The sequence below is a fragment of the Enorma phocaeensis genome (assembly GCF_900186505.1).
Classification (GTDB): Bacteria; Actinomycetota; Coriobacteriia; order Coriobacteriales; family Coriobacteriaceae; genus Enorma; species Enorma phocaeensis.
Map to the genome: position 1 here is coordinate 459,758 of NZ_LT891969.1, position 57,531 is coordinate 517,288.

Annotated in this window: 55 protein-coding genes and 4 tRNA genes (2 of these 59 only partly in view); 42 read left to right on the plus strand and 17 right to left on the minus strand. The window is 58.3% G+C overall.

Annotated features, from left to right (window positions below; genetic code table 11):
* The 6 genes from C1717_RS04975 to C1717_RS05000 form a co-directional block, all read left to right on the plus strand.
* On the plus strand, positions 1-388 hold the final stretch of the coding sequence (locus C1717_RS04975; protein WP_102372106.1) for an undecaprenyl pyrophosphate synthase. Its footprint begins 419 nt before the window's first position; only the last 388 of its 807 coding nucleotides appear in the window; its start codon lies beyond the left edge, outside the window; it ends in the stop codon at positions 386-388.
* A complete protein-coding gene (locus C1717_RS04980) occupies positions 389-1,294 on the plus strand; it encodes a phosphatidate cytidylyltransferase (RefSeq protein WP_102372107.1) in 906 nt (301 codons plus the stop codon).
* Entirely contained in the window at positions 1,291-2,448 is a 1,158-nt protein-coding gene (dxr, locus tag C1717_RS04985; RefSeq protein WP_102372108.1) for a 1-deoxy-D-xylulose-5-phosphate reductoisomerase, read from the plus strand. The genes C1717_RS04980 and dxr overlap by 4 nt, the downstream gene beginning before the upstream one ends.
* Before the next feature lie 82 nt (positions 2,449-2,530).
* Entirely contained in the window at positions 2,531-3,880 is a 1,350-nt protein-coding gene (locus C1717_RS04990) for a M50 family metallopeptidase (protein WP_342745801.1), read from the plus strand.
* A 13-nt stretch (positions 3,881-3,893) separates the two neighbouring features.
* A complete protein-coding gene (ispG, locus tag C1717_RS04995) occupies positions 3,894-4,976 on the plus strand; it encodes a flavodoxin-dependent (E)-4-hydroxy-3-methylbut-2-enyl-diphosphate synthase (RefSeq protein WP_102372110.1) in 1,083 nt (360 codons plus the stop codon).
* Between the two features lie 86 nt (positions 4,977-5,062).
* Positions 5,063-6,784, plus strand: a complete 1,722-nt coding sequence (locus tag C1717_RS05000; protein WP_102372111.1) for a proline--tRNA ligase — start codon at positions 5,063-5,065, stop codon at positions 6,782-6,784.
* A 123-nt stretch (positions 6,785-6,907) separates the two neighbouring features.
* Here the strand turns inward: C1717_RS05000 and C1717_RS05005 are convergent, their stop codons facing one another.
* Positions 6,908-8,362, minus strand: a complete 1,455-nt coding sequence (locus C1717_RS05005; RefSeq protein ID WP_102372112.1) for a M20/M25/M40 family metallo-hydrolase — start codon at positions 8,360-8,362, stop codon at positions 6,908-6,910.
* A 315-nt stretch (positions 8,363-8,677) separates the two neighbouring features.
* Here C1717_RS05005 and C1717_RS05010 point away from each other — a divergent pair.
* From C1717_RS05010 to C1717_RS10575, 3 genes are all read left to right on the plus strand, one after another.
* Positions 8,678-8,750, plus strand: a tRNA-Ala gene (locus tag C1717_RS05010).
* 49 nt (positions 8,751-8,799) lie between these two features.
* Positions 8,800-8,872, plus strand: a tRNA-Ile gene (locus C1717_RS05015).
* Positions 8,873-9,028: 156 nt separating this feature from the next.
* A complete protein-coding gene (locus C1717_RS10575; protein WP_180965843.1) occupies positions 9,029-9,598 on the plus strand; it encodes a helix-turn-helix domain-containing protein in 570 nt (189 codons plus the stop codon).
* Between the two features lie 44 nt (positions 9,599-9,642).
* On the opposite strand, the gene C1717_RS05025 is transcribed toward C1717_RS10575, so the two are convergent.
* The gene (locus tag C1717_RS05025) at positions 9,643-10,863 is read right to left on the minus strand and encodes an IS110 family RNA-guided transposase (protein WP_245859336.1); all 1,221 of its coding nucleotides are present in this window, start codon (positions 10,861-10,863) and stop codon (positions 9,643-9,645) included.
* 647 nt (positions 10,864-11,510) lie between these two features.
* On the opposite strand from C1717_RS05025, the gene C1717_RS05035 reads away from it, so the two are divergent.
* The 29 genes from C1717_RS05035 (at position 11,511) to C1717_RS05185 (ending at position 38,483) form a co-directional block, all read left to right on the plus strand.
* Positions 11,511-12,185, plus strand: a complete 675-nt coding sequence (locus tag C1717_RS05035) for a helix-turn-helix transcriptional regulator (RefSeq protein ID WP_102372114.1) — start codon at positions 11,511-11,513, stop codon at positions 12,183-12,185.
* Positions 12,186-12,348: 163 nt separating this feature from the next.
* On the plus strand, positions 12,349-13,899 hold the full coding sequence (locus C1717_RS05040) for an immunoglobulin domain-containing protein (protein ID WP_146003660.1): 1,551 nt from the start codon (positions 12,349-12,351) through the stop codon (positions 13,897-13,899).
* Between the two features lie 167 nt (positions 13,900-14,066).
* Positions 14,067-14,141, plus strand: a tRNA-Val gene (locus C1717_RS05045).
* A 95-nt stretch (positions 14,142-14,236) separates the two neighbouring features.
* The gene (locus tag C1717_RS05050; protein WP_102372116.1) at positions 14,237-16,255 is read left to right on the plus strand and encodes an ABC-F family ATP-binding cassette domain-containing protein; all 2,019 of its coding nucleotides are present in this window, start codon (positions 14,237-14,239) and stop codon (positions 16,253-16,255) included.
* The gene (locus C1717_RS05055; protein ID WP_102372117.1) at positions 16,248-16,544 is read left to right on the plus strand and encodes a hypothetical protein; all 297 of its coding nucleotides are present in this window, start codon (positions 16,248-16,250) and stop codon (positions 16,542-16,544) included. The genes C1717_RS05050 and C1717_RS05055 overlap by 8 nt, the downstream gene beginning before the upstream one ends.
* An 8-nt stretch (positions 16,545-16,552) precedes the next feature.
* Positions 16,553-17,227, plus strand: a complete 675-nt coding sequence (locus C1717_RS05060) for a site-2 protease family protein (RefSeq protein ID WP_102372118.1) — start codon at positions 16,553-16,555, stop codon at positions 17,225-17,227.
* A 74-nt stretch (positions 17,228-17,301) separates the two neighbouring features.
* Positions 17,302-18,111 carry a segregation and condensation protein A gene (locus tag C1717_RS05065; RefSeq protein WP_102372119.1) on the plus strand — a complete coding sequence of 270 codons (810 nt, stop codon included), beginning with the start codon at positions 17,302-17,304 and terminating at the stop codon, positions 18,109-18,111.
* Positions 18,112-18,157: 46 nt separating this feature from the next.
* The gene (gene scpB, locus C1717_RS05070; RefSeq protein ID WP_102372120.1) at positions 18,158-18,868 is read left to right on the plus strand and encodes an SMC-Scp complex subunit ScpB; all 711 of its coding nucleotides are present in this window, start codon (positions 18,158-18,160) and stop codon (positions 18,866-18,868) included.
* Positions 18,861-19,694, plus strand: coding sequence for a pseudouridine synthase (locus tag C1717_RS05075; protein ID WP_245859479.1), 834 nt, complete (start codon positions 18,861-18,863; stop codon positions 19,692-19,694). The genes scpB and C1717_RS05075 overlap by 8 nt, the downstream gene beginning before the upstream one ends.
* A gap of 618 nt (positions 19,695-20,312) precedes the next feature.
* Entirely contained in the window at positions 20,313-22,232 is a 1,920-nt protein-coding gene (gene tet(W), locus C1717_RS05090) for a tetracycline resistance ribosomal protection protein Tet(W) (protein WP_000691721.1), read from the plus strand.
* A 178-nt stretch (positions 22,233-22,410) separates the two neighbouring features.
* A complete protein-coding gene (locus C1717_RS05095) occupies positions 22,411-22,695 on the plus strand; it encodes a DUF4368 domain-containing protein (protein WP_077074060.1) in 285 nt (94 codons plus the stop codon).
* Positions 22,696-22,873: 178 nt separating this feature from the next.
* Positions 22,874-23,554: a (d)CMP kinase gene (gene cmk, locus C1717_RS05100; protein WP_102372121.1), complete on the plus strand. Its 681-nt coding sequence runs from the start codon at positions 22,874-22,876 to the stop codon at positions 23,552-23,554.
* A gap of 1 nt (position 23,555) precedes the next feature.
* Positions 23,556-24,281 carry a lysophospholipid acyltransferase family protein gene (locus C1717_RS05105; RefSeq protein ID WP_102372122.1) on the plus strand — a complete coding sequence of 242 codons (726 nt, stop codon included), beginning with the start codon at positions 23,556-23,558 and terminating at the stop codon, positions 24,279-24,281.
* Positions 24,282-24,286: 5 nt separating this feature from the next.
* Positions 24,287-25,132, plus strand: a complete 846-nt coding sequence (locus tag C1717_RS05110) for a 4-hydroxy-3-methylbut-2-enyl diphosphate reductase (RefSeq protein WP_102372326.1) — start codon at positions 24,287-24,289, stop codon at positions 25,130-25,132.
* Entirely contained in the window at positions 25,129-26,544 is a 1,416-nt protein-coding gene (locus C1717_RS05115) for a DUF512 domain-containing protein (RefSeq protein ID WP_102372123.1), read from the plus strand. The genes C1717_RS05110 and C1717_RS05115 overlap by 4 nt, the downstream gene beginning before the upstream one ends.
* A gap of 23 nt (positions 26,545-26,567) precedes the next feature.
* A complete protein-coding gene (gene der, locus C1717_RS05120) occupies positions 26,568-27,905 on the plus strand; it encodes a ribosome biogenesis GTPase Der (RefSeq protein WP_102372124.1) in 1,338 nt (445 codons plus the stop codon).
* A gap of 1 nt (position 27,906) precedes the next feature.
* Positions 27,907-28,569 (plus strand): glycerol-3-phosphate 1-O-acyltransferase PlsY, encoded by a 663-nt coding sequence (gene plsY, locus C1717_RS05125; RefSeq protein WP_102372125.1) that lies wholly within the window; start codon positions 27,907-27,909, stop codon positions 28,567-28,569.
* Complete coding sequence (locus C1717_RS05130; protein WP_102372126.1) at positions 28,570-29,586, plus strand: NAD(P)H-dependent glycerol-3-phosphate dehydrogenase; 1,017 nt, start codon at positions 28,570-28,572, stop codon at positions 29,584-29,586.
* Between the two features lie 15 nt (positions 29,587-29,601).
* On the plus strand, positions 29,602-30,285 hold the full coding sequence (gene rpe, locus C1717_RS05135; RefSeq protein ID WP_102372127.1) for a ribulose-phosphate 3-epimerase: 684 nt from the start codon (positions 29,602-29,604) through the stop codon (positions 30,283-30,285).
* A complete protein-coding gene (locus C1717_RS05140) occupies positions 30,282-31,460 on the plus strand; it encodes a cysteine desulfurase family protein (protein WP_102372128.1) in 1,179 nt (392 codons plus the stop codon). Before rpe ends, C1717_RS05140 begins: the two co-directional genes overlap by 4 nt.
* A complete protein-coding gene (locus C1717_RS05145) occupies positions 31,457-32,266 on the plus strand; it encodes a Nif3-like dinuclear metal center hexameric protein (RefSeq protein ID WP_245859481.1) in 810 nt (269 codons plus the stop codon). Before C1717_RS05140 ends, C1717_RS05145 begins: the two co-directional genes overlap by 4 nt.
* Positions 32,267-32,977: a zinc ribbon domain-containing protein gene (locus tag C1717_RS05150; RefSeq protein ID WP_102372129.1), complete on the plus strand. Its 711-nt coding sequence runs from the start codon at positions 32,267-32,269 to the stop codon at positions 32,975-32,977.
* A gap of 2 nt (positions 32,978-32,979) precedes the next feature.
* Positions 32,980-34,182, plus strand: a complete 1,203-nt coding sequence (coaBC, locus tag C1717_RS05155) for a bifunctional phosphopantothenoylcysteine decarboxylase/phosphopantothenate--cysteine ligase CoaBC (RefSeq protein ID WP_102372130.1) — start codon at positions 32,980-32,982, stop codon at positions 34,180-34,182.
* 114 nt (positions 34,183-34,296) lie between these two features.
* A tRNA-Pro gene (locus C1717_RS05160) sits at positions 34,297-34,373 on the plus strand.
* Positions 34,374-34,501: 128 nt separating this feature from the next.
* Positions 34,502-35,227 (plus strand): CDP-alcohol phosphatidyltransferase family protein, encoded by a 726-nt coding sequence (locus C1717_RS05165; protein WP_102372131.1) that lies wholly within the window; start codon positions 34,502-34,504, stop codon positions 35,225-35,227.
* An 83-nt stretch (positions 35,228-35,310) separates the two neighbouring features.
* Entirely contained in the window at positions 35,311-35,718 is a 408-nt protein-coding gene (locus C1717_RS05170) for an FHA domain-containing protein (RefSeq protein WP_102372132.1), read from the plus strand.
* A gap of 2 nt (positions 35,719-35,720) precedes the next feature.
* Positions 35,721-36,590 (plus strand): transcriptional regulator FtsR, encoded by an 870-nt coding sequence (ftsR, locus tag C1717_RS05175; RefSeq protein ID WP_102372133.1) that lies wholly within the window; start codon positions 35,721-35,723, stop codon positions 36,588-36,590.
* A gap of 10 nt (positions 36,591-36,600) precedes the next feature.
* A complete protein-coding gene (locus C1717_RS05180) occupies positions 36,601-37,134 on the plus strand; it encodes an adenine phosphoribosyltransferase (protein ID WP_102372134.1) in 534 nt (177 codons plus the stop codon).
* A 146-nt stretch (positions 37,135-37,280) separates the two neighbouring features.
* Complete coding sequence (locus C1717_RS05185) at positions 37,281-38,483, plus strand: C40 family peptidase (protein WP_245859483.1); 1,203 nt, start codon at positions 37,281-37,283, stop codon at positions 38,481-38,483.
* Positions 38,484-38,609: 126 nt separating this feature from the next.
* Here C1717_RS05185 and C1717_RS05190 read toward each other — a convergent pair whose 3' ends face one another.
* Positions 38,610-39,728 (minus strand): IS1249 family transposase, encoded by a 1,119-nt coding sequence (locus tag C1717_RS05190; RefSeq protein ID WP_102371851.1) that lies wholly within the window; start codon positions 39,726-39,728, stop codon positions 38,610-38,612.
* A gap of 348 nt (positions 39,729-40,076) precedes the next feature.
* On the opposite strand from C1717_RS05190, the gene C1717_RS05195 reads away from it, so the two are divergent.
* A complete protein-coding gene (locus C1717_RS05195; protein ID WP_180965844.1) occupies positions 40,077-41,486 on the plus strand; it encodes a Sapep family Mn(2+)-dependent dipeptidase in 1,410 nt (469 codons plus the stop codon).
* A 104-nt stretch (positions 41,487-41,590) separates the two neighbouring features.
* Here C1717_RS05195 and C1717_RS05200 read toward each other — a convergent pair whose 3' ends face one another.
* Positions 41,591-42,229 (minus strand): DUF1836 domain-containing protein, encoded by a 639-nt coding sequence (locus C1717_RS05200; protein WP_245859485.1) that lies wholly within the window; start codon positions 42,227-42,229, stop codon positions 41,591-41,593.
* Positions 42,230-42,392: 163 nt separating this feature from the next.
* Between C1717_RS05200 and C1717_RS05205 the strand changes: the two genes are divergently transcribed.
* Complete coding sequence (locus C1717_RS05205; protein ID WP_102372136.1) at positions 42,393-43,259, plus strand: DegV family protein; 867 nt, start codon at positions 42,393-42,395, stop codon at positions 43,257-43,259.
* A 677-nt stretch (positions 43,260-43,936) separates the two neighbouring features.
* Here C1717_RS05205 and C1717_RS05210 read toward each other — a convergent pair.
* The 4 genes from C1717_RS05210 to C1717_RS05225 all read right to left on the minus strand — a co-directional run bounded on the left by C1717_RS05210 (position 43,937) and on the right by C1717_RS05225 (position 46,799).
* Positions 43,937-45,280, minus strand: a complete 1,344-nt coding sequence (locus C1717_RS05210) for an NCS2 family permease (protein ID WP_102372137.1) — start codon at positions 45,278-45,280, stop codon at positions 43,937-43,939.
* A 51-nt stretch (positions 45,281-45,331) separates the two neighbouring features.
* Positions 45,332-45,781, minus strand: coding sequence for a dUTP diphosphatase (dut, locus tag C1717_RS05215; protein ID WP_425430939.1), 450 nt, complete (start codon positions 45,779-45,781; stop codon positions 45,332-45,334).
* Positions 45,781-46,224, minus strand: a complete 444-nt coding sequence (nrdR, locus tag C1717_RS05220) for a transcriptional regulator NrdR (protein WP_102372138.1) — start codon at positions 46,222-46,224, stop codon at positions 45,781-45,783. The genes dut and nrdR overlap by 1 nt, the downstream gene beginning before the upstream one ends.
* A gap of 119 nt (positions 46,225-46,343) precedes the next feature.
* Positions 46,344-46,799, minus strand: coding sequence for a LysM peptidoglycan-binding domain-containing protein (locus tag C1717_RS05225; protein ID WP_102372139.1), 456 nt, complete (start codon positions 46,797-46,799; stop codon positions 46,344-46,346).
* A gap of 154 nt (positions 46,800-46,953) precedes the next feature.
* Here C1717_RS05225 and lexA point away from each other — a divergent pair, with 154 nt between their 5' ends.
* Together lexA and C1717_RS05235 are read left to right on the plus strand one after the other, a co-directional pair.
* Positions 46,954-47,595, plus strand: coding sequence for a transcriptional repressor LexA (gene lexA, locus C1717_RS05230; RefSeq protein WP_102372140.1), 642 nt, complete (start codon positions 46,954-46,956; stop codon positions 47,593-47,595).
* 13 nt (positions 47,596-47,608) lie between these two features.
* On the plus strand, positions 47,609-48,346 hold the full coding sequence (locus tag C1717_RS05235; RefSeq protein ID WP_102372141.1) for a heparan-alpha-glucosaminide N-acetyltransferase: 738 nt from the start codon (positions 47,609-47,611) through the stop codon (positions 48,344-48,346).
* 5 nt (positions 48,347-48,351) lie between these two features.
* On the opposite strand, the gene hflX is transcribed toward C1717_RS05235, so the two are convergent.
* The 9 genes from hflX to C1717_RS05280 all read right to left on the minus strand — a co-directional run.
* Positions 48,352-49,641 carry a GTPase HflX gene (gene hflX / locus C1717_RS05240; protein WP_102372142.1) on the minus strand — a complete coding sequence of 430 codons (1,290 nt, stop codon included), beginning with the start codon at positions 49,639-49,641 and terminating at the stop codon, positions 48,352-48,354.
* Positions 49,642-50,562: a tRNA (adenosine(37)-N6)-dimethylallyltransferase MiaA gene (gene miaA, locus C1717_RS05245; RefSeq protein ID WP_102372143.1), complete on the minus strand. Its 921-nt coding sequence runs from the start codon at positions 50,560-50,562 to the stop codon at positions 49,642-49,644.
* Positions 50,559-51,929 (minus strand): tRNA (N6-isopentenyl adenosine(37)-C2)-methylthiotransferase MiaB, encoded by a 1,371-nt coding sequence (miaB, locus tag C1717_RS05250; RefSeq protein ID WP_102372144.1) that lies wholly within the window; start codon positions 51,927-51,929, stop codon positions 50,559-50,561. The genes miaA and miaB overlap by 4 nt, the downstream gene beginning before the upstream one ends.
* A gap of 1 nt (position 51,930) precedes the next feature.
* The gene (locus C1717_RS05255) at positions 51,931-52,251 is read right to left on the minus strand and encodes a stage V sporulation protein S (protein WP_102372145.1); all 321 of its coding nucleotides are present in this window, start codon (positions 52,249-52,251) and stop codon (positions 51,931-51,933) included.
* An 84-nt stretch (positions 52,252-52,335) separates the two neighbouring features.
* Positions 52,336-53,418: an ATP-binding protein gene (locus C1717_RS05260; RefSeq protein ID WP_102372146.1), complete on the minus strand. Its 1,083-nt coding sequence runs from the start codon at positions 53,416-53,418 to the stop codon at positions 52,336-52,338.
* 3 nt (positions 53,419-53,421) lie between these two features.
* The gene (rny, locus tag C1717_RS05265; RefSeq protein WP_102372147.1) at positions 53,422-54,975 is read right to left on the minus strand and encodes a ribonuclease Y; all 1,554 of its coding nucleotides are present in this window, start codon (positions 54,973-54,975) and stop codon (positions 53,422-53,424) included.
* A 217-nt stretch (positions 54,976-55,192) separates the two neighbouring features.
* On the minus strand, positions 55,193-55,891 hold the full coding sequence (locus tag C1717_RS05270; RefSeq protein ID WP_245859487.1) for a regulatory protein RecX: 699 nt from the start codon (positions 55,889-55,891) through the stop codon (positions 55,193-55,195).
* 20 nt (positions 55,892-55,911) lie between these two features.
* Positions 55,912-57,009 (minus strand): recombinase RecA, encoded by a 1,098-nt coding sequence (gene recA / locus C1717_RS05275; protein ID WP_102372148.1) that lies wholly within the window; start codon positions 57,007-57,009, stop codon positions 55,912-55,914.
* A gap of 309 nt (positions 57,010-57,318) precedes the next feature.
* Positions 57,319-57,531: the end of a CinA family protein gene (locus tag C1717_RS05280; RefSeq protein WP_102372149.1), read on the minus strand. Its footprint extends 288 nt past the window's final position; only the last 213 of its 501 coding nucleotides appear in the window; the start codon falls outside the window, past its right edge — the gene reads right to left on this strand; it ends in the stop codon at positions 57,319-57,321.

Here is a 57,531-nt window from a genome sequence, read left to right on the forward strand (position 1 = left end):
CGAGTACGGCTTAGCGGAAACCTCCGAGCATACCGGGATGGTGCTTGCCCTTGCGGTCAACTACGGGGCGCGCGCCGAGCTCGCACGGGCTGCGCGCCTGCTTGCGCAAGATGCTCTTGCCGGCAAGATCGATCCGTGCGATATAGACGAGAATGCCGTTGCCTCGCGTCTGTACACCGCGGGCCTGCCCGACCCCGAGCTCATCATCCGCACTTCGGGTGAGCTCAGGCTTTCGAACTACCTGCTCTGGCAGGCTGCTTATTCCGAGTTTTACATTACGAGGACCTATTGGCCGGATTTCAACCGATGGGAGCTCATCGACGCCATCTTGGCGTTCCAGGGCCGCGACCGTCGCTTCGGAGGGGTCCATAATCGCGAGGTGTCGTAGATGGTAGAAGATAAAGAAGACCAGCTTGACGAAGGGGCGAGCATAGAACCCCATATAGAAGAGGGTGCTGCCCAAACCGGCCTGCCCCCCGCTCCTTCCGCTCCGGGAGGATTCTTCACGCGCGTCGCATCCGGTTTGGTCTACGTGCTTGTATTCGTGGGCTGCATCATGCTCGGAACCATTCCTACAGCTCTTCTGGTTTCGGTCATGAGCGGGCTTTGCTGCCATGAGTTCTTCCAGATGACCAAACGAGATGGAAAGGTCGCGAACGACGCGCTGGGGCTGACCGCCGCGGTGCTCTTCCCTTTGGCTGCCCTGGGTGAAGGCGTCGTCTTGTCTGCGTTGCTGTTCATCCTGATACTCTCCGTAGGGCTCTGGTACGTCTACTCGCCGCGTACGCGCATCGCCGATGTCGCCGTCACGCTCATGGGCCCGCTCTATACCGGCTTCATGCTCTCAGCCATCGTGCTTTTGCGCGACGCCATTCCCGGACTTGCCGGAGCTGTGCTCACGGTCGGCGTATGCGCATCGCTATGGGTCTCCGACTCCTTCGCGTATCTTGTGGGACGGGCTATCGGCCGTCACAAGATGGCCCCTCGCATCAGCCCGAAAAAGACCTGGGAGGGGTTTGCCGGCGGTATCGCGGGCTCCGTTATCGTTTGGGTCATCTTGTTCGCTACGGGCATGTTCGCCTTCGATATCGTCTTCGCCGTGTTCTGCGGCATCGTCGTCGCGGTCCTCGGGGTCTTCGGCGACCTTATTGAATCGCGTCTCAAGCGCGGTGTGGGTGTGAAGGATTCCGGGTCGCTCATCCCCGGCCATGGTGGCATGCTCGATCGCTGCGATTCCCTTATCTTCGGCTGCATCACCGCTGAACTGCTCTTGGCCATCGGAGGCATCCTATGACGGAGAACGCAAGGCTTCGCGTCGTTATCCTCGGCTGCACGGGATCTATCGGTCGGCAGGCGCTCGACGTATGCCGTCAACATGCCGATCGTTTGGAGGTTGTTGCGCTTTCCGCCCACACGGGCACCGAAGCCCTCACTGCCGCCGCGCGTGAGTTCGGCGTGCGCGCCGTCGCCGTCACCTCTGAAGAGCACGCACATGACCCGATTCTGGAAGAGCTGCCCCAGGGCTGCTCGCTGCTGTGCGGGCACGAGGGGTTGAGTGAGCTCGCTCGGTTCGATAGTGCCGATTGCATCCTTAACTCGGTTATGGGCGCAGCGGGGCTCGAGGCGAGCTATGCCGCGCTCAAGGCTGGCAAGCGCTTAGCACTCGCTAACAAGGAGTCGCTCGTCGTAGGCGGCGATCTCCTGATGCCGCTCGCATCGCCCGGGCAGATGCTCCCCGTCGACTCCGAGCACAATGCCATCTTCCAATGCCTCGAGGGCGAGCGTGCGGACGAGGTCCACGCCATCTGGCTCACGTGCTCCGGCGGTCCGTTCTTCGGCATGACGGCAGAAGAGCTCTCCCGCGTTACCGTAAAGGACGCTCTCAAGCACCCCAACTGGGCGATGGGCGCCAAGATCACCATCGATTCCGCCACCCTCATGAACAAGGGCCTGGAGCGGCTCGAGGCGATGCACCTCTTTGGATGCGATCTCGACCGCATCATCGTCCTCATCCAGCGCGAATCCAAGATCCATTCGATGGTCGAGTTCGCAGACGGATCAACCATCGCCCATCTTGGTGCGTCCGACATGCGCATTCCCATCCAATACGCGTTCTCCTATCCCGATCGCTGGGAAACGCCTGCGGAGCGCTTGGATTACCGCGCGCTCGGCGGCCTTACCTTCGATGCTCCCGATACCAATACGTTTCGCTGCCTTGCGCTTGCCGAACGCGCCGGCCGCACCGGCGGCACCGCTCCGTGCGTGCTCAACGCGGCGAACGAGGTCGCTGTCGAGGCGTTCCTCGGCCATCGTTGCTCCTTCACGCAGATCGCCGATATCGTCGAGCGCTGCCTCGATCAGCACGATGCCGAGCGCGTAGTCTCGATCGAGCAGCTCATCGAAGTCGACATCCGAACCCGCGCTCTGGCTCGCTCGCTTGTTGCGTGAGAAGCATCTTCGTCTCTCCACGGCTGCGGTATCGATGCATTAGCCTAACCATGATGAGAAAGGCTCTCTTTTGCTCGTATCTGTGCTCTCAACTGCCTTTTGGGGAATCCTGCTGCTATCTTGTCTTGTCTTCCTGCATGAGGGAGGGCATTTCCTAGCGGCTCGCGCCTGCGGGGTCCGCGTGACGGAGTATTTCCTCGGATTGCCCTGCCGCTGGCGGCTCGCATACACCTCGAAGCGCAACGGCACCACCTTTGGCATCACGCCGCTGCTCCTCGGTGGATATGCCATGATCTGCGGTATGGATCCCGGCGAGAGTCCCCATGCTGCGCGCGTCCTAGGCTTCGTCCATCGCAGGGGCACGGCTTCGGTGGAAGATATCTGCTCTGAACTCGCGCTTGCAGAAGACGAGGCATATGAAGCCTGCGCCCAGCTTATGGGCTGGGGCTCTCTAGAGCCCGTGTACGATCCAGAGCGGGGAGAGATCCCCGGAGGGTCGACGTATCCATCTACGTACGCGGCGCCAGCTCGTGACAAGGACGGCAACACGCTTCTCGATGGGCGGGGCTTCGACCGTGCGCAAGCAAGCGTTACGGGTGCTCCCTGGGTGCCTCCGATGGATGATGCTGCATTTTTAGAGCAAGAGAGAAAGCACACCTACCTGGGCATAGGATTCTTCGCGCGCGCGTTCATGCTCGTCGCCGGCATCCTCGTTAACTTGGTTTCCGGGCTTTTGCTGCTCATGAGCATCTACTCGATCGTGGGGATCGAGGTGTCGCTCGACGTGAATTCCATCGGCGCCGTCGAGGCGGGGTCGCAGGCGGATGAGATCGGCTTGAAGGCGGGGGACACCATCGTTTCCGTCGACGGCGTCGCGACGGAAAGCTGGATGGATGTCGTCAATGCCCTCGATACGGCAAGCGACGGGGAGCCGTTCGACATCGTTGTCGAGCGCGATGGGGTGGAGACCTCCGTCACCGCCGCGCTGGACCCTGACGGTTTTCTGGGCATCAGCATCCCTACCCAGGTCGTGAGGCTCGGCCCCATTGAATCCGCCCAGGTCTCATTCGATTACATCGCGCAGACCGCAGCATCGATACTCCAATTGTTCAACCCGGCGCAAACCATGGAGATGCTGGATAGCTCTACGTCCATCGTTGGCATCTCGGTGATGTCTGCCCAGGCGGCGGCTGCAGGCCCAACGACGTTCCTCACGCTCGCGGCCCTCATATCGTTCTCGCTCGGCCTGATGAACTTGCTTCCCATCCCTCCGCTCGATGGCGGAAAGCTGCTGATCGAGATCTTCCAGGCTGTCATCGGTCGCGAGCTGCCGCTCAAGGTGCAGACGGCTTTGTCATATGTCGGAGTCGCCCTCTTCCTCATGCTGTTCGTCTATGTCCTGCGCAACGATGTCATACGCTTCATCCTGTAAGGAGGCTACCTGCATGACAGCCCGTACATCTTATGCAACGGCGCCCGCGCGTTCGCTCACCCGTCCCGTCCATGTCGGGTCGGTCACCATCGGCGGAGGGGCTCCCGTGGTCGTGCAGTCGATGACCTGCACCCCCACGGTAGACGCCGCGGCGACGCTCGCCCAGGTTCGAGCGCTTGCCGATGCTGGCTGCGACATCGTTCGCGTGACCCTTCCCAACCAAGCTGCCGTTGAAGGCTTTCGTGAGGTTTGCGCGTGCTCACCCGTGCCCATCGTGGCGGATATCCATTTCGACCATCGGCTCGCTTTAGCGGCGATCGATGCCGGGGCCGCGAAGCTCCGCATCAATCCCGGCAACATCGGCTCTTGGGAGAAGGTTGACGAGGTCATCGAGGCTGCCGGCTCAGCTGGGACGGCGATTCGCATCGGTGTGAACGCAGGGTCGCTCGAGGAGGACCTCGCGGCGCGTGACGACCTTACGCAGCCCGAAAAGCTCGTCGCTTCCTCGCTCAGGTTCGTGGAGCATTTCGAGGATCGGGGCTTCAAGAACATCGTCCTCTCTGCCAAAGCCCATAGCGTGCCCACCACGATCGAGACCTACCGCGCGCTCTCGCGCGAACTGCCGCATGTTCCGCTCCATCTCGGTGTGACCGAGGCCGGCACCGTGCGGCAGGGAACCATCAAGAGCGCCGTCGGCCTGGGTGCGCTCCTGGCCGACGGCATCGGAGACACCCTGCGCGTGTCGCTCACCGCCGACCCCACCGAGGAACCGCCGGTCGCATGGGGCATCCTTCAATGCCTGGGCATCCGCCGTCGCGGCCCAGAGCTCGTGTCCTGCCCAACCTGCGGTCGCACGCAGGTAGACCTCATACCCATCGCGCAGGAGGTCGAGCGCCGTCTTCGCACCTGCACCAAGCCCGTCTCCGTCGCCGTGATGGGCTGCGTGGTGAACGGCCCCGGCGAAGCCTCCGACGCCGATGTGGGGGTTGCCTGCGGCAAGGGGAGCGCGCTCCTCTTCAAGCACGGCAAGCCGCTGCGCAAGGTCGCCGAAAGCGAGATCGTCGACGCCCTCATGGAGGAGATCGAGAAGCTATAGACGCTATCGCCAAGGGACTCAGGCCACATGCCGCCCTGCGTGGTATCATCGTGCAGCTCACAGTTTTCACAAATAAAGGAGAAGGCATGTCACGTACTCGTGTTGCCCGCATGTCGGCGCTCTATGCGCCCACGCTCAAGGAGGACCCGGCAGAGGCGGAGCTCGCCAGCCATAAGCTCATGCTCCGCGCGGGCATGATTCGCAAGCAGGCCGCCGGCCTCTACAGCTATCTGCCGCTCGCCTGGCGCTCGCTCCGCAAGATCGAGGACATCATCCGCGACGAGATGGATGCCGCCGGTGCGCAGGAGATGCTGCTCCCGATTCTCACCGACGCCGAGCTCTGGCAGAAGAGCGGCCGCTGGAGCGCCTACGGTCCCGAGCTCATGCGCGTGCACGACCGCCACGACCGTGAGTTCGCCCTCGGCCCCACGCACGAGGAGACCATCACCGACCTCATCACTAACGAGCTCAAGAGCTACAAGCAGCTGCCGGTGAACCTCTACCAGATCCAGGACAAGTTCCGTGACGAGATGCGCCCGCGCTTCGGCCTCATGCGCGGCCGCGAGTTCATCATGAAGGACGGCTACTCCTTCAACGCGACGCAGGAGAGCCTGCAGGAGACCTACGACGCCATGAAGGACGCCTACGCGAACATCTGCGAGCGCTGCGGCCTGAAGGCGCTGCCCGTGGTAGCCGATTCCGGCCAGATCGGCGGCGATACGTCCGTCGAGTTCATGGCACTCGCCGAGGCTGGCGAGGCCGCGCTCGTCTACTGCGATGGCTGCGGCTTCGCGGCAGACGAGGAAGCCGCCTCTACCAAGGTCGCCGTCACCGAGGGCCCGGGCGACGGAACCCTCCAAAAGGTCCATACCCCTGGCATGGGCACCATCGAGGCCGTGGCCGAGTTCTTCGGCTTCCCGCAGAACGGCACGCGCAAGTCGCTCGCCCTCATCGCCGAGGATGGCACCCCGGTCGTATGCATCGTCCCCGGTGACCATGAGCTCAACGACTGCAAGGCGGAGAAGCTCTTCGGCTCCTATCACCTCATGACTGAGGAGGAGCTCGTCGAGAACGGCCTCCATAAGGGCTTCATCGGCCCGGTGAACCTGCCTGATGGCATCCGCTTAGTGGTGGATGAGACCCTGCGCGGGTCCAAGCAGTGGGCCTGCGGTGCCAACGAGGTCGACTACCACTTTACCGGTGCCTGCCCTGGCCGCGACTTCGAGGTCGACGAGTGGGCGGACCTCATCACCGTGCAGGCAGGGGACCCGTGCCCGCATTGCGGCAAGCCGCTTTCCGGCGCCCGCGGCATCGAGGTCAGCCAGGTGTTCCAGCTCGGGACCAAGTACTCCGAGTCGATGGGCGCCACCTTCACCGACGAGGACGGCAAGGAGAAGCCTTTCCTCATGGGTTGCTACGGCGTGGGCGTGTCCCGCACCATGGCCGCCGTCATCGAGCAGCATAACGACGAGAATGGCATCATCTGGCCCGTTTCCGTGGCGCCCTACGAGGTCTCGGTTATCACGCTCGATAAGAAGGGCGATGCCTTCGACGAGGCCGGACGCATCGCCGAGGCTCTCGCTGCCGCCGGCATCGACGTGGTCTTCGACGACCGCGCCGAGCGCCCGGGCGTGAAGTTCGCCGACAACGACCTCATGGGCTTCCCGTACCAGGTGATCGTTGGCAAGCGCGGGCTTGCCAACGGGACGGTCGAGGTCAAGGAGCGCGCTACGGGCGAGCGCTGCGATGTGCCCGTGGAAGAGGTCGTTTGTTACCTTGCCGAGCGTATCGAGGCGGCACGCGCATAAGCGGCGCTGACCACCAATCGCGATCAAAAAAGCGGTCCCCATATCCTTGCGTGGGTATGGGGACCGCCCTTCATTTAGGGTGGTGACGCGCGACAAACGGATTCCGACGCGGCATTCAAGAGATTACAGGCAGACGTGCTCGATAAGCGCGATAAGGAACCTGATGCCGTGCAGGTACGAGCGCCTGGTAACGCGCTCGTTGGTTCCGTGCACGCCGCGGGCCTGCTCATCATCGTCGAGCAGGAACGGGCTCATGCGCAGGCAGGTGTCGCATACGGGGTCATAGTATCCGGCATCGGTGCCGCCTACGGTGAACGAGGGGAGGAACAGCACCGGGGCACCGGTCACCGTGTCCTTGAAGAACCTTGAGCCGACCTCGCTCACCGCCTTGAACCCATAGCCATCGCTTACAGCCACGCTCGAGGGGTTGACCGCCAGATGGGCGGACAGCTCGACGGGCAGGTCCTTCACAGCTTCCGCGCAGTGCGCCATGACATCCTCCACGCACGTTCCGGGCATGCTGCGGAAATCGATGATGGCGCTCATGTCCTTGGGCATGACGTTCGGAGCCTGCGAAGAGCCCTCGATCATCGTGGGGGCGCACGTCGTGGTCACGTAAGGGAAAAGCGTCTTCTGGCTTGCGAAGAACCTAGCGAGCTGATCTCGGTTCTCCTCGATTAGCGAGCCGTCTGGGCCCACAAGCTCCTTCCAGGGGCTCTCCGTGATATAGGGAGCGAGCGTCCTCAGGAGCTGCTCGGTAACCGGGCTGAGCTCGATGGGGAAGGGCTGGGCGACGATGGAGGATATCGCCTGCGAAAGGATGCCGAGCGAAGTTCCTCCAAAGGGGTTGGATGCATGGCCGCCTTCGCTACGAACCGTGACCTTGACCGCGGTATCTCCCTTCTCGGCGAGCTCCACCTCGATCCCAAGGGTGCCGGGGGCACCGTAGAGCCCCATGTCGCGTACGACCGTCACGCTCTCATCCAGCAGGAACTCCAAACGCACGCCGCGATCGGCGAGCGTCTTCACGATGGCTTTCGCACCGGTTCCAAAGGTCTCCTCGTCCTCGCCGAACGCAAGGTACAGCGTGCGCTGGAGCTTCTTCCCATGCGCGAGCACGTATTCGGCCGCCTCGAGTTCGCCGATGACCATGAGCTTGATGTCCATGGAGCCGCGGCCCCAGATGAAGGTCCCGTCGAGCGTGGCTTCAAAGGGAGGGTGCTCCCAGGAGTCTTCGGTGCCCGCGACGACCGGAACGACGTCCTGATGAGCCATGAGCAGCAGCGGTTTGAGTGCCGGATCGCTGCCGGGAATCGTTATGAGCACGCTATGCTGAACGATCTCGAACGTGCCGGCTTCCATGACATGCGGATAGCTCGAGCGCATCAATTCATGAAGCTTGTCGAACTGCGAAAAATCGGTCTTTTCGGGATCCGTGTTCACGGTTTCGCACCGGATTGCGGCACGCAGGCGCTCGACAGCCCCGCCTGCGTCAAGATCGGGGTACGCTTCCTCGTTATCAAGGTACCTGAAGCAAGCGCATCCTGGTGCCGTGCTAATCGATCCTTCATTCGCCATGGTTACTCCTCTCCTAGAACCCTTGCGATTTCGAGATCCATTGTCGATCTGAGCGTTCGATCCAAACGGGAAGTGATCCCGTTTGTGTCATAGCTCATCGGGTGGCCGGTAGATTAACATTACTGTTCGTCAAATCAATGACAAATCGATAAACGGTTCCGTTTATGCATGCTCTGAAATAAGTGATTGCCAAACAAGGAATGCATCTGCATATTCCAGAACTCTAGCCAGACAATTCTCAGACTCGATCAAAAAAGTTGGAATAATCGCTTGCAATGCCGCTCCACTTCCCGTATATTATTTCCCGCACCGCTTGGGGGCGTAGCTCAGCTGGGAGAGCGCTTGACTGGCAGTCAAGAGGTCAGGGGTTCGATCCCCCTCGTCTCCACCCAAGTGAACAGCCGCCCTCCGAGAAATCGGAGGGCGTTTTGCTATACGGGCTCATGGCGCAACGGTTAGCGCAGGGGACTCATAATCCCTGGGTTGCAGGTTCGAATCCTGCTGGGCCCACCCTGTAACTCAACCCGGTCGCTGTCTGCGATCGGGTTTTCTTTACTTGCACCTTTACCATAGGTGCTGCGCTTAAAGTGTTCGCGCTTGCGACCCGACTCATCTGATACGCTTCACAGAACGTGAGGGATAAACAGGTCTGAACAGGTGGGAAGCATGGAGTATATCCAGGCAGATGAGGCAGCGTGCCGCTGGGGCGTATCAAAACGGCTCGTGCAGCGCTACTGCAAGCAGGGGCGCATCGCAGGTGCCGAGAAGCTCGGCGGATCGTGGCGCATCCCCGAGGGCACGGTCAAGCCCGACGATCCGCGCAGGGGAGATCGTACTTCCATGCCGCAGGTACCAAGCCGTCGCCCAACATCCTCCTTCCAGCACCTCATGCCGCTTATGAGCACGGCCTATGCTCCGGGAACCGCGAAGGCGTTCGTCGCCTCCCTCGCGAACGGCACGCGCGCGTCCGTCGCGCAGGCCGAGCTCGCCTACTTCACCGGCAACGCGGAGCGTGCACGCGACCTTGCCGCCCCGCTCCTCAGGAGCGACGACGCCGAGGCACGCCTTTCCGCCTGCCTCATCTGCGCGTTCTCGAACTTGAGCCTCGGCCGCATCAACGATGCCCTCTTCGCGCTCGATGGCGCTCTCGGCAGCCTGAATTCCGAAATAGGGGGTGTTCCTATAGTTTTGTCAACTGATTTTGTTGGCAAAGATCACTGCTTTCGAGCATGCTGACGCCAGCCCTTGTCGGGCTGGCGTTTTTCTATGGCTCTGGCTAGCTAGGCCGAGTACGGGACCTTGTCCCTCATGATCGCGTAGATCACCTTCATCCTCTTCCTGGCGACCGCCTTCAATGCCTCTCCGTGGCACATGCCGCGATCCCTGCATTTGCGGTAGTAGTCGCCGAACCGGCCCCTGCTCCTGCTAAGCGAGTTGCAGGAGAAGATGAGCAGGTTTTTCAGCCTCTTGTTTCCCTGGCGCGAGGCGCTCACCGACGATATCGACTTGCCTGACTGGCGGTTCCTGGGAGCGATTCCGCAATACGATGCGAGGTGGTCGTGGTCGGGGAAGTCGTCGATGTCGATGCTTATCACCAGCTCCGATGCGGTCCTTGGGCCGATTCCTGGGATGGTCAGCAGGCATTCGTAAGTGCCGTCCTCGACGAGCAGCGCCGTTATCTCCGTGTCGAGCCTTGCGGCTTCCTCGGCGGACTCCCTGATACGCCTGGCAAGCATCCTGACCTGCGGGTTCTCTGCCATGACCTGGTATTCGGACGGGCGCGTCGACGACGATATCGCCGCCAGCGCGGCGTCGATGCGCGCCCTGTTCGCGCCGCGGGTCACGGCGCCGACGGCAGGCTTGCCGGCATCCAGGATGCCCCAGGGGCCGCCCAGGGACTCCATCATCTTCAGCCAATGGGGATCGGCCAGGTCGGCCAGCGCCTCGAACGCGGGGCAGCTTTCCAGGAGTATGCTCCTGAGCCTGTTCTTGTCACGGGTGGAGCAGGTGACCATGTGGTTCCTCTGCGCCGCCATCGACCTTGCGGCCTCGAGCCTCTCGTCGCGCCTTGGCACGGGCAGCAGCGAATCCGGGATGCCGAGCGCCGTCTTGGCTATGACCGCGGCGTCGCGCTCGTCGGTCTTGGCGTCGCCCGCGAACAGCTTGGCAGCTCCGTGGGCGGCGATTCCCGGCAGGTAGGCGACGGGCAGCCCGGCCAGCCTTGCCCTCGATATCGCCAGCGACCCGATGTTGCGCACTTGGTCGACGACGACCAGCGTCCCTGCATCCACTCGGGCGAACAGGCTGTCCAGGTCATGCTCGGTGTTGGCCACGGGGCCGCTGGCGAGGATCTCGCCCTGCCTGGTCACGTGGCACGCCCAATGGGAGAACTTCCCGACGTCGAGGCCTATTACGGCAGGGCAGGCGGTGGCTTCGGTCAGCATGATGGTATCCTTCCAATCGTCGGTCGATCGGAATGCTGCCTCGCGCGACACCCACATTACCTGGCCGTGGCGCTCTTTGGTCGGAGGAGCCCGGCAGTTTCCTATTAGTCGTCAGAAGCAGCGGCGCCCGCGTCGGCAACACCCCCCGGGCCCTCAAGGGGCAGGGGCATAAGGCCGTCCGCGGGCGCCCGATCGGCAGTCCCTCGGGACATATGTCAATCGTAGTCCGACCGTCTAAGCGGATGGCTTAAGCGATTGGGCTAACTACTTCTCAAACTGTAATGGGGTNCGCTGGCGAGGATCTCGCCCTGCCTGGTCACGTGGCACGCCCAATGGGAGAACTTCCCGACGTCGAGGCCTATTACGGCAGGGCAGGCGGTGGCTTCGGTCAGCATGATGGTATCCTTCCAATCGTCGGTCGATCGGAATGCTGCCTCGCGCGACACCCACATTACCTGGCCGTGGCGCTCTTTGGTCGGAGGAGCCCGGCAGTTTCCTATTAGTCGTCAGAAGCAGCGGCGCCCGCGTCGGCAACACCCCCCGGGCCCTCAAGGGGCAGGGGCATAAGGCCGTCCGCGGGCGCCCGATCGGCAGTCCCTCGGGACATATGTCAATCGTAGTCCGACCGTCTAAGCGGATGGCTTAAGCGATTGGGCTAACTACTTCTCAAACTGTAATGGGGTACGCCTCCTGAAGTGACGGCCATGGCGACCTTCATCGGGAACGCCGCGAGCGCGCTATTGCACCTACCCGCGCCTAAATCCGTGCAAACCGCGCCCGACCTGCTTCCGCTCCTGCCGCCTGGACTCAGGCTCTTCGCCTGTTATGTCAAGGCGCACCGCCTCTACCTCGAGGGCGCCTACGAGCAGAGCTACGGTATCGTGCTGGGCGCCTTCGCCATGGCGGATGCGCTCTACCCCATACCTGCCATCTACCTGCACCTCGCGGCCGTCATGAGCCTCATGGCGCTCCGCCGCACCGACGAGGCGCGCCAACACGTCCTCGCCGCCTGGGACATCGCGCGCCCGGACGGCCTCATTCAACCCTTCGGTGAGCACCACGGACTTCTGGGCGGTATGCTCGAGGCCGCCATCAAGCCCGCGTGGCCGGACGACTTCAAGCGCATGATCGACATCACCTATCGCTTCAGTGCCGGCTGGCGGCGCGTCCACAACCCTTCGACCGCCGACGACGTGGCGGACAACCTCACCACCACCGAGTTCGCGGTCTGCATGCTCGCCTCGCGCGACTGGTCGAACGCCGAGATCGCCGAGCACATGGGTTTCTCGGTGAATCGCGTGAAGGAGTGCCTGTCCAACGCGTTCCGCAAGCTCGGGGTATCGAGCCGCAAAGACCTCGCGCAATTCATGTTAGCGTAGACAGGTTTGCAGGTTCTCAGACAAGATGTGCGAGCGAATTTCCGTTCACCATACCTCCGTTCTCCCCACATTGCCCTTCCTGTCGGGTAGGGGAAGGGGGTGCCTCATCCTCAACAATGGGTTCAGGACCTGTTGTGTCGACGGCTCATGCGCTGGGTGGAGGATGAAGATGCTGAAAAGAACGATTGCGTCCCTGTTCGCTGCGGCACTTCTCTGTTTAGTCGCGCTCCCCGCCACGGCGCTGGCGGCGGGAGAGCACGACAGCCACAGCAACGGCTGGACGGAGTTTACGGCTGGCACCACCACCTTATCCGGCGGCAGCTACTACCTGTCCGGCGATGTAGAGTACTCCGTCACCGAGTCCATCACCGTCAGTGGCGAGGTGATCCTCTGCCTCAACGGCCATAAGTTGGACCTGAACAAGCAGCATATTTCCGTGGGCAGCGGCGCAAGTCTTACCCTGTGCGACTGCTCCACCGGCGGTGTTCTCACCGGCGGTTCTGGCAGCAACGGCGGCGGGGTGTATGTGGCCGGCGGCGGCACCTTTACAATGACCGGCGGCAGCATTGCCGGCAACACCGCCAACGCCGGCGGCGGAGTATATGTGGACATAGACGGCACATTCACTATGGAAGACGGCAGCATCAACAACAACCAGACCACCTCAGGTGGAGGTGGAGGGGTGATGGTTAACAAAGGCTCATTCACTCTGTCCGGCGGCTCCATCACCGGCAACACCACTAACAGCGATACTTTCGGTTACGGCGGCGGGGTGTGTCTATACGGCACCTTTTATCTGTCCGGTGATTCCATCATTCAAAACAATACGAAGGCTGGTGCCACCGACAACCTGTATTTAGGATGGAATACTATCAAAATCACCGGACCTCTGGGCGAAAACGCGCGCATTGGCGTGACCGCAGAAGGTGTCCCCCGCAGTTTCATCAGTGGGTGGAGCGACAATATGGCGGGCGAAAACCCGGCGGACTACTTCTCCTCAGACGGTGACGCCTGGGATATTGGTCTGAACGCCAACGGGGATGTGGTGCTGGGCAACCTGTGCACCATCATCACCCAGCCCGCAGATAAATCTGTGATCGAGGGCGAAACCGCTACCTTTACCGTGAATGCCACCGGCAGCGAGCCGTTGTCCTATCAGTGGCAGCAAAGCATCGATAACGGAAATAACTGGACAAACATTGCCAGCGCAAACGCAGCCGAATATACCACGGGGAAAACCACAATGGACATGAGCGGCAACCAGTACCGTTGTATTGTGACCGGAGACGGCGGCGCTGTCATAAGCGACCCCGCGACCCTCACAGTCGCGCACGCCCACAAACCTGCCAGCGATTGGTCGAGCGACGCGGACGGACACTGGCACGAGTGCGCGGCCTGCGGCGACAGGCTTGACTACGCCGGGCATATGCGCACCGTCGAGAACGAAAAGAAGGCCACCTGCACCGATGAGGGCTACACCGGCGACACGGTCTGCTCCGTCTGCGGCTACGTGATCGCAAAGGGCGAGACGATCCCCGCCACCGGCCATAGCTACCAAGACGGCGTCTGCACGGTCTGCGGCGCTGAAGAGCCTGCCAAGAACGAGGAAACCATCCCCGCCACGGGCGATGTAGCGCCTTTGGTTTGCGCGCTTGCTGGGATCTCCGGCATAGCGCTCGTCGTCACCGGCCTCCGCAAGAGAACGTCCCGGTAGAGCTATTCGTACAGCCTTCGATATGCCTAACGTCTGGAATACGCTACACAAAACCGAGTAATGTCGCAGATATCAGACGTTGGCTACATGGTCGTTGCCAGTTTTCTAAATTCATGCTTGGCAGCGGAGGAGTAGCGTGGTACTATAACTTTCGCTGAAAAGCACAAGGGCGTTTGGCTCAGGGGTAGAGCACTTCCTTCACACGGAAGGGGTCACAAGTTCAAATCTTGTAACGCCCACCAGAACATGAATGGGGCCGGGGAGCAATCGCCGGCCCTTTTTCTTATCGAGCCGTTCACAGTGCGAATGCACTGCGCGTTGGGTGCGGGGTGAACAGATGATCCTCAATGTAGACAAGATCGAGAAGAGCTTCGGTGTGCGTACGCTCTTTTCCGGTGCTTCCTTTCAGGTGAATCCCGGCGACCGCTTTGCGCTTGTGGGACCCAACGGCGCCGGCAAGACCACGCTTCTAAAGATCATCATGGGACTCGATACCGCCGACGGCGGCTCCATCACGTTCGCGAAGGACGTGAACGTGGGCTACCTCGAGCAGGAGACGAAGCTCGCAAGCGACGTGCCCGTGATCGACGAGGTCATGGCCGCTGCGCACGAGATTCGCGAGCTCGGCGAGCGCGCTGAGGCCCTGCAGCTCAAGATCGCCGAAGCGGGGGAGACGGGCGAGGTGCCGAGCGCGCTTCTCGATGAATACGGCCGCGTGCAGGACCGCTTCGAGGGGCTCGGAGGCTACGAGCTCGAGAGCAACGCCCGCCAGATCCTCGCCGGTCTGGGCTTTCCCGTCGAGGACTTCAATAAGCCCTGCGCCGAGTTCTCGGGCGGCTGGCAGATGCGCATCGCGCTCGCGAAGCTGTTCCTCCGCCATCCTGATCTGCTGCTTCTGGATGAGCCTACGAACCACCTCGACCTCGAGAGCGTTCAGTGGCTGCGGTCTTTCATCGCAAACTACGAGGGCGCTGTGCTCATCGTCTCCCATGACCGCGCCTTCATGGATGCCTGCGTGGATCATGTGGCTGCGCTCGAGAACCGCCGTATCACGGTCTACACCGGCAACTACAGCTCCTATCTCAAGCAGCGCGAGGACAACCTCGAGCAGATGCGCGCCAAGCGCGCAGCACAGGAGCGCGAGATCGCCCATATGCAGGTCTTCGTCGACAAGTTCCGCTACAAGCCCACCAAGGCGGCGCAGGCTCAGGAGCGCATGAAGCGCATCGAGCAGATCAAGAGCGAGCTCGTCATCCTTCCCGAGGGCCATAAGCACGTTGACTTCAAGTTCCCCGATCCACCGCGCTCGGGCGACATGGTCGTGAAGCTCGAGGGCGTGTCGAAGTCCTATGCGGACAAGCATGTCTACAGCGGCATCGACCTTACGCTCTATCGGGGCGACCATGTGGCGCTCGTGGGCCCCAACGGCGCTGGCAAGTCGACGCTTCTCAAGATGCTTGCCGGCGTCGAGCAGCCAACCGCCGGTAGACGCGAGCTTGGAGTGAACGTGGGCGTCGCCTACTATGCCCAGCATCAGCTGGAAGGCCTGAAGGAATCCAACACCGTGCTGCAGGAGATTGACTCCGTTGCCCCTACGTGGACGGTTCCCCAGCAGCGGAGCCTCCTCGGCGCATTCCTCTTCTCGGGCGAAGACGTCGACAAGCGCGTCGGCGTGCTCTCCGGAGGCGAGCGAGCGCGTCTCGCCCTCGCCAAGATGCTCGTTGCGCCTGAGGCCTTGCTCTGCCTCGACGAGCCCACCAACCATCTCGACATCGACTCGGTGGACATGCTCGAGAACGCGCTCAAGAGCTTCCCCGGCACCCTCGTCCTCATCTCCCACGACGAGCATCTCGTGCGCTCGGTGGCAAATCGCGTCGTCGACATCCGCGATGGGAAGATGACCGTCATCGATGGCGACTACGACTACTACCTCTTCAAGCGGGAGGACCTGGCCCAGCGCGCCCTCCAAGAGCGCGAGGAGGCCAAGCCGGCACCGCATGGAGCCGAGGGCTCCAGAACGCTCCGTCGCCATCATGAGGCATCCGAGCAGCCTGTCCGTGAAGGTAAGAAGACCAAGGAGCAGCGCCGAGAGGAGGCTGAGGCTCGAGCCGCGCTGAACAAGCGCCTCAAGCCCTTGAAAGACCGTCTGAAGAAGGTCGAGGCCGAGCTGGAACGCAAGCGCGCCCGATATGATGAGCTCATGGAGCTGATGGCATCTGAGGAGCTCTATGCCGACCAAGCGAGGTTCAACGACGCTTTAGGGGAATATAACGGCCTGAAGCAGGCCATACCCGTCCTCGAGGACGAATGGCTCGAGCTCTCTACCAACATCGAGGAGGAAACAGCACGTGGGTAGTAGAAATGCGGCAGCGGTTGCGCTCGCGGTTCTCTCTTGGATATTCAGGTTCGCGGCCATCGCGCTTTGCCTCATCGTCATCGTGCTTTGCTTCTCGGGCCTCGTTGCCAAGCTCAACATCGTTGGCTTCATCGTCGACCTCTCGCGGGCACTGCCCGCCGCGATCGCGGGATGGGGCGTGATCGCCTCGCCCTTCGGCGGGGTGTTCCGCTTCGACTTCGCCTTGGTGGCACTTGCCTGCTTCATACTCGACTATGTCTGCCAGCGCGCCTCGCGCCTCGTACGGTAGGGGGCGCCATGGACCGTATCATCTCGCTGCTGCTCTCTGCTGTCGCGGTCATCTTAGGTATCGTCGTGCACGAGAGCGCCCATGCTCTCGCAGCGTATCTTCTTGGTGATTCCACGGCACGTTCCCGTGGGCGCTTCTCGTTGAACCCGTTAAACCACATCGATCCGTTCGGCACGGTGGTCTTACCGCTTCTGCTCATGCTCGCGGGTGGACCGGTCTTCGCCTACGCCAAGCCCGTCCCGGTATACCTTGGCAATCTCAAGAACCCTAAACGCGACGAGGTGCTTGTCGCCCTTGCTGGACCGGTTTCCAACATCTTGCTCGCAGCTGTCGCCGCAGCGCTCTATGGCATGCTCAGGCCCGCGCTTCTCGCCGGGGCGCTTAGCTTCCAGCTCGCCTCGCTTCTAGCCTCCTTCTTCATCACCGCGCTGCTCACCAACCTCTCCCTCGCCTTCTTCAACCTCATCCCCTTGCCGCCTCTCGACGGTTCGACCATCATCGTGCCCTTCCTCAAAGGCGATGCACTGCGCATCTATCGGCGCATTCAGGCTTACGCGATGCCCATCCTCATCGTCGTGCTGTACCTGCTGCCCTCGTTCACGGGGATCGACCTCATCGGCATCTATTTCGATATCACGGTGTATCCGCTTGCAAACTGGATGCTCTCATTCGTGCTCGGCTGATGGTGCGCTAAACTTACTCAGTTGAAACGCTTACGTGGGCGCATTGAGCTCAAGAGGGCATATGGGGGAGGGACATGTCGTACCGGGTCACCACGCAGGTATATTCAGGGCCGTTCGATCTGTTGCTCCAGCTTGTTTCCCGCCAGAAGGTCGACATCGGGGCTATATCCATCTCCGAGGTGACCGAGCAGTACCTCGAGGAAGTGGAGCGCCTCGAAGCGCTCGACCTCGACGTTGCAAGCGACTTCTTGCTCGTGGCGGCGACGCTCCTCGACATCAAGGCCGCCTCGCTCGTTCCCGATGAAGGACCTCGTACGGTTGAGGACGACGACAGTGACGATGACGAGCTCGCAAGCCTCGATGGAGACGCCCTGCGCGAAGTGCTCATCCAGCGCCTGATCGCATACAAGCAGTTCAAGGCCGCCGCTGCCGCGCTCGGTTCCCGCATGGAGGCGGAGCGCCGCATGCATCCGCGCGTTGCTGGTCCCGACCCCGAGTTCTTGGGCCTCATGCCCGATTACCTCGCCGGTATCACCTTGCGCGGCCTCGCGGTCATCTGCGCGGATCTGGACAGCCGCCGCGAGACGTTCCTCCTCGAGGCGGAGCATGTGGCCCCCAAGCGCCTCCCGCTCGAGCTCACCGTGGCCTCGGTCGACCGATTCACCATGGCTCGTCCTACCACGACCTTCCGCGAGCTCCTCGATGAGGGAGCAACCACCGAGCAGCTCGTCGCAACCTTCCTTGCTATCCTCGAACTTGCTAAACGCGGGTCGGTCACGCTTGCGCAAGACGAGAACTTCGGCGAGATCCAGATCGAGCGCGTAGAGGGCGCGCCGGCTTATCACCCAGGTGATGCCCTTGCTATCGAGGAGACCGACGAATGATGGCTTCGTTCCCGCACCCCCTTTCTATCTCCCCGGGAGGCCCAAGATGAAGGACTTGGACAACTTGAACCCACTCTCGCCCAAGGCTGCCCTCGAGGCGCTGCTCCTGGTGTCGAGCGACCCGGTAAGCGCGAGCGCCCTTGCGCAGGCCATCGACATCACACCGGGAGAATGCGCTTCGCTTCTGGCTGAGCTCAAGGTAGAGTACGAGGAGGCGGAGCGAGGCTTCCAGCTACGTGAGGTCGCAGGGGGCTGGCGCTTGTTCACCCATCCCGCCTACCACGACCAAGTTGAGTCGTTCGTGCTTTCATGGGACACCCAGAAGCTTTCGCAGGCTGCTTTGGAGACGCTCGCCGTCATCGCGTACCATCAGCCGGTCACGCGTGAGACGGTGAAGGGCATCCGTGGCGTCAATTCCGATGGCGTCATCTCGTCGCTCGTTGACAAGGGGCTCGTCCGCGAGATGGGGCGCGATGCGGAGCGCGGCCAGGCGATCCTGTACGGTACGACCAACGCCTTCTTGGAGAAGTTCGGCCTTCGCTCCACCCGCGACCTTCCCGATCTCGAGCAATTTGCACCCGATGAGCAAGCGCGTCATTTCATTCGCGAGCGCCTGTCCGGCAGGTCCATCCAATCCACGCTGGAAGAGGCCGACCAGGATCTCGAAGAGGAACACGAGCTGATCGATGATGCCTATGACGAGGACGACGACCTCATGATCGTGGGCAATGCGACGGATGAGGAATTCGATGACTGACGACGCCCGCCGCATCGAAGGCAACGGCCCATGGCCTCATACCATGCGCCTCCAGCGATTCCTAGCGCGCGCCGGCGTGGCGAGCAGGCGGGGCTCGGAGAACCTGATGACTGCCGGGCGCGTAAGCGTCAACGGCGTGGTCGCCTGCGAGCTCGGTACCAAGATCGATGTCGACCGCGACGTAGTCGAGGTCGATGGGATGCGCGTGAGCTGGCCTGCTGAAGCCGTCTACCTCATGCTCCACAAGCCTTCGGGGTACCTGACCACCATGAGCGATCCTCAGGGTAGGCCGACGGTTGCCGAGCTCGTGCCCTGCGATCGCTATCCAGGGCTCTTCCCGGTTGGCAGGCTGGATATGGATACCACGGGCCTGCTCCTCTTCACGACCGATGGCGATCTGGGACAGGCGCTCCTGCATCCTTCACGCCATGTCGAGAAGACCTACCTCGCATTGGTTGATGGCTCAATGAGCGATCGGGAGCTCGAGCCCCTTAGGAAAGGGATCGTACTCGACGACGGACCCTGCCAGCCCGCACGATGCTCGCTTCTCGAGACGGTTCCGCCAGATGCCGGCTGCTCGTTCAAACGCGTGCGAGGCACCTCGCTGGTCGAGATCGACATCCATGAGGGTCGCAAGAACCAGGTGAAGCGCATGCTCGGCGCCGTCCACCATCCGGTTCTAGAGCTCCACCGCCCTGCGTTCGGTCCGCTTCGCCTCAACGGGCTTGCTAGCGGGTCATGGCGGGAGCTCGAGAGGGCCGAGCTGGATGCCCTGCGTGAATGCTCATGTACGGTAAAGAAGCAAGCAACCGAAAACAATAGATAGACCGCCAGCACTACACTATTCCGAACCAAAGACCAAAAGATAAGCATTTTGAGAAAATCTAAACTTTTGGATTTTCCTACAATGCCGACTACGGCGGAATCCCTCCCACTCCTTATATATTTCTTTCTGTATACATTGAATTTGTATTTAGTAAAATGCAGACAACACCACGGATCGGCTTTTGGCTGGACAATTCCAACCAAACACCGCAGCAGACAGTAGAAACCATTCTGAACGTTAGGAAGCCGGTATGATTGTTACATATAAGGGGAAGAAAAATTTCTTTTAGATACTTGTTTTCCTAAAACTGATGTGATATAATAATTCAAACCCCCAGAAAAGGAGTAAAAAATATGCGGCAAGGTATTCTTAAATAAAACTATAATCAAATAGTGGGAACAAAGGATTATGATAGTCCCTTTTGTAGGGGCTTAGTTTTTTGTACCCAATTTAAGAATACTTTTGCCTTATCAATTTTGACATATCCCCAAAAACAGCACTCACAAACAGGTGTATGCTGTATATGCGTATGTCCGCAAATTATCATCCCCAGCGGTAAAAGTATTTTACTGCTGGGGATTTTTATGCCCTTCGGGGCAGTAAAGGGAGGACAATCACATGAAAATAATCAATATTGGAATTCTTGCCCATGTAGACGCTGGAAAGACGACCTTGACGGAGAGCCTGCTATATGCCAGCGGAGCCATTTCAGAACCGGGGAGCGTCGAAAAAGGGACAACGAGGACGGACACCATGTTTTTGGAGCGGCAGCGTGGGATTACCATTCAAGCGGCAGTCACTTCCTTCCAGTGGCACAGATGTAAAGTCAACATTGTGGATACGCCCGGCCACATGGATTTTTTGGCGGAGGTGTACCGCTCTTTGGCTGTTTTAGATGGGGCCATCTTGGTGATCTCCGCTAAAGATGGCGTGCAGGCCCAGACCCGTATTCTGTTCCATGCCCTGCGGAAAATGAACATTCCCACCGTTATCTTTATCAACAAGATCGACCAGGCTGGCGTTGATTTGCAGAGCGTGGTTCAGTCTGTTCGGGATAAGCTCTCCGCCGATATTATCATCAAGCAGACGGTGTCGCTGTCCCCGGAAATAGTCCTGGAGGAAAATACCGACATAGAAGCATGGGATGCGGTCATCGAAAATAACGATAAATTATTGGAAAAGTATATCGCAGGAGAACCAATCAGCCGGGAAAAACTTGTGCGGGAGGAACAGCGGCGGGTTCAAGACGCCTCCCTGTTCCCGGTCTATTATGGCAGCGCCAAAAAGGGCCTTGGCATTCAACCGTTGATGGATGCGGTGACAGGGCTGTTCCAACCGATTGGGGAACAGGGGAGCGCCGCCCTATGCGGCAGCGTTTTCAAGGTGGAGTATACAGATTGCGGCCAGCGGCGTGTCTATCTACGGCTATACAGCGGAACGCTGCGCCTGCGGGATACGGTGGCCCTGGCCGGGAGAGAAAAGCTGAAAATCACAGAGATGCGTATTCCATCCAAAGGGGAAATTGTTCGGACAGACACCGCTTATCCGGGTGAAATTGTTATCCTTCCCAGCGACAGCGTGAGGTTAAACGATGTATTAGGGGACCCAACCCGGCTCCCTCGTAAAAGGTGGCGTGAGGACCCCCTCCCCATGCTGCGGACGTCGATTGCGCCGAAAACGGCAGCGCAAAGAGAACGGCTGCTGGACGCTCTTACGCAACTTGCGGATACTGACCCGCTTTTGCGCTGCGAGGTGGATTCCATCACCCATGAGATCATTCTTTCTTTTTTGGGCCGGGTGCAGTTGGAGGTTGTTTCCGCTTTGCTGTCGGAAAAATACAAGCTTGAAACAGTGGTAAAGGAACCCACCGTCATTTATATGGAGCGGCCGCTCAAAGCAGCCAGCCACACCATCCATATCGAGGTGCCGCCCAACCCGTTTTGGGCATCCATCGGACTGTCTGTTACACCACTCCCGCTTGGCTCCGGTGTACAATACGAGAGCCGGGTTTCGCTGGGATACTTGAACCAGAGTTTTCAAAACGCTGTCAGGGATGGTATCCGTTACGGGCTGGAGCAGGGCTTGTTCGGCTGGAACGTAACGGACTGTAAGATTTGCTTTGAATACGGGCTTTATTACAGTCCGGTCAGCACGCCGGCGGACTTCCGCTCATTGGCCCCGATTGTATTGGAACAGGCATTGAAGGAATCAGGGACGCAACTGCTGGAACCTTATCTCTCCTTCACCCTCTATGCGCCCCGGGAATATCTTTCCAGGGCTTATCATGATGCACCGAAATACTGTGCCACCATCGAAACGGTCCAGGTAAAAAAGGATGAAGTTGTCTTTACTGGCGAGATTCCCGCCCGCTGTATACAGGCATACCGTACTGATCTGGCCTTTTACACCAACGGGCAGAGCGTATGCCTTACAGAACTGAAAGGGTATCAGGCCGCTGTCGGCAAGCCAGTCATCCAGCCCCGCCGTCCAAACAGCCGCCTGGACAAGGTGCGCTATATGTTTCAGAAGATAATGTAACGTCTTGCGCAATGCAAGCGTTCATTGCTGGCTATTGCGAAATATCATTGATAAAATCAGTATCAGAGAGGAGAAACTATTTTGAACCAGGAACAGACGAATATTACAACAGGAAAGCAAATACGTCATCTGCGAACATGAGGACAATGTGAACGGCAAAATCAGCGACGAGCGTTTCATGGAATTGTCGGCAGACTACGAGCAGGAGCAGCGGGAACTGAAAGACCGCGCCGCCGCTTTGCAGGCCGAACTGGACAAGTCGCAGGCCGCCACCGTCAACGCGGAAAAGTTTATGGGGATTGTCCGAAAGCACCTTGCCTTTGAGGAACTTACCCCCACCCTCTTGCGGGAAATGATTGAAAAAAACGTTGTGCATGAGTGCAGCTATGACGAGAACGGCACCCGCAGGCAGGACATTGAGATTTATTACAGCTTTGTCGGCAAGATTGATTTGCCGGAATAACCGCCCGACCTATCCGACACAATGGCCAAGTGCCGGATAGGAACGGCAAAATTTTTTACACTTCTATTACTTCTTTATCACACATTAGTAAAGCGATAGGGGATCCAATCAACGAGCACGCCCGACAGGGCGGCCCGGATCATCAAGATGCCCGCGCAACCAAGGAAGGAACGCGCTCATGATCATAGCCATCGACGGCCCTGCGGGGTCCGGTAAATCGACCATCGCTCGCGAGGTCGCCCGACGCTTCGGGTTCCAGAAGCTCGACACGGGCGCCATGTACCGCGCGGTTGCGTATACGGCGGCAGCGCGCCATATCGACCTCGACGACGAGCCGGCGGTGACCGATCTCGCGCGCCATATCGTCATCACGGTCTCCGCCGCTCCCGAGGATGGCCAGCGCATCGCCGTCGACGGAGAGGATGTCACCCGCGAGATCCGCACGCCGGCTGTCGATGCGACGGTATCCAAGGTCTCGGCCTACCCGGGCGTGCGCAAGGCGCTCCTTTCCCATCAGCGCGCCGCTGCCGACGACCATGATGTCGTCGCCGAAGGTCGAGACATCGGCACGGTGGTGTTCCCCGAAGCCCAGATCAAGGTGTTTCTCACCGCGGACCCCCGTGAACGAGCCCGGCGCCGCGTGGCCCAGCGCCATGAAGGCGAGGACATCTCCGCAGATGCACTCGAAGACGAGGTCCAACGAACGCTCGAGGCCCTCGAGCGCCGCGACGAGCTCGATTCATCTCGCGATGTCGCCCCGCTCTCCGCTGCTCCAGACGCCGTCGTCATCGATAGCACCGCATACACCATCGACGAGGTGGTCCAGAAGATCGCCTGCCTCATCGACGGGAGGAGATAGGATGAAGCTCTTCAAATACGGTACGGAGGACTACTACGACAACGCGATGCGCGACTATCCCGTCGCCCTGCGCATCTTCTACTACGTGGTGATCGCCATACTCTTCGCGTTCAGCAAGCTCATGTGGCGTTGGAACGTTGAGAACGCCGAGCAGCTCATCGCTCGGGGTAAAACCGGCTCGGTCATCATCTGCAACCATACCTCCATGGCTGAGGTCGTAGCCCTGGTCACGCACATCGTGCGCACCGGACGGCGCGTGCGCCCCATCATGAAATCGGAGTTCAACAAGAACCCCATCATCAAATGGTTCTTCGCTCGCGTGGGCGGCATCCCGGTTGACCGTGGCACCGCCGACATGAAGGCGCTGCGCCGCGCCCAGCATGCCCTCCAACGCGGCGAGGACGTCCTCATCTACCCAGAGGGCACGCGTATCCGCACTGACGACCAGCCGGTCGTGGTGCATGGCGGCTTCGCGCTCATGGCTCAGATGGCCAAAGCCGAGATCGCTCCCATGGCGGTCTGCGGTTTTCGCGACATCACGCCTGCCGGCAAGCACCTCATGCGTCCCATGAAGACCTGGATGCGCGCGGGCGAGCGCCTTTCGCTCGATGATGCTCCCGAAGGCATGTCCCGTCGCGACCGGACCCAGTGGTTCGAGGACGAGGCCATCCGTCGTATGTACGCCGTGCGCGACGAGCTTCGCGTCGAGCATCCTGGGAGAAGGTGATGCGCATGCCAATGGATGTCGTCATCGCCGAGCACGCAGGCGCTTGCTACGGGGTCGAACGCGCGCTCAAGCTCGCCGCTTCCACCGCCCGGGAGACAACGGGCCCCGTGCATACGCTCGGCCCGCTCATCCATAACCCGCTTGTTGTCGACGAGCTCACTCAAGCAGGTGTCGAGCTTGCCGAGAGCCTCGAGGATGTCGCCTCAGGAGCCCTCATCGTGCGTACGCACGGCGTGGTTCCCCAGGTTATCGAAGACGCTCGCGGACGCGGCCTCAACGTCGTGGATGCGACCTGCCCATATGTGAAAAAGGTCCACCATGCCGCTGCCCGCCTCATCCAGGAGGGCTATCAGCTCATCGTGGTCGGCGAGGCTGGCCACCCCGAGGTCGAGGGCATCCTCGGCCATGCCGGGGGAGAGGCTTGGGTTGTAGGCGAGCCGTCCGATCTCGACCAGATCGAGGTTGCCAAGCGAGTGGGCGTGGTGGTGCAGACCACCCAGACAGCCGATCGCCTCGCCGCGATCGTTGCCGCGCTTTCGACGCGCGTGCAGGAGCTCAAGGTCGTGAACACGATCTGCGAGGCGACGAGCGAGCGTCAGCGTGCTGCGGCCGAGCTTGCCGAGCGCGCCGGCTGCATCATCGTCATCGGGGGGAAGAACTCGGGCAACACTCGGCGCTTGGCAGAGATCTGCCGTGCGCGCTGCTCCAACACACATCATATCGAGGACGCGAACGAAATCGACGCTTCATGGTTCGGCAACGTCGAGCTCTGCGGCATCACCGCCGGGGCCTCAACACCCCAAAGCCACATCCAGCGCGCGCTCGACCGCATCGAGGAGCTGGGTGCATGAGCTCGGTTCAGCATGTGCCGCCCTATGCTCGCGAGCGAGCCGATTACGCAGCAACCCATGCGCCAGATGCTCAGATAGGCGCCCTTGTTGCAGCGGTTCGCGTCGATTCGCCGGCATTCGACGCGGGAATCGAAGCCGGTATGCGCGTCACGCACGTCAATGGCGAGGCCCTTGCGGACATGATCACCTGGCTATGGGAAGCATCCGATGACGAGGTGGAGCTCGTCGTCCGCGATCCTCGCGACGGGACAGACGCAACCTGCACGCTCGAGCGCCTCCCTGGTGAGGACTGGGGCATCTCCTTCGATGGCGTCGTATTCGACGGGATGCGCACCTGCGTGAACGCCTGCACGTTCTGCTTCATGCACATGCTGCCGCCACGCATGCGCCGGACGCTCTACATCCGCGATGACGACTATCGGCTGAGCTTCCTGCAGGGGAACTTCGTCACCCTCACCAATCTGAGCGACGACGATGTCGACCGCATCATCACGCACCGCTTGAGCCCTATGAACGTATCGCTCCATGCCGTCTCGCCCGAGGTGCGCAGGCGCCTTATGGGCCGCAACGCCCAGCGGGGCATGGAGGTGCTTGAACGCCTTATCGATGCCGGTATCGAGATCCACGCGCAGATCGTCTTGCTGCCCGGCGAGAACGACGGGGCGGAACTCGAGCGCACGCTCTCCTGGTGCGCCGAGCGTCCAGCCATCACGAGCCTGGGTATCGTCCCACTCGGCTATACGCGCTTCCAGAAGCGCTTCGCTGCGTCGTTTTCCGATGATACCGCAGCGGCAAAGGCCGTCATAGATCAGGTCCGACCCTACCAAGAACGCTTCCGGAGCGAGCGCGGGAGCACGACGGTGCAGCTGTCGGATGAGTTTTACCTCGACGCCCGCGTCGAGGTCCCGCCTGTTGAGCACTACGACGGCTATCCGCAGTACTACGACGGCATCGGTATGATCAGAAGCTATCTTGACGAGACGGACGTCCTTGTGGAGCGCGAGCGGGGCCGTCTCGACCATATCGCCCAGACCCTTCGCGATCGCTCGCTCTCCGTACTCGTCGTATCCGGTACGGCTGCTCGGGAGACGGTTTCCCGGCTCGTTTCCTTGGCGAACATCCCCGGGCGTGTCTGCGCTGTCGAGAACCGTTACTTCGGAGGGAACGTCGACGTCACCGGACTCATATGCGGATGCGATCTTCTAGAGCAGCTGCCCGCCGAGCTCCATGGGGTTATGCTCTTTGTGCCGGACGTCATGTTCAACGCCGACGGGCTCACGCTGGACGGTTATCATCAAGATGAGCTCGAGGCCGAGCTTGTGGATCGTGGAGCCCGAGTCTTCATCGCGTCCACCATGCCCGAAGCGCTCATAGACGCCATCGAGCGTGGCCTCGCTGCATACAACGTATAGTCCTTACAGCTCAAGGAGCGCATATGAAACCCATCGTAGCCGTCGTCGGCAGGCCGAACGTCGGTAAGTCGACGCTCGTCAACCGCTTAGCGCGGACGCAGGATGCCATCGTCCATGAAAGCCGCGGCGTCACGCGTGACCGTTCCTACCACGACGCCGATTGGAACGGACGCGACTTCATCCTCGTCGATACGGGCGGCATCGAACCGCTCAAGAGCGACGACGTCTTCTCTGCTTCGATTCGCGACCAAGCGCTCGCGGCTGCAGAGGAGGCCGATGTCGTGCTGTTCGTGGTAGACGGCTCCGTTGGCGTCACGGAAGAGGACGAATCGGTCGCGCGCATGCTGAAGCGCGTCAAGAAGCCCTTGTTCCTACTTGTCAACAAGCTTGATAACCCGGACCGCGAGCAGGAGCGGCTCTGGGAGTTCTACTCGCTGGGCCTAGGCGACCCTCGTCCCATCTCCGCCCATCATGGTCATGGCACGGGCGATCTCCTCGATGAAGTCGTGGCCGCCCTGCCGGATGAACAGGAAGACGAGGAACCCTATCCCGAGGCGCTCGGCGTAGCCATCATTGGACGGCCCAATGCCGGCAAGTCCTCGCTCTTCAACAAGATTTTGGGTTCGGATCGCTCGATCGTGTCCAATGTCGCGGGCACCACCCGCGACGCCATCGATACCTACGTGGAACGCGGCGGCGCGCGCTATCGTCTTGTCGACACGGCCGGTATCCGCAAGAAGAGCACGGTTTACGAAAACGTCGAGTACTACTCGATGGTCCGAGGCCTTAGAGCCATCGATCGCGCAGACGTCGCGCTGCTTGTGGTGGATTCGAGCATCGGTATGACCGAGCAGGACCAGAAAGTCGCGAACCTTGCTATCGAGCGCGGCTGCGCGCTGGTCATCCTGCTCAACAAGTGGGACCTGCTTGCGGACGACGAGGCGCGCGCCAAGGTCATGGAGACCGTCGATCGCCGCATGACCTTGGCGCCGTGGGCTCGCTACCTGCGCATCTCTGCCCTTACCGGCCGCTCGGTCGAGAAGATCTGGGACCTTGTCGATAAGGCTGCGGCCACGCGCGCCCAGAAGCTCACCACCTCGGCGCTCAACAAGTTCCTTACCGAGCTCCGCGAGTTCGGCCACACCGTGGTCGACGGAAAGCGTCGCCTGCGCATGCATTACGTGACGCAAACCGGTGTGAACCCTCCGACCTTCACGTTCTTCGTGAACCATCCGGACCTGGTTGACCCCACGTACCGTCGCTACATCGAGAACCGCATGCGCGAGAAATTCGACTTCGCCGGTACGCCCATACGGTTGAAGTTCCAGCGCAAGAACGACGGTCAGAAGTCGGGGGAGTAGCATGCAATACGGTTTGGACACGGCGATCTATCTCGAGATCGGCCTCATGCTCGTCTCGTACCTCATCTGCGGGATCCCCTTCGGCAAGATCCTTGCCAAGCGCTTCGCCCATAAGGACCTCCAGAAGGAGGGTTCGGGCAACATCGGCACTACGAACGCCCTGCGCGTAGCCGGACCGAAGGTCGCCGCGATCACGCTCGCCTTCGACCTGCTCAAGGGAACGGTCTGCGTGATCTCCGCAAAGCAGGTCCTCCTTGGTGCACCCTGGGCACCAGGGATTCCCGTCGACGTCCTCATCGCCCTCGTTGCCCTCGCGTGCCTGTATGGCCATATCTTCTCTCCGTATCTCCACTTCAACGGAGGCAAGGGCATCGCGACCGGCGTGGGAATCCTCTTTGGGTTCTTCTGGCCCCTCGCCCTCATCCATCTTGCGATATTCATCGTGCTCGTCGCGATCACGCGCTATGTCTCGGTCGGGTCGATCGTGACGGCGGCCTTGGTGCCGCTCACGGTGTTCATCGCGTTCCCGACCCTCGATCCTTTGGCGATCGCCATCTGGGCGCTGTTGGGATGGACCGTTGTATGGGCCCATCGCGGCAACATCGGCCGCCTGCGCGCCGGCACAGAATCGAAGCTCTCATTTGGTTCCAAGAAGGAGGCATAGATGAAGATCGCCGTCATCGGAGCCGGTTCCTGGGGAACTGCCATCGCCGGCGTCGCCGCCGCCAAGGCGGACGAGGTCGTGCTCTGGTCTCATGATGCCCCTGTGCCGGATGGTATCAACCGCAACCATCGAAACCCCCTCTATCTCACCGATTACACGCTTCCTGCCAACGTGACCTGCACAGGCGACTTCGCAGCAGCGCTTTCGGGATGCGAGGGCATCATCGTCGTCGTGCCCTCGCCCTTCATACGCTCGACCCTCCGCAATGCTGCGCCCGAGGTGCCTGCAGGGGTGCCCGTCCTCACCCTCACGAAGGGCATCGAAGCCGAAACGGGCAAGCTCATGAGCGATATCGTTATCGAGGAGCTTGGCGGAGCGGAGCGCGTGGCGGCCCTTTCCGGCCCTAACCACGCGGAGGAGATCTGCACGGGCAGCCTGTCCGCAGCCGTCATCGCCGCGCAGAAGCCTGAGGTCGCGGAGTTCTTCAAGGACCTCCTCATCTCGCCGACGTTCAGAATCTACACCTCTGACGACATGTGCGGCATCGAGACATGCGGCGCCGTGAAGAACGTCATCGCCATCGTCTGCGGCATCGCTGCGGGCGCGGGCTATGGCGACAACACGCTCGCGCTCATCATGACCCGCGGCCTAGCGGAGATCAGCCGCATCGTGTTCGCCTGCGGCGGGCGTCCCATGACGTGCATGGGCCTTGCCGGCATGGGGGACCTCATCGCCACGTGCACCTCCGAGCACTCGCGCAACCGCACGTTCGGCGTCTCCTTTGCCCATGGCGAGAGCCTTGATGAGTACCAAGCTCGCACGCACATGATCGTCGAGGGCGCCGTTGCCGCCAAGAGCACGGCCCAGCTCGCCCGCAAGCTCAATGTCGACGCGCCGATCACCTTCGCTCTCGAAGCCGCCCTCTACGGCGGCGCCTCGATGGAGGATGCCCTCCACATGCTCATCGACCGCTTCCCAACCGAGGAATTCTACGGACTCGACGGCGAGACCGCATAGAGAAAGGACCCTCCCATGGCTCACGATGCACGCATCGCACCTTCCATCCTTTCCGCCGACATGGCCCACCTGGCGCGCGACCTCGAGCGCATCTCTGGGGCCGACCTCATCCACATCGACGTCATGGACGGCCACTTCACCGGCAACCTCACCTTTGGAGCCGGGATCGTCGCCGCCTGCAAGCGCTCCACGGATGTGCCGCTCGATGTCCACATGATGGTGACGAATCCCGATGAAACCATCGATTGGTACCTCGATGCCGGAGCCGATATCGTGACCGTGCACGCGGAAGCCTCCACGCATCTGCATCGAACCGTGATGCATATCAAGGATAGCGGCGCCCAGGCGGGCGTGGTGCTCAATCCCGCGACTCCCGTCTCGGTTGTCGAGGATATCCTGCCCGAGCTCGATATGGTGCTCATCATGAGCGTGAACCCCGGCTTCGGCGGGCAGTCCTTCATCGAAGGCACCTACGCTAAGCTCGAGCGCCTGAATTCCCTTTGCGACGCATCGGGATATCATCCCAGCATCGAAGTTGACGGGGGCATCTCGTCGAAGAACATTGAGCGCGTGGCCGCCCTTGGAGCGGACACCTTCGTTGCCGGCTCTGCGGTCTTTGGCGCAGATGATCCTGCCGCCGAGATCGAGCTCCTCCGCAGCCTCGCCCAATCGGCCATGCGGTCTGGTGCGGCTCGATGAGACTTCGCGCCAACGAGCTCGTGAACCTTGATTACGCCGCATCCACGCCGCTCAGGGATGAGGCTATTCAAGCAATGGCGTCTTATGATGCCTCGCCTTTGGCGGGTGCGAACCCGAACTCGCTCCACTCGCTAGGGCGGCTTGCGGCGCAGGAGCTCGAAAGCTCCCGGCGCACCATCGCGCGGAGTCTCGGGCGCACGGTAAGGCCCCACGAGGTTATCCTCACCGCTGGCGGGACCGAGGCTAACGTTCGGTCTCTGATGGGCATCGCAGAGGGGATGCGCCAGCGCGACCATAATCGCACGCGCGTGATCGTCAGCGCCATCGAGCATGATTCCATCTTGGACAACATACCCGAGTTCCATAGGCGCGGATTCTCTGTCGACGTGGTCGCACCTGACCGGCAGGGGAGGGTGGTCCCCTCGTCGCTTGCCGAACTCTTGCGCGAGGATGTCGCACTTGTTTCCATCATGCTCGCCAACAACGAGACGGGGGTCGTGCAGCCAATTGACGAGCTCTCAAGGCTCGCTCACGATTCTGGCGCATGCTTTCATACCGACGCGATCCAAGGGTACCTGCACATCCCCTTCGACGTCTCCTCGTTGGGGGTCGACGCCCTCTCGCTCGCCGGTCACAAGGTCGGCGCTCCGGTTTCCTGCGGCGCCATCTACCTCAAGCAAGGAACGCCCTTCATGGCCATCTCCCATGGAGGCGGGCAGGAGGCTGGCAGAAGGCCCGGTACGCAAGACGTGCGCAGCGCGGTCGCTCTCGCTGCCGTCGCGCGTTCCCTGGCCCCGCATGTGGCTTTGGAGCGCAAGCGTCTGGAAGCGCTTGCGGATGCGTTGTATCTCAAACTCACCGCTAGCGGACGCATCCACGCGACCATGGGCGATCCGAATTCCGTCGATCGGCTGCCCGGCATCGTGTCGGTCTTCGTAGACGGATGGGAATCGGAGGACCTGATTCTCAAGCTCGATAGCCTTGGGTTCTGCGTTTCTGCTGGGTCCGCCTGTTCGAGCGGGTCTGCGAAAGCGAGCCACGTGCTCACCGCGATGGGGATTCCCCAATCGCAGGCATCTGGCTCGCTGAGGATCTCCTTCGACGACCGAGTTGACCCGCAATCGCTCGACCGCTTCGCTCAAGAGCTCGTAGGCTTGGTCCAGGGGAGGGCATGATGACCATCGATAACCTTCTAGAGGCGTTGCTCACTCGCTTTCCTGCAGAGGACGCGGAAGAGTGGGACCATATTGGCCTCTCTGTCGGTGACCCTTCAGACAGGGTTCGCGGGGTGCTCGTAAGCCTCGATGTGACGCCTCAGTCGATCGATGCTGCGCAGCGTGCGGGGGCGAACGTGCTGCTCACTCATCACCCCGTCTATCTCAAGGCGCCGAGCGCGTTCGTGCCTCGATCAGACCAGAACCATCCCTTGAGCTCCGAGACGCTCTACAAGGCGATCAAGGAGGAAGTCACCGTCATCTCGCTTCACACGAACCTCGACCGCTCCATCGAGGCCCGAAAGCTTCTTGCCAGCATGTTGGAGGTCTCTACCTCCGGTTCGCTTGAGCATCCCGATGATGCCGAGGCCAAGGGATACGGGATGGTATCGGGGGCGGTCGAGCTGTCTCTGAGCGACCTTGCCGTACGCGCGGCGCGCGCCTTCAATACCGATCCACGGGTATGGGGCAGGCCGAGCTCGCCGGTGAGACGCCTTTCGATGCTTGGCGGCTCGCTTGGTGATTTCGGTGATCATGCCCTCGCTTGCGGGGCGGATGCAGTCATATGCGGGGAGGCGGGCTATCATGTATGCCAGGATCTCGCCGCACGGGGTTTGGGAATCATTCTCTTAGGCCATGATGCCTCGGAGCAGCCATTCACCAAGGTTCTTGCGGATGCTGCGCACGAGATTGCCGGCGAGGATATGAATGTGACGATTTTCGATCCGCCGCGTCAATGGTGGACCGTCTTGGAAGGAGTTCGCTGAATGGGCGAAGGACAGTTGCTTCTCAAGCTGCAGGAAACCGATCTTGAACTCGTGAGGCACCGCTCGGAGCTCAACGCTCTTCCCGAGATCAAGTCACTTGCCCAGAAGCGCAAATCGCTCGCAGCCGCTAAGGATGAGCTGCTTCGCGTAACGGGCCGACGCAAAGACCTCGAGACGTATCTCGGCGAGCTCGATGAGGAAGAGCGCTTGTGCTTGGAGGACATCGAGCACGCCCAGGAGCACGCGGCTTCGGCCATGGATTACAGCGAAGTGCAGGATATCGAATACGAACTCTCACGGCTTGCCAAAGAGCTGGACAAGATCGCCTTCGAGCGCAAGGACTACCAGTCCCAGCTTGAGGTGATCTCCGAGCGCGAGGCGAAGGGGTCTTCGTTTATCGCTAAGCTCGAGAAAGCCATACTTTCTGCCGCGCAGGCTGCCCGCGATCATGCTTCCGGTATCCAAGAGGACATCGAGCGATGCACGAGGACGCGCGAGAAGATTCTGTCCGGCCTTCCTGCTGACGTTCAGCAGCGTTATGAGGAGGCTTCCAAGCGCTATAACGGGCTTGCCGTCGAGCGCCTTCAAGGATCCATCCCCTCGATTTGTCGCATGACGCTTACCGAGTCCTCGTTGAACGACCTCAAGCGAGCCGGTGCGCTTACCGAGTGCCCGTACTGCCACCGCATCCTCATCGTCGAGGAGGACTAGCGATGGCGGAGGATACGACTCGGCGCTGCGCTCTGGTCTGCGTTACCGGGTGCATTGCGGCTTACAAGGCCTGCGAGCTTGTTCGTCTGCTTCAGAAGGGCGGGCTGCGCGTGAAAGTTCTTATGAGCGAGCACGCAACGCACTTCGTTGACCCCCTCACGTTTCGCGCGCTCACGCACGAGCCGGTTGCGGTCGGCTTATTCGATGACCCATCGGATCCCATACACCATATCTCCCTGGCGCAGGAAGCCGATATCGTCCTTGTAGCACCTGGAACCGCGAACATCATCGCCAAGATGGCCAACGGCATCGCTGACGACCTGATCTCGACGACGCTCCTTGCGACCACCGCGCCCATACTCGTCGCACCTGCCATGAATGTGAACATGTGGCGCGCCGCGGCCACACAAGAAAACATCGCCACGCTTATGCGACGCGGCATCGAGATCGTGTCGCCAGGGGTTGGCTATCTCGCTTGCGGAGACGTTGCTGAAGGCAGGCTCGCCGATCCAGCTGATATCGCCGAGCGCGCCTTTGCCGTTCTCGATTCCAGCGACCTGCTCACAGGTAAGCGGATCGTCATCACGGCAGGTCCCACGCACGAGCCCATCGATAGCGTGCGCTATATCGCCAACCGCTCTTCGGGCAAGATGGGATGCGCCCTCGCCCGGGCCGCACAACGCATGGGAGCCGATGTAGCGCTCGTACTTGGGCCTTGTCAGGCTTCCGTGCCCGCTGGAGTCGAGGTCGTCAGGGTCGAGACCGCAGCCGAGATGCTTGAAGCGACCGTTGCAGCGTTCGGTGGCGCATCGATGGCCATCTGCGCCGCCGCTGTCGCCGACTACACTCCAAAGGCTCCTGCGAATCGCAAGCTCAAAAAGGGGTTGGACAAGCTCGATACCATCGAGCTCATCCAGACTGCCGACATCCTCGCATCGCTTTCCGAGCGCAAGGGCGATCGCATCGTTATCGGTTTCGCCGCAGAGACCGGAGACGCTGTTGGCTACGGTCAGGCCAAGCTTGCTCGCAAGGGCTGCGACGCCATCGTCGCCAACGATGTTTCCCGTGCAGATTCAGGCTTTGGCAGCGATACCGATAAGGCTTGGTGGATAACCCGCACCGGTGCCGAGGAGCTGCCCGTACTAAGCAAAGACGAGCTTGCTCGCGAGATATTGCTTCGCGCTCTGCGCCTTATGAGCAAATGATCCGTCCGATCGCGCCTATCTACGAAACGCATCGGCATTTTTGATTTTGGGGCTTGCGCTTCGAGTGAGAGTTGAGTAAAGTATCTTTTGCTGTCAGATGAGGCGGCAATGCTTCGGGACGTGGCGCAGCTTGGTAGCGCACTTGACTGGGGGTCAAGGGGTCGCTGGTTCGAATCCAGTCGTCCCGACCAGAAGGATCGAGGCACCGGTTTTTGCCGGTGCCTTTTTTCATAGCTTGTGAAGCCATCTGGCTAGACATGCCATCCATGGGTATCATGCAACAAGTGCGTGAAATCGTTAGGAAGAGTTAGGTGCCATCGTGAGACGGAAGCAGAGGGTAGCCAAAGATCTCATTGGCACCCCCGATTACCCCTCGAACAAAGTATTCACCATTTCAAATTTCATCACCGCACTCCGCTTGGTACTCACCTTTGTATTCCTCTACCTTTTCGTAGCCGACGTGAACCGCTATGTGGCATTGGTCATCTATGCCGTCGCTGCAAGTACCGACTGGCTTGATGGGCAGATCGCACGTCGCACGCACACCGTCAGCTGGCTTGGCAAAATGATGGATCCGGTAGTGGACCGCGCGTTGCTCTTCACCGGGGTCATCGGTCTTGTTGCCCGAGGGGAGCTGCCGGTCTGGGTCTGCCTGGTCATCATTTTCCGAGATGTGTATCTTGCTATCGGCAATTCCATCGTGCACCGGTACCATAAGCGTCCGATCGATGTCGTGCTCACCGGCAAGGCCGCAACAGCGCTGCTCATGACGGGATTCTCCTTCATGCTGCTCGGGCTCCCCCTTGTACAGGGGCTTGGTTGGCTCGGGGAGTACAGCGCGATCTTCCCAGGCCTCGATGGACGCGAGGTGCCCATGGGCATTCTTCTGGTCTACCTTGGCGTGGCGTTCTCCCTCATAACCGCCGTGGTGTATACCGTAAAGGGTTATCGAGCCTGCAAGCACGCCATCGAACACCCGGAAGAAGAGGAAGAGGACTTTTTCAACCCTGAAATCGTGGATTGTGACGATGCAACACGAGAGTAGGAGCACGAAGTTCCTTCCTGCGGTAGAATAGCCACAGAACCAGACGTTTACGCTACGTTCAAGATTGACAGATGGGGGTTCACATGTCAGACCCGATGATCGAATCCACCCGAGTATTCCGTATGCCCACCGATGATGCTACAGCGCCCGACCTCATGAAGAGCGCCCGCATCACGAACCCGGTGCTTTCGATCATTAAAGGGCCCCAAACGGGCAATACCTTCCAGCTGAATGGCCCGGAGACCACCATCGGTCGAGATCCTGCGAACGCCATCTTCCTCAACGACATGACCGTCTCGCGCGCTCACGCGAAGATCGTGCGTGATGCTTCTAACGTCGTCATCGAGGATTTGGGTTCGCTCAACGGCACATGGGTCGATGGGGCGATCGTCACATCTTCCGCCTTGCATGATGGCTCCTCGGTCCAAATCGGCACCTTCACCCTCGTTTATCATGAAAGCCAGCCGGAGCGCATAGAGACTGGTGAGTAGGTTTGGCTGAGCGCAGCTATCTGAGTATCGGCCAGGTCGTCAACCTTCTTCGCGGCACGTATCCGGATTTATCCAACTCTAAGATCCGCTTCCTCGAGGACGAGGGGCTCATAACTCCACATCGCACGCCAAAGGGGTATCGACAGTACTCCATGGATGATGTCGAGCGTCTCGAGGTTATCCTGCATCTGCAAAAGACGCGCTACATGCCATTGAACGTCATCAAGCAAAGGCTCGAAAGCGCCGATGATTTGAGGACCTTGGCGTATGAGGTCGGGCTGCTTTCCGATGTGCCCATGAAGACCCAGCCCAAGGAAACCAAGCAGAAGCTGCATCCGCTCGAGGATATTCCCGATCTTCTGGGTGTGAGCATCTCCTTCGTTCGCTCGCTCGCGCAAAACGACCTCGTTCACATCATCAAGAGCCCTAAGAACCGCGAGCTGGTAGACGGCAGCGAGTTCGAGATCATCCGATACTGCTCGGAGCTTTCACGTTTCCATATCGAACCGCGCAACCTGCGCCAGTACGCTCTTTCGGCAAATCGCGAATCCACCATGTTCGAACAGGTGCTTATTGGAATGCTCGGCATGGACGATAGCGACGAGGACCGCAATGCTAAGCTCGAACGGGCGTTCAACAAGCTCCACGACCTTACCGATGGGGTTCATACCGCGCTGCTTAAGAATCGTGTATTCGAATCTCTCAACGCCGTGGTCAAGGACGCCGATGTAGATTCCATCGATGACGAGATCTCCCGCGCAGAAGCGAAGCGGGCTCGATCCCAACAAGATGACGAACAGAGCGGTTCAAAGAATGCAGCCAGTAGCGCGAGTACAACTCGTCGAGCAAGCCGCAGGCGTGCAAGCAACTAGGGGAGGAACCATGGCAGATTTCGATTTCAGCTCCTACATCGCTGATATTCCCGATTATCCAGAGCCCGGAGTCGTCTTCAAGGACATCACGCCCCTCTTCGCAGATGCTAAGGCTATGCGAGCTGCCATCGATGCAATCGCCGACCATTTCCGAGATCAAGGGGTCACCAAGGTCATCGGTCCTGAAGCCCGAGGCTTCATGGTAGGCGTGCCCGTTGCGCTCGAGCTCGGAGCTGGCTTCATCCCCGCACGGAAGCCCGGGAAGCTGCCTCGCAAGACGATATCTATCAGCTATGACCTGGAATATGGCAGCGATACGCTAGAGATCCACGCAGATGCCCTGACGCCAGAGGACCGCGTTATCGTGATCGATGACCTCATCGCAACGGGCGGCACCATCGCCGCGACCGGCTCCCTAGTCGAGCGCATGGGCGCCACCCTCGTTGGCTACGGATGCGTCATGGAGCTTTCATTCCTCGAACCACGCAAGAAGCTCGTCGAACACGGTGACCACGACGTCTTCAGCTTGGTGCAGGTATCGTAACCTGCCAGCTTTCGCCTTAACCATCCGTCACCTATAACTGTCATTTCCTACGGCGGCCTCGTGTAAACGGGGCCGCTGAGCTTTGTAGACCTAGTGAAAGGGTTCTGTAGGTTACCTCGAATCATGCCGTTCAAAGAACGACTTGCATGGCAACCGACTATAATGGCAACTGTTGTCTAGACCCCACGGAGGTTGATGCCATGCTGATGAGCGAATTCGGTCACGCTTGTGCACGAATCTCAATCGCGGCTACGCTTTCCGCTTCACTTATCTTCGCGGCAATTCCTGCCGTTCCTGCATATGCAGACCTGGAATCCGAGCTTGCAGATGCCAAAAGTGAGCTCGAGCGCATTGGCGCAGAATACCAAAACCTTCAGAGCGAACTTCAAACTGCTTCAAATGATCTTGAAGTGACGAAGGGCGAGATCGAACAGACCCAGATCGATCTCGAGCAGGCTCAGAGCGTCCTCGCAGAGAACGTCGCCAGCGAATATAAAAACGGTGGCGACCAGATTCTCGAAGTCATCTTGGGTTCCTCTGATTTCGATGACCTCATTTCGCGCGTGTTCTATATCGATAAGGTCTCTGAAGCGCAAGCGGAGGCCATCGAAGAGGTACGAACCCTTCAGGACCAGCTAATTGAGCAGCAGCAAAACGAGCAAGAGATGATCGATGACCTTCAAAGCAGGGTCGATGCTGCCGCAGAAAACCAAGAATCCGCCCAAGCTCTCGTGAGCTCTCTTTCCGCCGAAGTTCGCGCCCAACTCGAAGCCGAGGCTGCCGAGAACGCTGCGCTCGCTGCGGGAATCCAATCTGCCGAGGATGCCGAGGACGAGAATTCGCTTCGCGGCCAAACGGTCGAGAACGCGAACGATTCGCATGAAGAGGAAGCCGACGATCAGCCTGCAACGCCCTCCAATCCCGGCAACTCCGGACAGGACGACGAGAATCAGGATTCCGGCAACCAATCCGGCGGCGGCACCTCCAGCGTTGGCGGCAGCGCATTGTCAATCGCGCTCGGACAGATCGGCATGCCTTATGTCTATGGCGGCGAGAGCGTTGCCGAGGGCGGTTTCGATTGCTCCGGTCTTGTCTACTATGCCTACACCCAGCTTGGCTACACCAGCATTCCGCGTACTGCCGGAGCCCAGGCAGCCTGGGTTAAGCAAAATGGACGTTGGACCACAAACGTCAGCGAGCTCCAGTACGGTGACCTTGTCTTCTATAGCGGTCATGTTGCGTTTTACGTCGGTAACGGCCAGGTTTACGGCGCTTGGCGTCAGGGACGCCCTGCTGGATACGGTGGTATCTATGAATGCGGCCAACCCTATGGCGGCGGTAACGTATAGCTGATGTTTCAATTCATGCACTTTTAAGGCCCGCTTAAGAGCGGGCTTTTTTATCGAGGGCCACAGCAGTTGGACGAGTAAAAAAGGCTTATAGGACAAAAAGTGTGTCTCGATAGAACACGTGTCCTAATCCAGCCAGAAGGGGTACGGGTTCTTGTGGTGCAGCTCCTCCCAGACGGCCCGGTCGCCCCACTCCGGCCCGCCGTCCTCGCGCTTGGGCGACGCCGAGTAGGTCCTGTACAGGAGGTCGATGTCGTCGTCGGTGGGCATGGAGCGAAGGATCTCCCTCGCCGGCCTCGGGCCCTCGGTGTGCATGTAGCACCACCAGAAGACCGCCTTCACGCGCCGCATGAGCGACAGCCCGCGGTGGTTGCGCAGGACTTCCCTGAGCTGCGCGTTGACGCCGCCCTCGATCGGGTTGTTGGTGCGCGGCAGCGGCCCCTCCGCCGTGAGCGCGGGGTCCAGGTAGGTGAACAGCGTGCCGGCGCTCACGAGCCTCGAGAGCGACGACCTCGCCTTCCTGAGCCTCTCGTGGGTGAACTGGCGCCGGCCGTCGACGTAGGAGACGTCCTCGAGGAAGTCGGCCCAGAACCCGCACCACTGCAGGTAGCGCTCGACCCACCAGTCGGCCTGGCGGAGGGTGTCGAGGTGCATGAGCTCGATTGACAGCGCGTAGAGCTCCCTGCCCGCCTGGAGCCTCGGCCTCGTCGTCGTATAGCGCCTCACCTGCGAGAACGCGTGGAAGAGGCACCTCTGGACCCTCGTGCGCGGCCATGCGCGGCGCCTCGCCTTCTCGAAGCCCGTCCCGCCGTCGCACACCACCACGTCCGGGGCCGGGATGGGCGCCATCAGCGCCTCCCACGCCCTCGATGCCTCCGCCTGCGCCATGTACCACGAGACCACGTGCTCGCCGTCGTAGGCGATCAGCACGACGAGGTCGCGGGCGAGCCAGATGCCGTCGACGAAGAGAACGCGGCGCACCTCGCCCGTGGGCTCCGGCATGGGCCAGATCGGCCAGAAGCCCGCGGCGAGCCTCCTGAACGTGCGCCCCTGCCCGGGCATGTCCGCCTGCGTCGCCTTCGAGAGCAGCCATGCCAGGAACTCGTCGAGCCTCGCCGCCGCGTCGTCGTAGGAGACCGTGGTCGAGGCGCCGCACGCCCCGCACCTCCACCTCTGCGCGCCCGCGCTCGTCTTCCCGTTCCTCTTCATCTTCGCCCCGCAAGAGGGGCACCTGACCGCCTTCATCCCCAGCTCCTCGGTAATCGGGGTTTTAACGGCCTGATTTTCAGTCATCTACCTGCGGGACAGGAGCGAATCCGGACACACTTTCTGTCCGAGTGGTTAAATTCCCCCTGGAGATTTAAGCGCGTGAAAAAGGGGCATCGACCTGCGTCGATGCCCATGATTCGGACACACTTTTTGTCCTATAAGCCGTAAAAAAGAAGTGCCCTGTCTCTAGTTTATTCACCAATCATGATCAGGCAAACGGTAGCTATCCTACCGTGGATGGTTCCGTGCATCAGGTAATAGGACTTATGCATACAGGTGGGTAATAATGCTAGGGAGGTGTACGCCCGCGAGGAAAGGATGGCTATGGCGGACTCGAAGACCCTGGAGCATATCGACCAGTGGGTTGAGGATAACTGGGAAGATGTAGTCAAGGATATCGAGAAGCTTGTGAACATTCCCAGTCAAGAGGACCTCGATCATGCAGGTGAAGGTATGCCCTATGGCCCCGGCCCCTTGAAGGCGCTTGAAGCGGGTCTTGAAATGTGCGAGCGCATGGGAATGAAGGCGGCTAATCACGAGGGTTATGTCGGGACAGCTGATTACACCGGCGAGAATGACGATAAGAAGATCTGCATCATCGGTCATCTCGACACCGTTCCCTGCGGACCCGGCTGGTCTCAAGACCCCCATAAGATGACCCGTCGTGATGGCTATCTCATCGGTCGTGGCACTCTAGACGATAAGGGACCCTTCGTCGTCTCCGCCTATGCTGCAAAGTATTGGCATGAGCAGGGTTATCAGTTCCCGTATACGCTGCGTTTCATCCTCGGCTGCAACGAGGAGACCGGATTCCTTGATGTTTACTACTACAAGGAGCATTTCGAAGAGCCTGCGTTCATCATGAGCCCTGATGCCGAATACCCTGTCTCTGCAGGAGAGAAAGGCATATACCAGGGCGTCTTCACTTCGGGACCGATCTCAGATGGCAAGATCGTTTCTTGGAATGCCGGTGAGGCGCCGAACGCGATTCCCTCGGATGCATTCGTCGTTGTCAATGCCGATATTTCCAAGCTGCCAACATGTCAGGGCATCATCCTTACCGATGAGGGGAATGGAAACGTCCGCATCGATGCCAAAGGCAAAGGCGGTCATGCTGCAAAGCCCGAAGGGACCAAGAATGCCATCGGCATGCTTGTCGACTACATGCTCGATAACGACCTCGTCTCTGAATCTGAACGACAATTCCTGAACCTGCAGAAGACGCTTATCGATGATTACTCCGGAGAGGGCGTCGGGGTCAAAGCTGAGGATGATCTGTTCGGACCCCTTACCATCATCGGCGGAACTGCCTGGAAAGATGATGACGGCACCCTGCATCAATCATGTGATTCCAGGTATCCGACGACATTCAGCTGCGAGCAATTCGAGAAGGCGCTTTCGGAGACCGCTGCTCAATTCGGTGCCACCTATGAGACCGACAGCGACACGGTTCCGTTCTGGATCGACCCCAACGGCCAGGAAGTCCAAAGGCTGACCAAGGTTTATAACGATCTCACCGGTGAGAACCGTAAGGCCTACACTCTCGGAGGTGGAACCTATTGCCGTGAATTCAAGAACGGAGCAGCCTTTGGTGTCGAGATGCCCTGGCGCAAAGATCCTGACTGGGTTGGCGGTATGCACGGAGATAACGAAGGCATCTCTGAGTACGCATTGAAGCTAAGCCTGAAGTGCTACATTCTCGCTATCAAGGAGATCATGGAGATCGATTACTAGCCCTCACCGTTCTGAATTCAGATTGCCAGCGGTTTTGTAAACAACAGGCAATGAGCCCCCATCAACGATGGGGGCTCTACTTCTAAAACGCTGGAATCTAGGCTCTAACCTTTACGGCGATCGCCCTCATCATGCTCATCATAACCAATGTACTTGAGGTAGCCCATAAGGTAGGCTTTTGCGGAAAAGGCTATCACAGCATTACGAACCAGCAACGATTCCCGGGTGACTAGCGAAGCGGAATCAGGGGCAGGGGAGGCTTCATTCGAAAATGCTCCACGCACCGCTCCTTCGAGTTCACGCGCTACGTAATCATATGCGGTTTCAGCAGTATACGTTACACGCTGAATGTGAAATAGCGAAGAGATCGCATGGATGGATAGCACCTGCTTGAATACGCAGATGACTATGAGCCGGGCAATCTGCTCGCGTCCATAGAGCTTCTTATGAGGAGGAGCGATCAGACCAAGCTTTACATAGTTGTTCACCATGGAAGGTGTCAGCCAGTCTCCGTCGGCGCAATCATCAAGTGGATGCAACACCTGCTCGACCGTTCCGATTACTTGGTCGCGATAGAGCTCCACTGATGGAAGGTCCTGATAGCGCGGCATGTGGAACGAAGCAAGCAACTGCGCAAGATTGGACTGAAGATATGCATCAGGCAAGATGGTCGGAGCTATATCATCTTGAGTGATCTCGGGAGCATTGCTCGACATCGGGATTACGGCCTTCGACGTGCTCATAAGAACTCCTCATTACGATTCGCCGCTCAGTGCAGGATTCTCGGAATCAACTAAGTTAGATTTTAGAGCTATGTCATCTTGTTTAGGATACTATGTTCTTGCACATTTTAGATAACATAACTCTATAATCTAATTGTCGTCATCCGGTCGAAAGGACCCTGCCATGAGTTGGGCAATCGTAGCAGATTCCAGTTGCAATCTCCGTGGTTATACGCCTCAGGCTGCTGATACAAAATACCTCTTTGCACCTCTGAAGATCAACGTGGGTGGTGAGGAGTTCATCGATAACGAGCATCTGGATGTAGCCGAGCTCAATCGTCGAGTCGCTGAGGAGGAGGCTGCAAGCTCTAGCGCTTGTCCAAGCGTAGGGGAGTGGGCGGAACTGTTCCGGACCGCAGACAATGTTATCGCGATCACCATCTCGGCAAATCTATCAGGAAGCTACGAAGCTGCGGTAATGGCACGCGAGCTTGTTCTAGAAGAGGGCCCGCGCAATATCTTCATCGTAAACTCGCGTGCTGCAGGAGGTAAGCTGGAACTGCTGGTTTATCTATTAGATCGGTACCTAACTGCTAATCCAGATGCGACGTTTAACCAAGCAACAGCATATATCACCGATGTTGAGCAGTCCTCAACCGTGATGTTCTCTCTTTGCTCATATGAGAACCTAACGAAGTCGGGCCGTATGCCAAAAATGGCGGGAATGCTCGCGAATAAGCTCAGCATCAGGATCTTGGGCATCGCTAGCGATGAGGGGACCATCAAGGTCCTTGGTCCGTCGCGTAGCCAAAAAAAGATTTTCTCGAAGATCATTTCCATGATGGAGAGTCAAGGATACAACGGAGGTCCGGTCTTTATCGATCACGCCTTCAACGAGACCAGTGCACAGGCGTTGGCTTCAAAGATCTCTGAAAAGTGGCCATCGGCTGAGATCCTATGCTTGCCCTGCGGAGGCCTTTGCTCATACTATGCAGAAACAGACGGTCTTATCATTGGATATGGTTGGGGGGTCGCAAGCCCGCAAGCATAGGGCGAGCGTCTATACAATCAAGATATCGCGTGAATATGAGAGGGTCTTCAGGCCCTCTCATTCTTATTATCTATGTACAACTCAACTTTACATAAGATATATTATCCTGAACAACAAGAACAGTAGGAAGAATTTACTTGTAGACGAGTGTCATCTGACACTAGATCCGCAATGAAGCACCCATAGCCAGCCAATTTGGGCCTCTCTTCAGGTTATATTCTACTGCGCTTGCATTTCTTCAGATTCAATTTGGTTTTCTCAAAGATCCGATCGTGAATCAGAATCATCAACACTGCGGTTCTTACAAATGCTAGAGACTGTATAAAGATCTTTGCATCAATTGAAGGTCACTGCGATCATTCACGAGCGGCTTGTCGATTCAATCATATAAGCCTTACGCATGCCCAGGAAGAATATAAACAGAATGATATCGACCTAACGATCGTCTTTCATACATGCTTCTTCGACCATATTGAGCATTTCATCTATCCTTAGAACCCGCTAACGGTTAGGTGCCTAACTGTTATTACTTTCTAACATTGTGCAAACTGTCATTTCTACCTCGAGTCTAAAGGCTCCTTTAGTACACATGCCTAAGAAGAGTTTCCTCAAAAAACAAAAATGCCGGAAGCAGAAGCTGCTTCCGGCATTACTAGAATCCTATTGTGGGCAATCCCCTATGCAGTGATGGTCATCAAGAAGTACACCAAGAAGGCAATTGCTGCGACCCACATAAGAGGACGAACCTTCTTAACATTACCGGTAACTGCGGACACGATCACATAGGTAATGAAGCCAAGGCCAATACCATTCGAAATTGAATAGGTGAACGGAATGCCCGCGATAATCATGAACGCCGGGAACGCCTCAAGCGGATCGGACCAATCGATATCGATAACGTCGCTCATCATGAGGAAGCCGACGAACACAAGAGCACCGCAGGTCGCGGCCGAGGGAATGCAGTTGATAAGGGGCGAGAAGAATGCTGCGAGCAAGAACAGGATGCCGGCAAAAATCGACGTGAGTCCCGTACGGCCACCGTCTGCAGCGCCGGAAGCAGATTCAACGAACGTGGTGATCGAAGAGGCACCGAGGAAACCACCTGCAATGGCAGCCGAGGAGTCAACGATTAGAATCGGCTTGATATCCTCAACCTTGCCGTCATCAGTAAGGAAGTCGCCCTGCTTGGCAACTGCCATGGCGGTACCCATGGTGTCAAAGAAGTCGCTCATCATAAGCGAGAATGCCATGAGCAAAAGCGTAGGCGTGGTAACGACCTCGATGATGCCCATCACTCCGGAATTTTCGCTGACCTGGAACGGAGCGGCAAAGGTGGTGAAATCAAGCGGTGCAACCACACCGGCGGGCATCGGGGTAACGCCCAGGGGAACGCCGATCACGGCAGAGATGATGATTCCCCAAAGCAATGCGCCCTTAACCTTCATGGCATACAGGATGACGGTGAGGATGATGGAGATGACGCCGACGACAAACGTGAAGTTATAAGCGCCCTCCTCGCCAACAATTGAGCCGAGCGCAACGAGCGTGTCCGCGTTTGCTACGATGACGCCGCCATCCTTAAGGCCGATCATTGCGATGAAAAGGCCGAGACCGATCGAAATGCCGTGGCGAAGCGATACAGGAATGGCATCCATGATGGCTTCACGAAGTCCGCAGAGGACGAGCAGGAGAATCGCAACGCCCTCGACGAAGATCACTGCCATCGCGGTAGGCCAGCTCACCCCCATGCCAAGGCAAAGCGTGAAAGCAACGATAGAGTTGATTCCCATGCCCGAAGCGCAAGCAAGCGGACGGTTGGCGAACAGGCCCATGGCAATGGTCATGATCGCAGCGCCGATGCAAGTCGCAGTCACAGCAGCGGTCTCGGGAATCCCAGCTGCTGAAAGAATGCTCGGATTGACGATGATGATGTAAGCCATTGCCAAGAAGGTGGTCAGGCCGGCACGAAGTTCGGTGCCGGTGGAAGAACCACGCTCACCTAGCTTGAAGAACGTTTCCATAAACTCCCCTTTTCCTTGGATAGTTCTTCTAGTACCTATGCTCAAGGACCGTTACACGGTCCCACTAGAGCCAAAGCCCCCCGTTCCTCGGTCGGTCTCGTCCAATTCGTCAACCTCGACAAGATCGACTATCGGAACTCGCTGAATGACGAGCTGCGCGATGCGCTCGCCGCGTTCTATATGGATTGCTACCTTTGGATCAAGATTTATGCAAATGATCTTGAGCTCACCACGATAATGCGAATCGATGAGACCTGGAGTGTTAGCTATAGAAAGGCCGAGCTTCAATGCCATTCCGCTTCTTGGTTGAACGAACCCTGCGTATCCTTCCGGCAGGGCAATAGCAAGACCGGTAGGCACGAGCACGCGACAATGGGGTTCGATGATCATATCGTCATTTGCACGAAGATCAAGACCCGCATCGCCCTCATAGGCATAAGAAGGTATCTGGACGCTCTTATCGAGACGTTTGATACGCACCGCAACACGATCCAAGCAAATCACCTCAATTTATCGAGCTCGTGCACGAACTCCTCGACATTCTTAAAATCACGATAGACCGATGCGAATCGAATGTAGGCGACCTTGTCGATGCGTTCGAGACGCTTGAGAACCATATCCCCGAGCTCGTGAGATGAAACCGCTCGCAAGGTCCTCCCCCGAAGTTCGAGCTCAATATCGTCAATTAGACCATTTAGCTGCGCGATATCTATATCTCTCTTAGATGTTGCGCGCATAAGGCCAACAAGGAGCTTGTTCCGGTCAAACGGTTGAGTAGAGCCATCGCTTTTGATGACTTCTATAGGATCCTCGCAGCGTTCAAAAGTAGTGAAACGATATCCACAAGAGCGGCATTCGCGACGTCGCTTGATGGCATTTGTGGCATCTTGCATGCGCGAATCGACCACACGGGTGTCATCGCCACCACATTTTGGACAGCGCATGAAGCATCCTCCTAACAACAACCGGTTAAGAATAGCACATCTCGAAATATTGGGCTTATCTACTACCAGATGTTGTAAGGAGGAAACGATACGGCAACCATTCTGAATCTTTTGACGCGTTAGATGTCCGAAGCGACGAGCAACTCCATACCAGGTTGAAGGGTGGCATGATCCAGATCGTTCCAAGCTCGAATAAGCTCAGTGGTTTCCTGCGTGGTCATACCGCTCACGGGATGTTCCTCCGCGAGAGACCAAAGGGAATCGCCTTCGAAGACCTCAACATATTGCGTGGGGGTTGAGTCAAGTGCGTTCTCGAATGTGCTGCGGCTTCCCTCTGCAACTGAAAACATCGCAGCAAGCATGGCGGACACCAGCACGAGAACCGCGAACGCTGCCAGCACGCTTGACAGTAGCGAAGAGTGCTTCGGTTGAACATATGGAAGGTCGTTTGACTTGCGATGACGAGGAGACGGCAATTGATATATCTGTGTTTCAAAGCGAGGGTTTGCAATAGACAACGATCTCTTTGGAACGGATAAAGCGAGATTACCGTCGATATAGTCTCCCCTGTTCATATTGCGTCTCCTCTCTCTTGTTCGATGAATCTGTTATAACGGCTCGCGAGGACAAAATGTCTAGCGCAAGAACGCGTGTTCGTATATTATTATCTTCGAACAGTTGTTCCTGTCAAGAAGAAATCGAACAGTTGTTTGTATGAGAGGAGCTCCGATGGCACGTAAGATTTCGAAGCGCCAGCAGCAAATTTACGATTTCATCCGTTCCTACCAACTTGAAAAGGGATATCCGCCGAGCGTTCGAGAGATGGCTGCCGCTGTAGGCCTTTCTTCACCTTCGACGGTGCATGCACACCTAAGCGCCCTCGAGGAACGCGGCCTTATTAAACGCGATGCCACCAAACCCCGTGCCCTCGAGCTCTTCAACGAGGACGGCTCTTCGGTAAACCTTGCCGATGTCAAGGAGTCTCCTGATCGTGGCACCGTTTCATTGCCTTTGGTCGGCCGCGTTGCCGCTGGTATGCCCATCCTTGCAGAGCAGAACGTCGAAGATACATTCACGCTTCCTACTGAAATCGCAACCGATTCTTCTTCTTTCGTTCTCGAGGTCCATGGCGACTCGATGATCAATGTCGGCATCTTTAACGGTGACTACCTCGTTGTCCGCGAGCAAAAGAGCGCAATGAACGGAGAGATCGTGGTAGCCATGATCGATGGAGAAGCCACGGTAAAAACTTTCTACAAGGAACGTGGCCGCGTTCGCCTGCAGCCTGAAAATGATGCCATGGAGCCGATCTATGCCGATAACCCGCAGATTCTCGGCAAGGTCGTAGCGCTCATGCGACGCCTAGGCTAGAGCGTCTCATACTATGAGCCGGGCCACGATTGACAAGCCAGCGTCGCAGCGTCTCATCTTCCTCGATGAGATACGCGGGTTCACCATCATCTCGATGGTTCTGTTTCATGCGGCTTATGACGCTGCGTACATATACGGGTTCGATCTCTCCTGGTTCGAGAACCCTACCATTCAGTCCATTTGGCGGTCTTCCATAAGCTGGGTCTTCTTGCTCCTTGCCGGTTGGATGACGGCATACTCGCGCAATAATATCCGGCGCTCTATTCGCTATGCCATCTGCGCCTTGCTGGTATTCGCAGCGACAGCGATTGCAAGCGTAGATACGGCTGTGAACTTCGGAATACTATTCTGCATGGCAGGTTGTACAGCGATATACGCCTTCATTGGAAAGAAGGTGCGCAGCATTCCACCGATACCCGGCCTCATCGTTGCGTTGCTGCTCTTCTTCCTAACTTATTCCATACCTTTGAGCCGTTATCCCGTCGAGGGGTTCGCTTGGCTAGGCTTCCCCTCGCCGACATTCAGCTCTGGAGATTACTATCCACTAGTTCCGTATTGCTTTATGTATTTCGCTGGCGCATTTGCTCAAAGCAGTTTCAGCAAGACCTTCCATGATGAGCCACCCGCGTTCATGGTAGAAACCCATTGCTCCATATTGGCAAAGATAGGAACGAGAAGCCTGATCATTTATCTCGCTCATCAGCCTCTCGTCATCATGATCTTCGAGATCGCCCGGTTATTTGCTTCGTAAATGATTCAGTGCGCCCGATAGCGCTCGAGCGTGTTCGCAAAACGCATAGGAACCTTGACGGTGATACGGGTCCCATCTTCAGTATATTCTTCCTGCAAGACCGTACCGCACTCATGGAGCGTCCTGAGTAGCCTGCCCTCCTTATAGGGGACAACTAGATCCAGAAGCGTATCCAAAGCAGACGCCTCAAGAGAAATGCGCCCGACAAGATCATCTATTCCATCGCCAGTCGCAGCAGAAACAAGGACGCCCTGCGGGAACAAGCGAATCAGATCACGACGCTCCAGCTCATCGATGAGATCACCTTTGTTCAATACGATACATGAGCGAACTTTATCTGCACCGATCTCTTCAAGGACACGGTCAACAGCCTCAAGCTGCCGAATTAGATTGCAGTCAGATGCATCGACGACCTTGAGGAGTAGATCGGCATCGCGTACTTCTGACAGAGTCGATTTAAATGCATCGACTAGGCCATGCGGTAGCTTCTGGATGAAACCGACGGTGTCGGTGACGGTCATTGAGCGGCCACCTGGTAGATGGTAAGCTCGTGTGGTCGGATCGAGGGTAGCAAAGAGCTTGTCCTGCGCTAAGACGTTCGATCCAGTCAACCGATTGAGCAGCGATGACTTTCCAGCGTTTGTGTAGCCAGCAAGGGCAACTCTAAAAGCCGGTGAGATAACGCGTTCCTTCGACTGAACGCCGCGGCGCTTCTCGACCTCTTTGAGCTCGCGCTTAACAACGGCGATTCGATTTCTTACAAGTCTGCGATCGACCTCGAGCTGCGTCTCACCTTGGCCAAAACGGCTTCCAATGCCTCCACGGGTCTGCTCTTTAGCAAGGTGGCTCCACATGCCGCGCAAACGGGGAAGCAGATACTGCAGCTGAGCGAGCTGAACCTGCAAGCGTCCTTCTCGCGTCTGTGCGTGCAAACCGAAAATGTCTAAGATGAGCGCCGTTCGATCAATGATCTTAACCGGTTCGCCGACAGCTTTCTCAAGAACGCTTTGCTGAGATGGCGTCAGGTCATCATCAAAGATGACGACATCTATATCAAGCCGATGTACAAGACCGATCAGCTCCTCGAGCTTGCCTGATCCGATAAAGGAGCGAGGATTTGGTCGATCGAGACGCTGGGTTAGGCGGCCAACCGCAAGAGCTCCAGCAGTATCAGCCAAGCGCTCAAGTTCATCAAGGGATCTCTCGACAGGCCAGCGCAGGTCACGCTGCTCTACACCTACCAGAAGAGCTCGTTCAGGCTCCAGTTCTGTGGTTACGAACGGAAAACGGCCCATCTACTCCCCCACCGAAGAAAGAATATGATGCGCAGCGCCCTCTATCGACAGCTCGTCCAAATCAAGCCAAACAATGCGCTCGTCGCGTCTGAACCACGATAATTGGCGTTTAGCATACCTGCGGCTACGACGCTTAATCGTCTCGATTGCATCAGGGATTGTGCTACGGCCCTCAAAGGCTTCAATAAGCTCCTTGTAACCTATTGCCTGTCGAGCAGTTAGAGCTGGGCCGGCGCCCACGCTTAACAATCGCTTGACCTCATCGAGAAGGCCGCATTCCATCATCGCATCGACACGCCTATCGATTCTCGCATACAGGCGCTCGCGATTCATGCTGAGTCCAAAGTAGAGGGCACCATAATGCTCGCGAGGCTTGGAGAAGCCAGCGCGTTGCTCAGAATAAGACACGCCGTCATCCAGCATCTCCAAGGCCCTGATAACCCTCCGAACATTATGCGGATGTATGCAAGCGGCGCTAGCAGGGTCGCGCTCGCGAAGAAGCGAGAAAACAGCCCCAGGACCCTCTGCATCTGCAATAGTCTCGTAGCGGGATCGGGTTTTATCGCCCAGCTCGCCGGCGGGAAAGACCATCTCATCAAGGGCAGCTCGAATATAAAGACCGGTTCCGCCGCAAATGATAGGAGATTTACCCTCAGATAGCATACGGTCGATAACGATTCGCGCGTCGCGCTGGTAAAGCGCGGCAGAATATGTCTCGCCGGGATCAACGATATCGACGAGATTGAGCGGGACGAGACGTTCGCCAACCGGTGTCTTAGCTGTTCCAATATCCATACCGCGATAGACTTGCATTGCATCGGCAGAAACAACCTCTGAACCCAAGTCCCTCGCAACGAGGTCAGCTACAGCGCTTTTACCTACCGCGGTAGGCCCAACGATGGCGATTACCAGCGGAGTCATCGCGCTGCGCCGACAACGCTGCCGGAGAGGTACCACGTCCGTGCACGATCTACGCGCACATCAATGATCTTGCCAACCAAATCATCGATACGCGCTCCTTCCGGAAGAGGCGCATGAACGGTCTGATTCTTTGGGCTCTTGCCCTGCAGGACGGAAGAATCCTTCTTCGAAGTTCCCTCGACAAGGACCGGAACAACCTGATGGAGCTCATGCTGATTGAAGGCGAATGCGGTATCCTCGATGACTTTGACGAGTCGATCGAATCGATCCTGGATGACTTCACGAGGCGTATCATCGGGCATCTCGGCTGCAGGAGTACCCTGCCTTCGTGAATAAATGAAGGTAAAAGCCTGGGAATAGCCAACGGCCTCGGCAAGAGAGAGGGTCTCGGCAAAATCATCCTCTGTCTCACCAGGGAATCCTACGATGATGTCGGTTGTAAGGGCGATATCGGGAATCCGCTCGCGCACCGCATCGACGAGCGATAGGTAATCCTCTCGCGAGTACTTTCTATTCATCAGCTTGAGGATGCGCGTCGAACCGGATTGCACCGCGAGATGAAGATGCGGCATCACAGCGGGAACCTCCGCCATGGCATCGATAGTCTCGGGAAGCAGGTCCTTGGGATGCGACGATGTGAAGCGAATCCGCTCGACACCGGTCTCCCCCACCTTGCGAAGCAACTCGGCAAACCTTGGAGCGCCATATCGATCGCGCCCAAACGAATTAACATTCTGCCCCAGCAGGGTCACCTCGCGGACCCCCGCCCTGACCAAACCGGTTACCTCGTCCACGACCTCTTCGATAGAACGGCTCTTCTCGCGTCCGCGAACATATGGAACGATGCAATACGAGCAGAAATTATTGCAACCCGTCATGATGGGCACCCATGCATGATAGGAGTACTCACGATGCCAAGGCATGGTCAACGCGGCGAGAGACTCATCCTCAGCGGTAAGGATATGGCGCTCTGAGTCCTCAAACGCCTGGGCGATGAGCTCGCCAACATGCGCGATAGCATGAGTGCCGAAGATGACATCGACGTTATCGACATTGGTTAAAAGGCCTTCGCCGTCACGCTGCGCAATGCAACCGCCGACCGCGATAACTCGCTTTCCTGATGGAGCGGTTGGAAGGCTCTTGCAGGAATTGCACTGGCCATAGAGCCGTTGATCGGCAGCTTCACGCACGCAGCATGTCATGAAGATTACGATATCGGCATCGGCTGGATCACCGACGAGTGAACAACCGAGCGAGTCTAGCAGCCCGGACACCCGCTCAGAATCATGAAGATTCATCTGGCATCCGAACGTGCGAATGAAGTAGGTCTTTCCGCGAAGCGCGTCTGAAATACCTTGCGTATCCATATCAGTGCACCGTCATCTTGTCTATTGAAACATCATCGATCTCTGAACCCTGATAGGACAGGGGGTGTACGAACACGGCAAGCCTAATCGCCGTGCGTGATTCGCCGTTGATGAGAATATCGGAAAACGTAGGGGCGCAAGAGATATCGAAACCAGTTGGGATAAGAAAGCCCCGTGCTATTGCCATGGCTTTTATTGCCTGGTTAACCGCACCCGCTCCCACGCATTGGATATTGACGGGCACGCCATCCTTTACCATACCGGCGATGGCTCCAGCGACCGAGGCCGGCGAGGATTTGCTTGATACCTTCAGATAATCCATGTACGTTTTCTCCAGCGATTATAGTGCGAATATGCAGCTATTTGACTTTATCCTAACGTCAGCATCACGGCAAGTCGGTAGGCGCTAGTCTCCTTTGCCGACCTCGAAGGTAACCGTGATCGAGTCACGGGAAACCTTGATCCTGGGTTCCTTCATGAGAGTTAGGTAGTACTTTGATGCAAGCTCATCAAAGTCGCGCTCAAGCTGACGAGAGAATGAATCTAGATCGTCATGCGAAATCTTAAGTCCACGGCGATCGCGGGATAAATCAACCTTAGCGGGTGCAGAAGGCTTGGTGCGCTCGCGTAGTATCCGCGAGGATACGCTGCGAACAGGTTTGATCTGCCCGCTGAGAATTCGATGAGCGGTGCGCTCGGAAATTGATATGCCCAATGAATCCGAGATGCGCATGATATCAGACGCGTCAGCAGCGTAACCAAGACGTTCGACAACGGGAAGCGAGCGTTCATCATCGAGAAAGAGCAGCTGAGATGCATCGAGGTCGCTGGAAGCATGAGCGTAAAGGGTCGCGGCGATCTCTGCGGGACTCCCCAGGTAGACGTCGCAGCCATGCCGTTCCTCTAAAGCGAACTCGCAGGCGGCACGTATGATGTTATGGGGTCCGCGCACGCACGTCCAAGATCCCTGTTCATCACGAACAGCTTGCGGCCACGTGGATTGATCTGCGCGTTCAGGCAAGCGTTCGCAATCAACCGTGACGCGAAACGAAGATCCCAAACCGACACCCGAGGTGACGACGCTGGATTCCTGAGTGTTCTCGCGAATGGAATACAGAGCCATCCCTCGTCCATGAACGCCCCACCGGTCCATCTTCAGCGAGTCGAGCTTAGAAGTGACGCGTGCGTCGAAGATACGCTCGAACATATCCTCAGGAATGCCGTTGCCGTTATCGAGGACGAGGAGGGTGCGGACACCCTCCTCTTTTGCAGTGGCTACATAGATCTTTGTCGCATGAGCATCGCGGGCATTGCGAAGCATCTCGATAACGATGTCCTCGACATGCTGGATGTCGTGCTTTGCTTGACGTCGCTCTGCCTCGGCAACGCGAAGGCGCACGAAGCCCTCGCCAAGGTTCTCTTCCACCCGAAGGGAACCTTCGCCTGTCATAGAGGCGATGAAAGAGATGAGCTCCTGCTGCCGTGCCATGAGCTACTTCGCGATATCGACAGCCCGGCTCTCGCGGATGACGACGACGCGGACCTGGCCAGGATATTCCATCTCGTCCTCGATCTGGTGCGCGATGTCATGAGCAAGGACCGTGGCCTGGGCATCGGAGATCTTATCAGGCTGCACCATGACATGGACCTCACGCCCCGCTTGCATGGCATAGGTACGCTCGACACCCTCATGGGCATTCGCGATCTCTTCGAGCTTCTCCAAACGCTTGATGTAGTTTTCAGCGGACTCGCGACGAGCGCCCGGACGCGAAGCGGAGATCGCATCTGCTGCCATAACTAGAACAGCGATAATCGAGGAGGGCTCGACATCGTTGTGATGTGCCTCTATCGCATGCACGATCGCGGGCTTCTCGCCATAACGCCGAGCGAGATCGGCGCCGATGACGGCGTGCGGCCCCTCGACCTCATGGTCGATGGCTTTGCCAAGATCGTGCAACAGGCCGGCGCGACGAGCAGGCACGGGATCGATGCCAAGCTCTGAGGCCATGATGCCGGCAAGCTCGGAAACCTCGCGCGAGTGGTTGAGAACGTTCTGGCCAAACGAGGTGCGGTACCTCAATGCACCGAGCGTCTTGACGATCTCGGGATGGAGATCGTGGATGCCCGTATCGAAGGCGGCTTGCTCGCCGGCTTCACGAACACGTTGCTGAACGAGGTCTGAAGCCTTCTGATACATCTCTTCGATACGTGCAGGATGGATTCTCCCGTCGGCGATGAGGTTTTCGAGGGCAACGCGCGCCGTCTCACGACGAACAGGGTCGAAACTGGAGAGGACGACGGTCTCGGGCGTGTCATCGATAACAAGATTGACACCGGATACCTGCTCAAAGGTGCGAATGTTGCGCCCTTCGCGTCCAATGATGCGACCTTTGAGGTCATCAGAGGGAATATGCACCGAAGTAACGGTCACCTCAGCCGTGTGATCGGCTGCGCATCGTTGGATGGCAAGCGAGATAATCTTCTGTGCGGTCTTATGGCACTCGGATTTCACGCGTTGCTCGGAATCACGGATGATGGTCGCCGCTTCGTGAGTAACCTCACCGCGCACCTTATCAAGAAGCTCCTTATGAGCATCATCGCGCGTGAGCTCGGAGATGCGCTCGAGCTCCTCAGTTTGCTTGGCATAAAGAGCCTCAAGCTCACGGCTTCGCTTCTCAACCTGACCGGCTTGACTGGAGAGCTGGTGCTCACGCTTATCGAGGGCGTCGTTCCTACGGTCAAGAGATTCCTCTCGCTGCATCACGCGGTTCTCGAGAGCTCGAAGCTCGCGCTTGCGCTGCTTCTCCTCAGCCTCGGCGGCCTGCTTATTCTGGATGATCTCTTCTTTAGCCTCGAGAAGCGCTTCCTTCTTGAGGGTTTCCGCCTGTCGCTGCGCATCGCCAATAACCTGGCTTGCCTCTGCACGAGCAGACTCCAGCTTCGAGTCCGCCTCACGGAGGCTCCCCTGCTTGGCGTTGCGCAGGGCGATGAAGGCGATGCCCGCGCCCACCAGGACGCCGACGACAATGCCAATCACGATCCCCATGCCCTACCTCTTTCAATATCTAAGCATCAAGACAATGGCGCACAGCGTGCACCTGACATTTGTTCGGTATGGACACCCATTATGAAGTTGAACTATCAAAAATGGACCTCATCAAAGATGAGTGTACATCTCATTACAAATGACCCTTTCATCCTACGAGTATGCAAGGGGCATGTCAATTAATGCACCAGTGAGTTCGCACGGAAACACCGATGGACTACAAGATCCCCGATGAGCCATCAGCTGCGTCAGACACGCGTCGCTTTGCAGCTTCTGAGGCCACATCATAGGAGAAGCCCTTCCCCATGAGATGCCTGATGAACTTTTGATATCCGTTCTGCGTTGGTATCGACTTCTTTGATAGCGCCGCGAGCGCTCGTTCCAGATCGCTATCATGACTGAAGAAGCGCTCGGGCCACCCCTCCACAAGAGAGGGATCGACCCCGCGGCGCGACAACTCGAGCTCAACCTTGCGTCTCCCCCAGCCGCGCCTGACTCGCTCCTCTATGAACGCCTCGGTAAAGCGTGCGTCATCGAGATAGCGAAGGCTCTCCGCCTTTGCGATCGCCAGGTCTACCGAACCCGGCTTGAAACCAGTGAGGAGCAGCTTTTCACGCGCTTCGTGAACGGAGTGATCTCGCCGGGAAAGCATCTCTGTGAGCACGGCGAAGCATTGCTGTTCTTCTAGCTTGGACAAAGTCGACATAGCTTCTTGAAGTGAGGACCCCTCCTCAGGGAGACTCTTGTTAAAGAGCCTCGCAACACGGACGGGCACCCAACGGTCGCGGAACTGACCGTCCTCCAGCTTGAAGCGAACTCTCGCACGCGGCTTTTTGCGACTCATCGCACTGAAGCTGGACGACCCACGGGACGGGAACTCGAACTCTATGTCTCTAACAAGTATTTCGCTGCTCACGTATCACCAACACCCAGAAGCTAGTTCTTGGATGCAGCCTCTGCGGGTTCCTCAACTGCCTCGCCGGTGGCCTCGTCGGAGAAATCGAGTCCGCAAGCAACGCGAACCTTATGCTCGATCTCATCGGAGAGCTCGGGATTCTTACGCAAGAATTCCTTGGCCGCCTCGCGACCCTGGCCTAGACGCTCAGACTCGTAGGTGTACCATGCACCCGATTTCTTGACGATGTTGAAATCGACGGCCATATCGAGAATAGAGCCCTCTTTAGAGATGCCCGTGCCGTACATGATATCGAACTCAGCAGTACGGAAGGGTGCGGCGACCTTGTTCTTGACAACCTTGCAGCGAACGCGGTTGCCGATGATATCCTGGCCGTTCTTTAGGCTCTCGATACGCCTGATCTCGATACGCACGGTAGAGAAGAACTTGAGAGCACGGCCACCCGGCGTCGTTTCGGGATTACCGAACATCACGCCGATTTTTTCACGAAGCTGGTTAATGAAAATGCAGGTCGTGTTGGATTTTGCAAGGGAGCCAGCCAGTTTGCGAAGGGCTTGGCTCATGAGGCGGGCCTGCAAGCCAACGGAGCTATCGCCGATCTCGCCCTCGATTTCAGCGCGAGGAACGAGCGCAGCGACAGAGTCGATGACAACGGCATCGATCGCACCGGAGCGAACGAGCATGTCGCAGATCTCGAGCGCCTGTTCGCCGGTATCAGGCTGCGAGATAAGGACTTCATCGATATCTACGCCGATGCGCGCAGCATAGGTAGGGTCAAGGGCGTGCTCAGCGTCTATGAAAGCAACGACGCCGCCGGCAGCTTGGGCCTCAGCGAGGATTTCCAAAGAGAGCGTTGTCTTACCCGAAGATTCAGGACCATAGATCTCTATGATACGGCCACGAGGAACGCCCCCGATGCCGAGAGCTGCATCGAGCGAGAGTGCTCCGGTCGGAATAGCCTCGATCTCGAGGTCGGGACCACCGTCACCAAACCGCATGATCGAACCGGTTCCAAATTTCTTCTCGATCTCGGCCTTAGTGAGGTCGATCATCTTATCACGTTCTTCGCCATAGGTGCGCTCATGCACCTGGCGTACCGAACCGGAGCTTTTAGCCATGGATTCCTCCTTGCGTATCGTTATCGCTATCCTATACGAACAGCTGTTCGCGGTCAAGATATCTGAATTGAATGATAGCGGCGTGTTCAAACAAATTGGCAGCAGAGGCTAGGGTGAATCCTTCAACATTCCAACGAACCCCTCACCAAAACCTTACAAGAGGCGTGCTGCATCTACGTCATCGCCAATTCACGAGGTAGATGGCTTGGTATGCGTCAGTGCCCATCCATTGAGTTGTTCACAAGGTGCAAGCAGAATCCTCAGGGGCTCAAGGCGATACAAAAGATCACGAAATCTTGACAGGCTATGCTACGATTCCTGAGCAGCGTCAAGAAGCGCCCTTAATGCGGCTTCGCAGGCAGCGTGTCGAACGGCAGCGCGCTCTCCGGAAAACAGGAACCGCTTTGCGAACAGAAGGTTCTCGGTCGCAATGCCGATGTACACCGTGCCAACCGGATTATCAGCTGTACCGCCGCCAGGTCCTGCGAAGCCCGTTACGCTCACCGCAATATCGCAATCCAG

What these genes read in the sequence shown, in the direction of transcription:
- C1717_RS04980 (WP_102372107.1), top strand. Translation starts at nt 389, where the DNA reads ATGGTAGAAGATAAAGAAGACCAGCTTGACGAAGGGGCGAGCATAGAA.
- dxr (WP_102372108.1), top strand. Translation starts at nt 1,291, where the DNA reads ATGACGGAGAACGCAAGGCTTCGCGTCGTTATCCTCGGCTGCACGGGA.
- ispG (WP_102372110.1), top strand. Translation starts at nt 3,894, where the DNA reads ATGACAGCCCGTACATCTTATGCAACGGCGCCCGCGCGTTCGCTCACC.
- C1717_RS05000 (WP_102372111.1), top strand. Translation starts at nt 5,063, where the DNA reads ATGTCACGTACTCGTGTTGCCCGCATGTCGGCGCTCTATGCGCCCACG.
- C1717_RS05005 (WP_102372112.1), bottom strand. Translation starts at nt 8,362, where the DNA reads ATGGCGAATGAAGGATCGATTAGCACGGCACCAGGATGCGCTTGCTTC.
- C1717_RS10575 (WP_180965843.1), top strand. Translation starts at nt 9,029, where the DNA reads ATGGAGTATATCCAGGCAGATGAGGCAGCGTGCCGCTGGGGCGTATCA.
- C1717_RS05025 (WP_245859336.1), bottom strand. Translation starts at nt 10,863, where the DNA reads ATGTGGGTGTCGCGCGAGGCAGCATTCCGATCGACCGACGATTGGAAG.
- C1717_RS05035 (WP_102372114.1), top strand. Translation starts at nt 11,511, where the DNA reads ATGGCGACCTTCATCGGGAACGCCGCGAGCGCGCTATTGCACCTACCC.
- C1717_RS05040 (WP_146003660.1), top strand. Translation starts at nt 12,349, where the DNA reads ATGAAGATGCTGAAAAGAACGATTGCGTCCCTGTTCGCTGCGGCACTT.
- C1717_RS05050 (WP_102372116.1), top strand. Translation starts at nt 14,237, where the DNA reads ATGATCCTCAATGTAGACAAGATCGAGAAGAGCTTCGGTGTGCGTACG.
- C1717_RS05060 (WP_102372118.1), top strand. Translation starts at nt 16,553, where the DNA reads ATGGACCGTATCATCTCGCTGCTGCTCTCTGCTGTCGCGGTCATCTTA.
- C1717_RS05065 (WP_102372119.1), top strand. Translation starts at nt 17,302, where the DNA reads ATGTCGTACCGGGTCACCACGCAGGTATATTCAGGGCCGTTCGATCTG.
- scpB (WP_102372120.1), top strand. Translation starts at nt 18,158, where the DNA reads ATGAAGGACTTGGACAACTTGAACCCACTCTCGCCCAAGGCTGCCCTC.
- C1717_RS05075 (WP_245859479.1), top strand. Translation starts at nt 18,861, where the DNA reads ATGACTGACGACGCCCGCCGCATCGAAGGCAACGGCCCATGGCCTCAT.
- C1717_RS05095 (WP_077074060.1), top strand. Translation starts at nt 22,411, where the DNA reads ATGGAATTGTCGGCAGACTACGAGCAGGAGCAGCGGGAACTGAAAGAC.
- cmk (WP_102372121.1), top strand. Translation starts at nt 22,874, where the DNA reads ATGATCATAGCCATCGACGGCCCTGCGGGGTCCGGTAAATCGACCATC.
- C1717_RS05105 (WP_102372122.1), top strand. Translation starts at nt 23,556, where the DNA reads ATGAAGCTCTTCAAATACGGTACGGAGGACTACTACGACAACGCGATG.
- C1717_RS05110 (WP_102372326.1), top strand. Translation starts at nt 24,287, where the DNA reads ATGCCAATGGATGTCGTCATCGCCGAGCACGCAGGCGCTTGCTACGGG.
- C1717_RS05115 (WP_102372123.1), top strand. Translation starts at nt 25,129, where the DNA reads ATGAGCTCGGTTCAGCATGTGCCGCCCTATGCTCGCGAGCGAGCCGAT.
- der (WP_102372124.1), top strand. Translation starts at nt 26,568, where the DNA reads ATGAAACCCATCGTAGCCGTCGTCGGCAGGCCGAACGTCGGTAAGTCG.
- plsY (WP_102372125.1), top strand. Translation starts at nt 27,907, where the DNA reads ATGCAATACGGTTTGGACACGGCGATCTATCTCGAGATCGGCCTCATG.
- C1717_RS05130 (WP_102372126.1), top strand. Translation starts at nt 28,570, where the DNA reads ATGAAGATCGCCGTCATCGGAGCCGGTTCCTGGGGAACTGCCATCGCC.
- rpe (WP_102372127.1), top strand. Translation starts at nt 29,602, where the DNA reads ATGGCTCACGATGCACGCATCGCACCTTCCATCCTTTCCGCCGACATG.
- C1717_RS05140 (WP_102372128.1), top strand. Translation starts at nt 30,282, where the DNA reads ATGAGACTTCGCGCCAACGAGCTCGTGAACCTTGATTACGCCGCATCC.
- C1717_RS05145 (WP_245859481.1), top strand. Translation starts at nt 31,457, where the DNA reads ATGATGACCATCGATAACCTTCTAGAGGCGTTGCTCACTCGCTTTCCT.
- C1717_RS05150 (WP_102372129.1), top strand. Translation starts at nt 32,267, where the DNA reads ATGGGCGAAGGACAGTTGCTTCTCAAGCTGCAGGAAACCGATCTTGAA.
- coaBC (WP_102372130.1), top strand. Translation starts at nt 32,980, where the DNA reads ATGGCGGAGGATACGACTCGGCGCTGCGCTCTGGTCTGCGTTACCGGG.
- C1717_RS05170 (WP_102372132.1), top strand. Translation starts at nt 35,311, where the DNA reads ATGTCAGACCCGATGATCGAATCCACCCGAGTATTCCGTATGCCCACC.
- C1717_RS05180 (WP_102372134.1), top strand. Translation starts at nt 36,601, where the DNA reads ATGGCAGATTTCGATTTCAGCTCCTACATCGCTGATATTCCCGATTAT.
- C1717_RS05185 (WP_245859483.1), top strand. Translation starts at nt 37,281, where the DNA reads ATGGCAACCGACTATAATGGCAACTGTTGTCTAGACCCCACGGAGGTT.
- C1717_RS05190 (WP_102371851.1), bottom strand. Translation starts at nt 39,728, where the DNA reads ATGAAGGCGGTCAGGTGCCCCTCTTGCGGGGCGAAGATGAAGAGGAAC.
- C1717_RS05195 (WP_180965844.1), top strand. Translation starts at nt 40,077, where the DNA reads ATGGCGGACTCGAAGACCCTGGAGCATATCGACCAGTGGGTTGAGGAT.
- C1717_RS05200 (WP_245859485.1), bottom strand. Translation starts at nt 42,229, where the DNA reads ATGAGCACGTCGAAGGCCGTAATCCCGATGTCGAGCAATGCTCCCGAG.
- C1717_RS05205 (WP_102372136.1), top strand. Translation starts at nt 42,393, where the DNA reads ATGAGTTGGGCAATCGTAGCAGATTCCAGTTGCAATCTCCGTGGTTAT.
- C1717_RS05210 (WP_102372137.1), bottom strand. Translation starts at nt 45,280, where the DNA reads ATGGAAACGTTCTTCAAGCTAGGTGAGCGTGGTTCTTCCACCGGCACC.
- nrdR (WP_102372138.1), bottom strand. Translation starts at nt 46,224, where the DNA reads ATGCGCTGTCCAAAATGTGGTGGCGATGACACCCGTGTGGTCGATTCG.
- C1717_RS05225 (WP_102372139.1), bottom strand. Translation starts at nt 46,799, where the DNA reads ATGAACAGGGGAGACTATATCGACGGTAATCTCGCTTTATCCGTTCCA.
- lexA (WP_102372140.1), top strand. Translation starts at nt 46,954, where the DNA reads ATGGCACGTAAGATTTCGAAGCGCCAGCAGCAAATTTACGATTTCATC.
- C1717_RS05235 (WP_102372141.1), top strand. Translation starts at nt 47,609, where the DNA reads ATGAGCCGGGCCACGATTGACAAGCCAGCGTCGCAGCGTCTCATCTTC.
- hflX (WP_102372142.1), bottom strand. Translation starts at nt 49,641, where the DNA reads ATGGGCCGTTTTCCGTTCGTAACCACAGAACTGGAGCCTGAACGAGCT.
- miaA (WP_102372143.1), bottom strand. Translation starts at nt 50,562, where the DNA reads ATGACTCCGCTGGTAATCGCCATCGTTGGGCCTACCGCGGTAGGTAAA.
- miaB (WP_102372144.1), bottom strand. Translation starts at nt 51,929, where the DNA reads ATGGATACGCAAGGTATTTCAGACGCGCTTCGCGGAAAGACCTACTTC.
- C1717_RS05255 (WP_102372145.1), bottom strand. Translation starts at nt 52,251, where the DNA reads ATGGATTATCTGAAGGTATCAAGCAAATCCTCGCCGGCCTCGGTCGCT.
- C1717_RS05260 (WP_102372146.1), bottom strand. Translation starts at nt 53,418, where the DNA reads ATGGCACGGCAGCAGGAGCTCATCTCTTTCATCGCCTCTATGACAGGC.
- rny (WP_102372147.1), bottom strand. Translation starts at nt 54,975, where the DNA reads ATGGGGATCGTGATTGGCATTGTCGTCGGCGTCCTGGTGGGCGCGGGC.
- recA (WP_102372148.1), bottom strand. Translation starts at nt 57,009, where the DNA reads ATGGCTAAAAGCTCCGGTTCGGTACGCCAGGTGCATGAGCGCACCTAT.